The organism is Saccharopolyspora sp. NPDC050389 (assembly GCF_040655595.1).
Taxonomy (GTDB): Bacteria; Actinomycetota; Actinomycetes; order Mycobacteriales; family Pseudonocardiaceae; genus Saccharopolyspora.
This window is the reverse complement of record NZ_JBFAKG010000074.1, coordinates 3,523-54,220: the sequence shown is the minus strand read 5'-3', so window position 1 is coordinate 54,220 and position 50,698 is coordinate 3,523. Positions and strand designations below refer to the sequence as shown.

48 protein-coding genes are annotated in these 50,698 nt (G+C 69.3%); 27 read left to right on the top strand and 21 right to left on the bottom strand.

Going from position 1 to position 50,698, the window contains the following annotated elements; all coding sequences use genetic code 11:
• Positions 1 to 114 precede the first annotated feature (114 nt).
• The gene (locus AB0I53_RS35895; RefSeq protein WP_358613121.1) at positions 115 to 1,092 is read right to left on the bottom strand and encodes a TerC family protein; all 978 of its coding nucleotides are present in this window, start codon (positions 1,090 to 1,092) and stop codon (positions 115 to 117) included.
• A 528-nt stretch (positions 1,093 to 1,620) separates the two neighbouring features.
• Between AB0I53_RS35895 and AB0I53_RS35890 the strand changes: the two genes are divergently transcribed.
• Genes AB0I53_RS35890 through AB0I53_RS35880 form a run of 3 tightly spaced genes read left to right on the top strand, consistent with a single transcriptional unit; the run spans position 1,621 to position 5,887 of the window.
• Positions 1,621 to 4,425, top strand: a complete 2,805-nt coding sequence (locus tag AB0I53_RS35890; protein ID WP_358613113.1) for an alpha/beta fold hydrolase — start codon at positions 1,621 to 1,623, stop codon at positions 4,423 to 4,425.
• Between the two features lie 32 nt (positions 4,426 to 4,457).
• Entirely contained in the window at positions 4,458 to 5,351 is an 894-nt protein-coding gene (locus AB0I53_RS35885) for an ABC transporter permease (RefSeq protein WP_358613119.1), read from the top strand.
• An 11-nt stretch (positions 5,352 to 5,362) separates the two neighbouring features.
• Positions 5,363 to 5,887, top strand: coding sequence for a hypothetical protein (locus tag AB0I53_RS35880; protein ID WP_358613111.1), 525 nt, complete (start codon positions 5,363 to 5,365; stop codon positions 5,885 to 5,887).
• A 13-nt stretch (positions 5,888 to 5,900) separates the two neighbouring features.
• Here AB0I53_RS35880 and AB0I53_RS35875 read toward each other — a convergent pair whose 3' ends face one another.
• Positions 5,901 to 6,941 (bottom strand): sigma-70 family RNA polymerase sigma factor, encoded by a 1,041-nt coding sequence (locus tag AB0I53_RS35875; protein ID WP_358613109.1) that lies wholly within the window; start codon positions 6,939 to 6,941, stop codon positions 5,901 to 5,903.
• Positions 6,942 to 7,018: 77 nt separating this feature from the next.
• On the opposite strand from AB0I53_RS35875, the gene AB0I53_RS35870 reads away from it, so the two are divergent.
• The 6 genes from AB0I53_RS35870 (at position 7,019) to AB0I53_RS35845 (ending at position 12,067) form a co-directional block, all read left to right on the top strand.
• Complete coding sequence (locus AB0I53_RS35870; protein ID WP_358613108.1) at positions 7,019 to 7,609, top strand: DinB family protein; 591 nt, start codon at positions 7,019 to 7,021, stop codon at positions 7,607 to 7,609.
• 617 nt (positions 7,610 to 8,226) lie between these two features.
• Complete coding sequence (locus AB0I53_RS35865) at positions 8,227 to 9,960, top strand: ATP-binding protein (protein ID WP_358613106.1); 1,734 nt, start codon at positions 8,227 to 8,229, stop codon at positions 9,958 to 9,960.
• 43 nt (positions 9,961 to 10,003) lie between these two features.
• The gene (locus tag AB0I53_RS35860) at positions 10,004 to 10,444 is read left to right on the top strand and encodes a roadblock/LC7 domain-containing protein (RefSeq protein WP_358613104.1); all 441 of its coding nucleotides are present in this window, start codon (positions 10,004 to 10,006) and stop codon (positions 10,442 to 10,444) included.
• Between the two features lie 50 nt (positions 10,445 to 10,494).
• Positions 10,495 to 10,806 (top strand): DUF742 domain-containing protein, encoded by a 312-nt coding sequence (locus AB0I53_RS35855; protein WP_358613102.1) that lies wholly within the window; start codon positions 10,495 to 10,497, stop codon positions 10,804 to 10,806.
• The gene (locus tag AB0I53_RS35850; protein WP_358613100.1) at positions 10,787 to 11,359 is read left to right on the top strand and encodes an ATP/GTP-binding protein; all 573 of its coding nucleotides are present in this window, start codon (positions 10,787 to 10,789) and stop codon (positions 11,357 to 11,359) included. Before AB0I53_RS35855 ends, AB0I53_RS35850 begins: the two co-directional genes overlap by 20 nt.
• A 129-nt stretch (positions 11,360 to 11,488) precedes the next feature.
• Complete coding sequence (locus tag AB0I53_RS35845) at positions 11,489 to 12,067, top strand: GAF domain-containing protein (protein WP_358613098.1); 579 nt, start codon at positions 11,489 to 11,491, stop codon at positions 12,065 to 12,067.
• Positions 12,068 to 12,167: 100 nt separating this feature from the next.
• On the opposite strand, the gene AB0I53_RS35840 is transcribed toward AB0I53_RS35845, so the two are convergent.
• Together AB0I53_RS35840 and AB0I53_RS35835 are read right to left on the bottom strand one after the other, a co-directional pair.
• On the bottom strand, positions 12,168 to 13,697 hold the full coding sequence (locus tag AB0I53_RS35840; protein ID WP_358613096.1) for an acyl-CoA dehydrogenase family protein: 1,530 nt from the start codon (positions 13,695 to 13,697) through the stop codon (positions 12,168 to 12,170).
• Positions 13,698 to 13,774: 77 nt separating this feature from the next.
• Positions 13,775 to 13,930, bottom strand: a complete 156-nt coding sequence (locus tag AB0I53_RS35835; RefSeq protein ID WP_358613094.1) for a hypothetical protein — start codon at positions 13,928 to 13,930, stop codon at positions 13,775 to 13,777.
• 668 nt (positions 13,931 to 14,598) lie between these two features.
• Here AB0I53_RS35835 and AB0I53_RS35830 point away from each other — a divergent pair.
• From AB0I53_RS35830 to AB0I53_RS35820, 3 genes are all read left to right on the top strand, one after another.
• Positions 14,599 to 15,495: a LysR family transcriptional regulator gene (locus AB0I53_RS35830; protein ID WP_358613092.1), complete on the top strand. Its 897-nt coding sequence runs from the start codon at positions 14,599 to 14,601 to the stop codon at positions 15,493 to 15,495.
• Between the two features lie 260 nt (positions 15,496 to 15,755).
• Positions 15,756 to 16,946 (top strand): CoA transferase, encoded by a 1,191-nt coding sequence (locus AB0I53_RS35825; protein ID WP_358613117.1) that lies wholly within the window; start codon positions 15,756 to 15,758, stop codon positions 16,944 to 16,946.
• Positions 16,943 to 17,716: a crotonase/enoyl-CoA hydratase family protein gene (locus tag AB0I53_RS35820; protein WP_358613090.1), complete on the top strand. Its 774-nt coding sequence runs from the start codon at positions 16,943 to 16,945 to the stop codon at positions 17,714 to 17,716. Before AB0I53_RS35825 ends, AB0I53_RS35820 begins: the two co-directional genes overlap by 4 nt.
• A gap of 28 nt (positions 17,717 to 17,744) precedes the next feature.
• On the opposite strand, the gene AB0I53_RS35815 is transcribed toward AB0I53_RS35820, so the two are convergent.
• On the bottom strand, positions 17,745 to 18,947 hold the full coding sequence (locus tag AB0I53_RS35815) for an RNA-guided endonuclease TnpB family protein (protein WP_358613088.1): 1,203 nt from the start codon (positions 18,945 to 18,947) through the stop codon (positions 17,745 to 17,747).
• Between the two features lie 258 nt (positions 18,948 to 19,205).
• Between AB0I53_RS35815 and AB0I53_RS35810 the strand changes: the two genes are divergently transcribed.
• Entirely contained in the window at positions 19,206 to 20,390 is a 1,185-nt protein-coding gene (locus AB0I53_RS35810) for an acyl-CoA dehydrogenase family protein (protein ID WP_358613086.1), read from the top strand.
• Positions 20,391 to 20,478: 88 nt separating this feature from the next.
• On the opposite strand, the gene AB0I53_RS35805 is transcribed toward AB0I53_RS35810, so the two are convergent.
• Both AB0I53_RS35805 and AB0I53_RS35800 read right to left on the bottom strand, forming a co-directional pair.
• Positions 20,479 to 21,039, bottom strand: a complete 561-nt coding sequence (locus AB0I53_RS35805) for a dihydrofolate reductase family protein (RefSeq protein WP_358613084.1) — start codon at positions 21,037 to 21,039, stop codon at positions 20,479 to 20,481.
• A 191-nt stretch (positions 21,040 to 21,230) separates the two neighbouring features.
• Complete coding sequence (locus AB0I53_RS35800) at positions 21,231 to 22,646, bottom strand: MFS transporter (protein ID WP_358613082.1); 1,416 nt, start codon at positions 22,644 to 22,646, stop codon at positions 21,231 to 21,233.
• 61 nt (positions 22,647 to 22,707) lie between these two features.
• On the opposite strand from AB0I53_RS35800, the gene AB0I53_RS35795 reads away from it, so the two are divergent.
• Positions 22,708 to 23,244 (top strand): helix-turn-helix domain-containing protein, encoded by a 537-nt coding sequence (locus AB0I53_RS35795; protein ID WP_358613080.1) that lies wholly within the window; start codon positions 22,708 to 22,710, stop codon positions 23,242 to 23,244.
• A 178-nt stretch (positions 23,245 to 23,422) separates the two neighbouring features.
• Here the strand turns inward: AB0I53_RS35795 and AB0I53_RS35790 are convergent, their stop codons facing one another.
• Positions 23,423 to 24,034 carry a TetR/AcrR family transcriptional regulator gene (locus AB0I53_RS35790; protein WP_358613078.1) on the bottom strand — a complete coding sequence of 204 codons (612 nt, stop codon included), beginning with the start codon at positions 24,032 to 24,034 and terminating at the stop codon, positions 23,423 to 23,425.
• Between the two features lie 67 nt (positions 24,035 to 24,101).
• On the opposite strand from AB0I53_RS35790, the gene AB0I53_RS35785 reads away from it, so the two are divergent.
• Together AB0I53_RS35785 and AB0I53_RS35780 are read left to right on the top strand one after the other, a co-directional pair.
• Positions 24,102 to 25,097 (top strand): VOC family protein, encoded by a 996-nt coding sequence (locus tag AB0I53_RS35785; RefSeq protein WP_358613076.1) that lies wholly within the window; start codon positions 24,102 to 24,104, stop codon positions 25,095 to 25,097.
• Positions 25,094 to 25,387, top strand: coding sequence for a hypothetical protein (locus AB0I53_RS35780; protein WP_358613074.1), 294 nt, complete (start codon positions 25,094 to 25,096; stop codon positions 25,385 to 25,387). Before AB0I53_RS35785 ends, AB0I53_RS35780 begins: the two co-directional genes overlap by 4 nt.
• A gap of 65 nt (positions 25,388 to 25,452) precedes the next feature.
• Here AB0I53_RS35780 and AB0I53_RS35775 read toward each other — a convergent pair whose 3' ends face one another.
• The 5 genes from AB0I53_RS35775 to uvrB all read right to left on the bottom strand — a co-directional run bounded on the left by AB0I53_RS35775 (position 25,453) and on the right by uvrB (position 30,101).
• Positions 25,453 to 25,893 carry a VOC family protein gene (locus AB0I53_RS35775; protein WP_358613073.1) on the bottom strand — a complete coding sequence of 147 codons (441 nt, stop codon included), beginning with the start codon at positions 25,891 to 25,893 and terminating at the stop codon, positions 25,453 to 25,455.
• A gap of 44 nt (positions 25,894 to 25,937) precedes the next feature.
• Positions 25,938 to 26,330 (bottom strand): type II toxin-antitoxin system VapC family toxin, encoded by a 393-nt coding sequence (locus AB0I53_RS35770; RefSeq protein WP_358613071.1) that lies wholly within the window; start codon positions 26,328 to 26,330, stop codon positions 25,938 to 25,940.
• Entirely contained in the window at positions 26,327 to 26,599 is a 273-nt protein-coding gene (locus tag AB0I53_RS35765; protein WP_358613069.1) for a type II toxin-antitoxin system VapB family antitoxin, read from the bottom strand. The genes AB0I53_RS35770 and AB0I53_RS35765 overlap by 4 nt, the downstream gene beginning before the upstream one ends.
• Positions 26,600 to 26,626: 27 nt before the next feature.
• Positions 26,627 to 27,748 carry an FAD-dependent monooxygenase gene (locus AB0I53_RS35760; protein WP_358613067.1) on the bottom strand — a complete coding sequence of 374 codons (1,122 nt, stop codon included), beginning with the start codon at positions 27,746 to 27,748 and terminating at the stop codon, positions 26,627 to 26,629.
• Positions 27,749 to 27,944: 196 nt separating this feature from the next.
• Positions 27,945 to 30,101, bottom strand: a complete 2,157-nt coding sequence (uvrB, locus tag AB0I53_RS35755) for an excinuclease ABC subunit UvrB (protein ID WP_358613065.1) — start codon at positions 30,099 to 30,101, stop codon at positions 27,945 to 27,947.
• A gap of 108 nt (positions 30,102 to 30,209) precedes the next feature.
• Between uvrB and AB0I53_RS35750 the strand changes: the two genes are divergently transcribed.
• The 3 genes from AB0I53_RS35750 to AB0I53_RS35740 all read left to right on the top strand — a co-directional run bounded on the left by AB0I53_RS35750 (position 30,210) and on the right by AB0I53_RS35740 (position 31,945).
• On the top strand, positions 30,210 to 30,641 hold the full coding sequence (locus AB0I53_RS35750) for an SPW repeat protein (protein WP_358613063.1): 432 nt from the start codon (positions 30,210 to 30,212) through the stop codon (positions 30,639 to 30,641).
• A 94-nt stretch (positions 30,642 to 30,735) separates the two neighbouring features.
• Positions 30,736 to 31,332: a DUF402 domain-containing protein gene (locus AB0I53_RS35745; protein WP_358613061.1), complete on the top strand. Its 597-nt coding sequence runs from the start codon at positions 30,736 to 30,738 to the stop codon at positions 31,330 to 31,332.
• 130 nt (positions 31,333 to 31,462) lie between these two features.
• Entirely contained in the window at positions 31,463 to 31,945 is a 483-nt protein-coding gene (locus AB0I53_RS35740) for a hypothetical protein (protein WP_358613059.1), read from the top strand.
• Between the two features lie 330 nt (positions 31,946 to 32,275).
• Here AB0I53_RS35740 and AB0I53_RS35735 read toward each other — a convergent pair whose 3' ends face one another.
• Together AB0I53_RS35735 and AB0I53_RS35730 are read right to left on the bottom strand one after the other, a co-directional pair.
• Positions 32,276 to 32,923 (bottom strand): response regulator transcription factor, encoded by a 648-nt coding sequence (locus tag AB0I53_RS35735; RefSeq protein ID WP_358613057.1) that lies wholly within the window; start codon positions 32,921 to 32,923, stop codon positions 32,276 to 32,278.
• Complete coding sequence (locus tag AB0I53_RS35730; RefSeq protein WP_358613055.1) at positions 32,920 to 34,074, bottom strand: sensor histidine kinase; 1,155 nt, start codon at positions 34,072 to 34,074, stop codon at positions 32,920 to 32,922. Before AB0I53_RS35730 ends, AB0I53_RS35735 begins: the two co-directional genes overlap by 4 nt.
• 194 nt (positions 34,075 to 34,268) lie before the next feature.
• Here AB0I53_RS35730 and AB0I53_RS35725 point away from each other — a divergent pair, with 194 nt between their 5' ends.
• The 3 genes from AB0I53_RS35725 to AB0I53_RS35715 all read left to right on the top strand — a co-directional run bounded on the left by AB0I53_RS35725 (position 34,269) and on the right by AB0I53_RS35715 (position 36,360).
• The gene (locus AB0I53_RS35725; RefSeq protein WP_358613053.1) at positions 34,269 to 34,817 is read left to right on the top strand and encodes a heme-binding protein; all 549 of its coding nucleotides are present in this window, start codon (positions 34,269 to 34,271) and stop codon (positions 34,815 to 34,817) included.
• Between the two features lie 59 nt (positions 34,818 to 34,876).
• Positions 34,877 to 35,635: an ankyrin repeat domain-containing protein gene (locus AB0I53_RS35720; RefSeq protein WP_358613051.1), complete on the top strand. Its 759-nt coding sequence runs from the start codon at positions 34,877 to 34,879 to the stop codon at positions 35,633 to 35,635.
• A 146-nt stretch (positions 35,636 to 35,781) separates the two neighbouring features.
• A complete protein-coding gene (locus AB0I53_RS35715) occupies positions 35,782 to 36,360 on the top strand; it encodes an ankyrin repeat domain-containing protein (protein ID WP_358613049.1) in 579 nt (192 codons plus the stop codon).
• 7 nt (positions 36,361 to 36,367) lie between these two features.
• Here AB0I53_RS35715 and coaE read toward each other — a convergent pair whose 3' ends face one another.
• Positions 36,368 to 37,558: a dephospho-CoA kinase gene (coaE, locus tag AB0I53_RS35710; RefSeq protein ID WP_358613047.1), complete on the bottom strand. Its 1,191-nt coding sequence runs from the start codon at positions 37,556 to 37,558 to the stop codon at positions 36,368 to 36,370.
• A gap of 199 nt (positions 37,559 to 37,757) precedes the next feature.
• Positions 37,758 to 39,260: a 30S ribosomal protein S1 gene (rpsA, locus tag AB0I53_RS35705; RefSeq protein WP_358613045.1), complete on the bottom strand. Its 1,503-nt coding sequence runs from the start codon at positions 39,258 to 39,260 to the stop codon at positions 37,758 to 37,760.
• Positions 39,261 to 39,561: 301 nt separating this feature from the next.
• Here rpsA and AB0I53_RS35700 point away from each other — a divergent pair, with 301 nt between their 5' ends.
• From AB0I53_RS35700 to AB0I53_RS35685, 4 genes are all read left to right on the top strand, one after another.
• Complete coding sequence (locus tag AB0I53_RS35700; protein WP_358613043.1) at positions 39,562 to 40,416, top strand: class I SAM-dependent methyltransferase; 855 nt, start codon at positions 39,562 to 39,564, stop codon at positions 40,414 to 40,416.
• A gap of 177 nt (positions 40,417 to 40,593) precedes the next feature.
• Entirely contained in the window at positions 40,594 to 41,526 is a 933-nt protein-coding gene (locus tag AB0I53_RS35695) for a GNAT family N-acetyltransferase (protein ID WP_358613041.1), read from the top strand.
• A 45-nt stretch (positions 41,527 to 41,571) separates the two neighbouring features.
• Positions 41,572 to 42,234, top strand: a complete 663-nt coding sequence (locus tag AB0I53_RS35690) for a hypothetical protein (protein WP_358613039.1) — start codon at positions 41,572 to 41,574, stop codon at positions 42,232 to 42,234.
• Positions 42,231 to 44,255, top strand: a complete 2,025-nt coding sequence (locus AB0I53_RS35685) for a YhgE/Pip domain-containing protein (RefSeq protein WP_358613037.1) — start codon at positions 42,231 to 42,233, stop codon at positions 44,253 to 44,255. The genes AB0I53_RS35690 and AB0I53_RS35685 overlap by 4 nt, the downstream gene beginning before the upstream one ends.
• 137 nt (positions 44,256 to 44,392) lie before the next feature.
• Here AB0I53_RS35685 and AB0I53_RS35680 read toward each other — a convergent pair whose 3' ends face one another.
• The 4 genes from AB0I53_RS35680 to polA all read right to left on the bottom strand — a co-directional run bounded on the left by AB0I53_RS35680 (position 44,393) and on the right by polA (position 50,118).
• Complete coding sequence (locus AB0I53_RS35680; protein ID WP_358613035.1) at positions 44,393 to 45,217, bottom strand: MerR family DNA-binding transcriptional regulator; 825 nt, start codon at positions 45,215 to 45,217, stop codon at positions 44,393 to 44,395.
• 43 nt (positions 45,218 to 45,260) lie between these two features.
• Positions 45,261 to 46,559 carry a hypothetical protein gene (locus tag AB0I53_RS35675; RefSeq protein WP_358613033.1) on the bottom strand — a complete coding sequence of 433 codons (1,299 nt, stop codon included), beginning with the start codon at positions 46,557 to 46,559 and terminating at the stop codon, positions 45,261 to 45,263.
• Between the two features lie 212 nt (positions 46,560 to 46,771).
• The gene (locus AB0I53_RS35670; RefSeq protein ID WP_358613031.1) at positions 46,772 to 47,182 is read right to left on the bottom strand and encodes a VOC family protein; all 411 of its coding nucleotides are present in this window, start codon (positions 47,180 to 47,182) and stop codon (positions 46,772 to 46,774) included.
• 242 nt (positions 47,183 to 47,424) lie between these two features.
• Positions 47,425 to 50,118 carry a DNA polymerase I gene (polA, locus tag AB0I53_RS35665; protein ID WP_358613029.1) on the bottom strand — a complete coding sequence of 898 codons (2,694 nt, stop codon included), beginning with the start codon at positions 50,116 to 50,118 and terminating at the stop codon, positions 47,425 to 47,427.
• 88 nt (positions 50,119 to 50,206) lie between these two features.
• On the opposite strand from polA, the gene AB0I53_RS35660 reads away from it, so the two are divergent.
• Positions 50,207 to 50,629, top strand: coding sequence for a hotdog fold thioesterase (locus AB0I53_RS35660; RefSeq protein WP_358613115.1), 423 nt, complete (start codon positions 50,207 to 50,209; stop codon positions 50,627 to 50,629).
• The last annotated feature ends 69 nt before the right edge of the window (positions 50,630 to 50,698 follow it).

The following is a 50,698-nucleotide window of genomic DNA, read 5'->3' as shown; positions in this document are numbered from 1 at the left end:
CCCTGTTTTTTTATTTTCTCCAAAACAAAAAAAAAAACACACCCCCCCCCCAACTCACCCACAACAGTCGGCCCCTTATAACTCATGTGGAACTCCGGGCACTTCTGTTGCGGATCAGGCGTTCTCGGCCGTTTCCTGTTGCTGCGACTCGGTGTCCTTCTTCGACTTCGCCAGGCTGGCCCAGGTCGTGATGCCCAGGACAACGATGATGAACCCGAGGGACATCCAGTTGGTGATCTCCAGCCATTCCGGCACCAGGTGGTACTCGTGGAACGCGTGCAGGATCAGCTTGATGCCGATGAACCCGAGGATCACCGCCAGACCCACCGACAGGTAGATCAGCTTGTCCACCAGGCCGCCGAGCAGGAAGTACAGCTGCCGCAGCCCCATCAGGGCGAAGGCGTTGGCGGCGAAGACCAGGAACGGGTCCTGGGTGATGCCGAAGATCGCCGGGATCGAGTCCACCGCGAACAGCAGGTCGGCGCTGCCGATCGCGACGATCACCACGAACATCGGGGTCAGGAAGCGCTTGCCGTCGATCTTCACGCTCGACTTGGCGCCGTGGTAGTCCTCGGTCACCGGGAACACCTTGCGGACCCAGCGGACGACCGCGTTCTCCTGGTACTCCTCGTCCTCGTCCTTCTTGCGGACCATGCTGAACGCGGTCCAGATCAGGAACGCGCCGAAGATGAAGAAGACCCAGACGAACTGGGCGATCAGCGCGGCGCCGACCGCGATGAAGATGCCGCGCATCACCAGCGCCAGCAGGATGCCGATCAGCAGCACCCGGTGCTGGTGGATGGACGGCACGGCGAAGCTGGACATGATCACCATGAAGATGAACAGGTTGTCCACGCTCAGCGAGTACTCGGTGATGTAACCGGTGAAGTATTCGATCGCGAAGTGCGAGTCCCCGAACACCCAGACGCCGATCCCGAACAGGATCGCGCAACCGACATAGAACACGACCCACTTGGCTGCTTCACCGGTGGTCACCTCGTGCGGCTTGCGATCCACGATCACGAGGTCGAGCAGGAGCAGCAGGGCCAGGCCACCGAGCGTGGCGGCCCAGATCCACCAAGGAACGTCCAGTCGATCGACTGCGGGCTGTGCCTGCTGGGCCAGCAACGTCACGGCACCCATTCATCACCTCCGGTTCAGGGCATGCGCCAGGGACCGGAGGTCTCTTCCACCGGCCTTCGGCCGGTCGACGGCACCGGGCTTGTCCGAGCAAGTTCCGTGATGACGACACCGCCGCGAAGGAATACTCCCCTCCACCTTGCCAAGATTGTCACTTATGCGTGGGTCCGAACACCACCCCGGGGTCGCACAAGCAACGAACATCACGTGGCGAACCGTACGGTGCACCGTCCGGGGCGGCAACGGGAACCATCGCGGCATCACACCGACGGCCGCCCGAGATCATTGCGTCTCACCCGATCATCGCTATGATCACCACCGCCCGGTCGTACCGGGACCGCACGCGGGGATGCGGAAGCGGCCTCGGCGACTGACACGACGACGTGTCCGGTTGCTGTTTGGTCTCTGGTTCATAGCGTCTTGCCTTCGCCCCCGTCTGGAACGAATCCGGTGCCGTCGTCTTCACCTACTGTCGAATGCGTGTCCGCCTCCCCTCGTCGCCGCAAGGGCCTCGCGCTGATCGCCCTGTCCTGCATTGCCATCGTGGTAATCGGTGCTTTCCTGTGGTCCGGTGACGAGAAACCCGCCGCAACGCCGGAAGCGCCCCGGGAGGCGCTGCTGGACGTGCTGGACGGCCCCGGCGCGAACGAGCGGGTGCAGATCGACGTCACGCTGTTCGCCCCGGCCGACACCCCGGCGCCCGCGATCCTGCTCGCGCACGGCTTCGGCGGCAGCAAGGACGACACCGCGGCGCAGGCGCAGGAGCTGGCGCACCGCGGGTTCACCGTGCTCACCTATTCCTCCCGCGGGTTCGGCCGCAGCACCGGGAAGATCGCGCTGAACGATCCCGACTACGAGGTGACCGACGCCCGCCAGCTGCTCGACTGGCTGGCCCGCCAGCCGGAGGTGCTGCGCGACGGCGAGGGCGATCCGCGGGTCGGCGTCACCGGCGGCTCCTACGGCGGCGCGCTGACCCTGCTGCTGGCCGGCGCCGACCGCCGGGTCGACGCGATCGCGCCGGTGATGACCTACAACGACCTCGGCCAGGCGTTGCTGCCCAACGCCGCCTCGCGGGAACGGATCGACGGCAGCACCCCGGCCCGCGGCGCCGCCGCTGCTCAGGGCGTGTTCAAGCAGGCATGGGCGGGCCTGCTGTTCTCGGCGGGGAGCTCGCCGAAGCACCGCACCGAGGACCCGCCGCAGGCCCCGTCACCGACCGACGGCGCCTCGGGCACGCCTTCCGGGCAGCCGCTGACCTGCGGGAGCTTCACCGAGCAGGTGTGCGCGGCCTACACCGAGGTGGCGCAGACCGGCCGGGCCGGGCAGTCGACGCTGGACCTGCTCGACCGCGTCTCCCCCAAGACCGTCACCGCCAACATCAAGGTGCCGACCCTGCTGGTGCAGGGCGAACGGGACACCCTGTTCGGCCTCGACCAGGCCGACGCCAACGCCCGGCAGATCTCCGCCGCCGGAGGCGAGGTCAAGACCATCTGGTTCGCCGGCGGCCACGATGGCGCCCCGCCGGACGCCGCGCTGCGCGGACGCATCGCGGACTGGTTCGCCTTCCGCCTCCGCGGGATGCCACCTCCCGGCACCGCCTTCGAGTACGACATCGCCGGACGGCCGCAGCGCAACGGCGAGATCCCGGTGCGCACCGTGTCCGCGCCCGCCTATCCGGGCGTGCAGGCCGATCGAACGCCGCGCTTCGCACTGCAACTGCACGGCGCGGTCACGCAGGTGGTCAACCCGCCGGGCGGCAACCCGGCCGCGACCAGCTCGCTGCCCGGCGCCGGCGAGGTGCTCGACGCAGCGGGCAGCCTCGGCCGTTCCCTGGCACGCGACCTGCCCGGCCAGGTCGCGGTGTTCCGCACCGATCCGCTGGACAGCCAGCTGCTGATCTCCGGCACCGCGCAGACCCGGCTGTCTGTTGCCTCCGTGCCGGGACAGCCCGCGACCGGTGACGCGGTGCTGTTCACCAAGCTCTACGACGTCGGCCCGGACCAGCAGCGCAGCCTGATCGGCAACGCCGTGTCGCCGCTGCACGTCGTCGGCCTCCCGGCGGACGGCACGCCGGTCGAGGTGGAAGTGGCGCTGCCGGGCGTCGTGCACCCGCTGGAGACCGGCCACCGGCTGGAGCTGGCGGTGGCCACCACCGACCAGGCTTACGCGGTGCCGAGGGAACCGGCGGTGCACCGCATCGGCCTGGCCGGCGACGGCTCGGTGTCGATCCCGTCGGTGCGCGGCGAGACCACGACCGGCAACTCGGTGCCGGTGGCGCCGCTGGTCGGCATCGGCCTCATCATCGCGGCGGCGCTGGCGGCGTGGGTGATCTCGCTGATCCGGCGCAAGAGCACCGACGACGTCGACCCGCTGCTCGCCGACACGCCGCTGCTGATCGCCGGGCTGACCAAGTCGTATCCGGACAAGCCCGCCGCGGTCCAGGACCTGTCGATCCGCGTCGAGCGCGGTCAGATCGTCGGGCTGCTCGGCCCCAACGGGGCGGGCAAGACGACCACGCTGCGGATGCTGCTGGGGCTGCTCAAGCCGAGCTCCGGGCAGATCCGGGTGTTCGGCCACCGGCTGGTCGGCGGGGCTCCGGTGCTGTCCCGAGTGGGTTCGCTGGTGGAGACGCCGGGCTTCCTGCCGCACCTGTCCGGCCTGGACAACCTTCGGTACTACTGGGCGGCGACCGGGCGGCCGATGTTGCAGGCCCGCTTCGACGAGGTGCTGCAGATCGCCGGCCTCGGCACGGCGGCCCGCCGCCCGGTCCGCACCTACAGCCAGGGCATGAAGCAGCGGCTGGCGATCGCGCAGGCGATGCTGGGGCTGCCGGAGCTGCTGGTGCTCGACGAGCCGACCAACGGGCTGGACCCGCCGCAGATCCACCAGATGCGCGAGATCCTGCGCCGCTACGCGTCCACCAGCCGCACGGTGCTGGTTTCCAGCCACCTGCTCGCCGAGGTCGAGCAGACCTGCACGCACGTGGTGGTCATGCAGAACGGCCGGCTGGTGACGGCGGGCAGCGTGGCCGACATCGTGGCGGTCAACGGCGAGGCGACCTTCCGGGTCGACCAGCCGCAGGAGGCCGCCGAGGCGCTGTGCACCATCGAAGGGCTCGGCCCGGTGGAGACCGACGGCGACCTGGTGCACGCCAACCTCGCCGGGCACTCGACCGCAGTGGCCGTGAACGTGCTGGTCGCCTCCGGGATCGGAGTGCACCAGGTGGGGCCGCGGCGGCGGTTGGAGGACGCTTTCTTGCAGCTGGTCGGGGAGGATCACCGGTGACCGAGGACGCCGAAGAGCCCAAGGTCGGGCGGCTGGACACGGCCGAGACGGCGGTGGTCCGCTCCGTCCGCCGCCAGGCGACCCAGCCCGACGGCAGCGTCGAGGGCTACCGCGCGAAGCGGACGCTGCCGGTGCGGGTGGAGCTGGCGCGGCAGCTGCGGCGCCGCCGCACCCGGCTGGCGCTGGGCTTCCTGGCGGTGCTGCCGTTCCTGCTGCTGCTGGCCTTCGAGCTCGGCGACGACGGCGGGCGCCGCGGCCGCACGCTGGCCGACATCGCCACCGCCAGCGGCCTGAACTTCGCGGTGTTCACGCTGTTCGCCTCGACCAACTTCCTGCTGGTCGTGGTGGTGGCGTTGTTCTTCGGCGACACGGTGGCCAGCGAGGCGTCCTGGTCGAGCCTGCGGTACCTGCTCGCCGCGCCGGTCCCCCGCACCCGGTTGCTCCGGCAGAAGGCGGTGGTGTCGGCGCTGCTGTCCGGTTTCGGGCTCGTCCTGCTGTCGGCGGTCTCGCTGGGCGTGGGCCTGCTGTGGTACGGCGGCGGCGACCTGGTCAGCATCACCGGCGAGGCGGTGCCGTTCCCGACCGGGGTGATCAGCCTGGCGGCGGCCACGGTGTACCTGGCGTTGCACCTGACCTGGATCGCCGGGCTGGCCCTGTTCCTGAGCGTCAGCACGGACGCGCCGCTGGGCGCGGTCGGCGGCGCGGTGGTGGTGTCGATCCTGTCGGAGATCCTGGACCAGATCACGGCGCTGGGAGATCTGCGGAACTACCTGCCGACGCACTACTCGACGGCCTACTCGGACCTGCTCAGCCACGACATCGACTGGACGGCGATGACGCACGGCGTCTTCTCCGGCCTGGCTTACGCGGCGGTCTTCACTGCCCTGGCGATCTGGCGCTTCCACCGCAAGGACATCACCAGCTGACCGGCTAGCCGATGCCGACTTCGTCGAACGCCCGGTGCTTCCTCCGCTTCGACGGGTTCGCCGGCCACTGGAGCATCCAACGCGGCGACCTGTACCTCACGGGCGAGTTCTCGCTCGTCCACCTCGGCGCCGCGATGTTCCAGACGGCCGAAGACCTCGAGACGGAGTACGGCAGCGAGTTCGAGGAGCGGCTTTGCGAGGAGCTGCGGCCCTTCGACGAGCACCCGAAGGGCGGCGGGGGCACCCTGGCGGGCTTGCGGATCCAGCCCGGGGTGGGCTCACCGGAGGTGTGGTACTACAACGGGACCAGCGAGTTCTACAAGCTGGACCTCGATTTCTGCGAGTACCTCGACGCGGTGCTCGTGACCAAGGGCACCTACGGCTGGCAGTACCTGTTCGCCGACGTGGACGGCCAGAACGATGACTTCCAGTTCGCCGTGGAGAACCTGCAGAACATGCTGCAGGTGCTGCCCGAGATCTTCCCCGGCCGCGACTACGAGCCATTCCGGAACCGCTTGGCCGCTCGCCTGCGATGAGCTCCGCTTCCCTTCAGGGCAGCTCGGTGGGCAGGTCGAAGGGCGGGAAGTTGTCGGGGCCGATGAATGACGTGACCTCGGCGATGCGGTCTCCGCGCAGCGTCAGCACGTTGACCGACCAGGCGAGGTGGGCGCCCGCCCCGTCGTCCCAGAGGTAGCAGCCCACCGCGGGCTGGCCGTTGGCGCTGGTCCGGAGGTGCCGCCAGGAACCGCAGACCAGCGGGACGTGCACGGCGAAGTCGGTGACGGCCTCGATGCCGCGGTACCAGTGCCGCATCGGCGGCATCGACCAGGTGACGTCCTCGGTCAGCAGCGCGACCAGGGCGTCGGCGTCGCCGTGTTCCAGCGCGGCGGCGAACCCGCCGACGATCTCGCGCAGGCGCGCGTCGTCGATCTCGCGCAGCGCCTGCTGCTGGGTGCGGGACGGAACCTTCTCCGCGACGACCTTCCGGGCGCGCGCCAGGGCCGAGTTCACCGACGTGGTCGTGGTGTTCATGATCTCGGCGATCTCGGCGGCGGAGAAGCCGAGCACCTCGAAGAGCAGCAGTGCCGCCCGCTGGTTGCCCGGCAGGTGTTGCAGTGCCGCGACGAAGGCGAGTTCGACGGCTTCGCGCTGCTCGTAGCGCGAAGCCGGGCCTGCCGGGCCATCGCCGAGGCCCGCATCCGGGTAGGGCCCCAGCCAAGCGACTTCGGTGAGCGGAACGTCGCCGGTCACGGCGCGGTCGCTGGCCGGGCCGAGGTCGACCGGCAGCGCCCGCTTGCCGCGCGCTTCGATGGTGTCCAGGCACGTGCGGGTGGCCACCGTGTAGAGCCAGGAGCGCAGCGAGCTGCGGCCCTCGAAGCGCGCGAGGCCCCGCCACGCCCGGAGCAGGGCGTCCTGCAAAGCGTCGTCGGCGTCGTAGGTGGAGCCGAGCATGCGGTAGCAATGCGCGTGCAGCTCGCGGCGCAGCGGCTTCACGAGCCTGGTGAACGCGGCATCATCTCCGCCGCGCGCCCGCGCCAGGTCGTCCTCCGCTGCCGGGCTCGAAGCCCGCGCGGAAAAAACTTCGCTCACGGTCGACGATTCTGCCGCATCGCGGGAGTCCCTGTTGCGACCTGACATCGACCGCTCGCGCAGAGAGGCGTTCCACAATGGCCGCAGCAGACCTGAAAACCGATCTCCACCGACACCTGAGGGAGGCGCGCGAGGCGCTGGTGTGGAAGCTGGACGGGCTTTCCGAACGCGACATCCGCCGACCGCTGACGCCGACCGGCACCAACCTGCTGGGGCTGGTCAAGCACCTGACCACCGTCGAGCTGCTGTACCTGAGCCACGTGTTCGGCGAGCCCTTCGACGAGCCGGTCGCCTGGTTCACCCAGGACGCCGAGCCCAACTCGGACCTGTGGGCCACCGCCGACGAATCCCGGGAGTACATCGTCGGGTTGTACCGGCGGGCGTGCGAGCACTCGGACGGCACGATCGCGGCGCTGGCACTGGATTCGGTCGGCTACGTGGAATGGTTCGCGGAGCCGCACCGGGAGACCACGCTGCACGGCGTCCTGCTGCACATGATCTCGGAGACGAATCGGCACGCCGGGCACGCGGACGTCGTCCGGGAGCTGATCGACGGCGCCGTCGGCCTGCACGAGGACATCCCGATGATGGCTCCCGGGGACCAGGAGTGGTGGGCCGGCTACCGGAGCCGGCTGGAGCGGATCGCGAGCGGTGCCGCGCGGAGCTGACCGGCGTGGCGGGCTTGGGGCGGTTCTCCAAGCCCGCCAAAGCCTTTCGGTGATTCGATTTCGGTATCGGTGAACCACCGCGATCGGGTATCGATCCACTGTGGACCCGCTCAAATGAGACCTCGGCGCGAACCGGATCGGCGCCGCGGGAGTCTTCGAAAAGATCAAGGCCAGTTGGAAACGGATCGGTTTCGCAGACATCTGCGGCACGAAGATAGACCGAACGCCGGATCGATATATACCCGAATGGAGTATCGAAGGGTCGCCACCTGCGAGAACTTCCGCCGCCAAGGCTCGCCCAGACCGGCGATCTCCGCAGCTCAGCAGCCTTTCGACCGGACATCCGGAGACGTGCCGAACCCGCTCGACGGGCGTCCCGATCGGGCGACCGGAGCCGGGGATTCCGCGTTCCGGCGAGAAGTTTCGCCACGTCGCGCCCGGTAATCCCCAGTATTCCAATAGGTCAACCCCCTGCCTATTCAGCTCCCTTTAGTGTCGCTAGGATCACCCTCGGTGATAAAGTTGATCAACTAGTGAGCACCAGTAGTCCCACCGGTGACGCCCCGACCACAGGCACTCGTGCCCGTCGCCGATCATTCCCCGTACCAAGGACGCTGATGTCTGAGTTCCCCCTATCCGCCGCGGGATCCGAGCAGCCGCCCGGATCGCGGCGCAGCACGGACGACGACCTGCGGAGTCGATTGTTGCGGCTGGTCATGGTGCACTTGGCCGCCATGGCCGCGTTGGGGATCGCCGCCGCGGCCGTGCTCGCCACCAATCCCTCCGACGTGCTCCGCTACTCGGTGCTCGGCGGCGGCCTCGTCGGCTGCGCGGCCATCGCGATCATCGCCTTCTACCGGGCCAATGCCACGGCGGCCATCGTCGACCAGCGGATCGTCGAATCCGCCCAGCGCTCCAAGCAGCGGATCGAAGAATCCGCGCAGCACACGCAGCGGTGGATCGAGTCCCTGCGCGCCACCGTCGAGCAGGGCAAGAACGAGTTCCCCCAGCTGGTGGAGCAGGTGCGCGCGGGCGAGCCTCCCGCGCCGCGGTGGCCCGCCGACGACCCCGTCCCGGGCAGCCATCCCTTCGTGCTGCTCTCCCACGAGATCCGGCAGGCGCAGGCCGCCGCCGAGTTCGCCGTGGCCCGCCTGCAGCAGGTTCCCGGTGCCAACGGCACCGATCCCAGCGTCGCGGTGTTCGCCAACATCGCACGGCGGGTCCAGTCCCTCGCGCACCGGGCGATCCAGCGGCTCGACGAGCTCGAGCAGATGGTGGAGGACCCGGACCTGCTCAAGGGTCTGTTCGCCGTCGACCACCTCGTGACCGGCATGCGGCGGCAGGCGGAAAGCCTCGCCGTGCTCGGCGGTTCGATGCCGCGGCGGCAGTGGAGCCAGCCGGTCCCCATGTACACCGTGCTGCGCTCCGCGGTCGCCGAGGTCGAGCACTACGCCCGCGTCAAGGTGCTGCCGCCGGTCGACGGCACGCTCCACGGCCACGCCATCGCCGACGTGATCCACCTGATCGCCGAGCTCGTCGAGAACGCCACCGCCTACTCGGAACCCGACACCCAGGTGACGGTCAGCACCCAGCGGGTCACCGCCGGGCTGGCCATCGACATCCGGGACCGCGGGCTGGGCATCAGTTCGGCCGACCGGGCCAAGCTCAACGGCCTGCTCGCCAGTCCGAGCGGCGTCGACCGCGACGAGCGGCTCAAGGACGGGCGAATCGGCTTGTACGTGGTCGCGCAGCTGGCCCAGCGGCATCACGTCGCCGTCGAGCTCGAGAACAACATGTACGGCGGAACCGACGCCCACGTCGTGATTCCCCAGAACCTGCTGGGCGACGCCGACGAAGAACCGGTTCAGGCCCCCGCGGTGGTCGATTCCGTTGCGAGCGCGGTCGCCGCGCCCGAGCCGCAGCCGGCCATCGCCGCGATTCCCGCGCTGACCGCGGCGCCGGCCGCCGACCGCCGGGGCGAGCGCGGCGGAGCGCACCGGGCTCCCGCAGAGCGCGAACCGATCGGCCGCTTCGACGCTGCGCCGCCCGCCGCGGCGCCCGCCGCACCGAACGGGACCGGCACCACGCAGTGGTACGGACGGCGCACGGGAGTCGTGTCCGACACCGCCGCGGTCGAGGATGCGGCCGGCAACCAGTCGGGCAAGACCGAGCGCCCGCCGCTGCCCAAGCGCGACCGCACCAAGTCGTACGTGGCGCCTCAGCTCGCCGGCGGCCCCAAGCCCGCCGAGGCTCCGCGCGGCGGACCGAATCCCGGCTTGTGGGCCGCTTTCCGACACGGCGTCGAAGGCGGCGCCCGCGACAACGACGGTCCGGGTGACCACGGCACCTGACCCGCCTCGTCCGCACCGCATTGATCTCAAGGAGACGTTACCCATGGCCAATGACCTGCCCGCTGGCCAGGCGTCGGATCTCGGTTGGCTGCTCGCCGACCTGCTCCGTCGGGTCCCGCACACCCGCTGCGCCCTGCTGGCTTCCACGGATGGGCTCAAACGGCACTACCACGGCCTCGATGCCGACGAGGCGGACGCGCTCGCCGCGTGGGCCGCCGCGCAGTGCTCCCTCGCCCGCAACGGCGGGATCCGCTTCGGCGCGGGCGACGGGGTCCGCCAGGTCGTGGTGGAGTTCGACGACATGCTGTTCTTCGTCTCGGCCGCCGGCGCCGGCGCAGTCCTCGTCGTGATCGCCTACCCGGACGCCGACGCCAGCGTGCTCGGCTACGAGATCGCGCAGCTCGTCCGGCGTGTCCCGTCGCACCTGACCACAGCCATGCGGCAGCCCACCGCTGCGGCGCGCTCGGGCGAACTGGGCGGCTGATGATGTCGGTTTCGCCAGACAAACCCTGGCTCGATAACGAGGCGGGGCCGTTGCTGCGCCCGTACTCCCTCACCAACGGCCGGACCAAGCCGACCGCCACGTTGACGCTGCAGTCGATGGTCCGGTCCACCGGCAGGATGGCGCCCGAACGCGTCGAGCCCGTGCACGCCAAGATGCTGGAGCTCTGCCGGTTCGCCACGTCGGTCGCCGAGGTCTCGGCACACCTGCACCAGCCCGCCGTGGTCACCAAGGTCCTGCTCTCCGACCTCATCGACTGGGGAGCCGTCACCACCCGCCTGCCCGACGACCTGCCCGACCGAGGACAACTGGAGGCGTTGCTCCATGGTCTCCAACAACTCTGACCTCTTCCCGACCGCGCTCAAGTTCCTCATCGCGGGCGGGTTCGGCGTCGGGAAGACCACCTTCGTCCGTTCGGTCAGCGAGATCGAGCCGCTGACCACGGAGGAAACGCTGACCGTCGCCAGCATCGGCACCGACGACCTGGCGGGAGTCGGCGACAAGAGCACCACCACCGTCGCCATGGACTTCGGGCGCATCACGTTCGCGCCGCAGAACATCGTGCTGTTCCTGTTCGGCACCCCGGGGCAGGAGCGGTTCTGGTTCATGTGGGACGACCTGGTGCACGGCTCGCTCGGCGCCGTCGTGCTCGCCGACACCCGGCGGCTTGAGGACTGCTTCGCCGCGGTCGAGTTCTTCGAACAGCGAGGCGTCAACTTCCTCGTCGCGGTCAACCAGTTCGCCGGCGGCTTCCGCTACGAACCCGATGAGGTTCGGGATGCGTTGGACATCAAGCCCCACGTGCCGGTCGTCATGTGCGACGCCCGCGACCGGCGCTCCGCGGCGTCGGTTCTGGTTCGCCTCACCGAGCACGTCCTCACCAGCCGTCCTTTGTAGACGAAGCCCGCAATGCGGAAACGGAGACCCTCGTGCGAGCGGAGGTGTTCGACCCGCTTCCCGGGGACACCGGCAGGGACGGACGTGACGTTGACAGCACGATAACTGCGCACAGGGATGGAGTTCTTCTTGAGTACCTACGATCCCCATGGGACGACCACGTTCGACGACCAAGGCAATCGCATGCTGGAGCCCCAGGAGAGCGACAAGGTCGTGCGGTTGCGGGTGGCTCGGCTAAGGGAGCTCGGCCTGCTGGGCCTACAGCGGGACGAACAGTTTTCTGATTTCGCGGCGAAGATGACCGAGACGTTTCACGCTGCTGTCGCGGTGGTCAACATCTTCGACGCCACGAATCAGAATTTCGTCGGCGCCCACATGCAAGCGGGCGGAGATGCTTCGAGCCTCACGGGCATGCCTAAGAACGTCGGTTGGTGCCCGCACACGCTAGCGCGGAAAAAAGCCTTCCCGCTCGGCAATGTCATGGCCTATCCGCGTTTCGCGGGGAACGTTCTCGTCGACGAGATGGGCGCGAAGTCCTATCTCGGGGCGCCGCTGATCGACGACACCGGCACCGCCTTGGGCACGGTCTGCGTGGTGGACATCGTGGAACGGGACTGGAACATGTCCGACGTGCACGCCATCAAAACGTTCGCCAAAGACGTGGTGCAGGGGATCTACCACCGGCAAGGCGGGATTGCGCTGCCCTGATCGCCGACACTGCGGTGCGGCTCGCGTGGGCTGACCAAGCTGCATCAGTCCACGCGAGCCGCACCGCATGTCATCGTTGTGCGGTGGGATCACGGCGCCGTCAACGCATGAGCAGCGGATCCACGCAGTGTTCTTCGTCCGGCCTGAGCTGGTCGACGTTGCCGATCATCTCCTCGTATCCGGCGATATGGCTGAGCAGCGTCGACACGGTCGGAAGCTCCAGCCCCACGTCGCGCCGTGCTTCCGTCAGCCGCTGGCGCAGTTTGCGCTCGCACCACTGGGCTGTGTATGCGTGCATCTCGGAACGGGTCGCCGTCGAGCTCGTCAACGCGGCCAGGACAGACCAGCACAGCAGGTCCCCGAGCACGTTGTAGAGGATGTGTTGCTCCCGTTCGGTGACGGCGCGGCGGGCGGTGAACGATGCGGCCTCATCGACGAGGTCGGCTACCTGCCGGGATGCGGAGAAGGAGTGGACGAGTTCACCGAAGCCGGCCGGGTTGCGGTGGAGCATCTTCCCGACGTAGACGGTGATGGCCTCGGTCGCTCCTTCGAAGATCCGGAAGAGTCGGTAATCCCTGAAGAACGGCCCGACGATGTTCGTGTCCAGGAAGCCTCGCGCTCCCAGCATCTGCAGGCTGCGATCCACGACGGTGAACATCTCTTCTGATGCGACGATCTTCGCAACGAAGTACAGCAGTTCTGGCGGCTGCTCGCCCATGTCGAGCCGGGACGTGAGGTGATCGAGCAGCGTCTCCACCGCCTGGGTCGCGGCCACCGCTTCGGTGAGAATCTGCTGGGTCCGGCCGTTGTCCACCAGCAGGCCCGTGGCGACGTTGCGACGCGTGGCGTACCGCGCCGCGACCTCCAGTGATCGTTTCATCGCTCCGATGCTGCCTGCGGCCAGAACGAGCCGCGCGAGCATGAATGCCGCGTTCGCGGCGGTGATCCCCTCGCCTTCGGCGCCGAGCATCCAGTCCGCCGGCACTCGCATGTCCTTGAAGGTCAAGATGTTCTGCGGCACGGCCTTCAAGCCCAAGGTCAGCAGCTCGGGACCGGCGGTGAAGCCCGGGGTGGCGGTGTCGACGACGAAGCCGGTATATCCCAGTCGCCTGCCGTCCTCGTCGCAGAGCCGGGTGAAGACGTTCAGGTATCTGGAAGCGGCGCCGAGGCTGATCCACCGTTTCGTGCCGTTGATCGTGTAACTGCCATCCCGGTTTCTGGTCGCGCAGGTGGTCATGCCACGCAGGTCCGAGCCCATGCCCGGCTCGCTGGCCGCGCTCGTGGTCAGGCTCTTTCCCTGAGCGAGCAACGGGAGGACGTCGGCTTTGACCCGCTCAGACGCGTGTTGCATGATCGGCGGGATGCCGACCGCGTTCTGCACGGCGGTCATGACGAACAGGTTGCAGTCGATGGCCCCGAGTTGTTCCATGATCCGGAAGGTGTCTCGGTAGCTCAGTTCCTGCCCCTGGTACCGGCGTGGAACCTGAAGCCCCAACAGCCCGACGCCGGCGAACTCGGGCACTACGCCGAGGTCGATGGATCGACGCTCGTCCATTCGTCGCGAATCGAGCCGTTCCCGCGCGTACCAGCGGAGGAACTCCAGTATTTCCACGGCTTTGCTGGACGGCATTGCGGTTTCGGCAGGGAGGTTCCAATGCAGTTCTTCATGCGAGGCTCTGTCGAAAGCACGCTCGTTCAGGTCTGACGTCACTGCTCCTCCGGTGGACTTGGTGCGACCTCGTCGGAAGGTGCACGTGGCGATGTGGTTCCGGGAATCGCCCCTTCCCCGCTGTACATCCGCAGGAACTCCGGCACGTCCGACACGGCACCACGGGGCGGCACGCCCTTGCCGGTCGAGTCCATACGTCCCTCCTATGAGGACCGCTCAGCACACGGTCCGCAAAGGCGCCATGACGACCGACCGGTCCTGGTGCTCTGGTACGTGCCGGATCCCTGGTCAGGGCGCGAAAAATCCCCTGCAGGACGGATTCCGCGCAGGTGGGTTGCGAAGCGTATTACGGCGTAATGGCGACTCCACTGCCGGTGGTCGCTCGGCACGCGAACGCCGGCCGCCGAAGCCGGTACGGCGGGGGCGACGATGCCCGGCCGACGAGCAGGAGCGCCGCGGTCGGCCAGGATGACGCACCGACCGCCGATGGCGCCACATCGGACATCGGAGACTCGTCGACCTCGACGCGGTCGGGTCGGCACCCTTCGGGGAACCGGACCCGAAGCGACAGGGCGGCGCTCATGCGCATCTCCGATCCAAAGTGGCTCACTGCATCCGTTCAACTACGAACGGTGAGCTTAAACTATCTCGGCTTACTTCTTACGGGTACCACCTTTAAGGTGACGAAACCAGCAATACGCCCGAACTTTGTTACATAGAGCGATATTCTCTGCCTTTAGCAGATTCGTGACATCGATTCAGCCGGTCCATGATGATCATTCTGAGATGATCATCACCTCGGCTCCGCCCGCATCCGGCGGACGCGTTCGCACACCCGGCCGGCGGGGTAATCTGCTGCTTGATGGAGATGTTCCACCTGCGGTATTTCGTGGCGGTCGCGGAGAACCTGTCCTTCTCCAAGGCCGCCCGACAGCTGCACATGGCGACCTCGCCGCTGAGCCAGCGAGTGCGGGACCTCGAACGCGACCTCGGTTCGGTGCTGTTCGAGCGGGACTCGCACCACGTGCAGCTGACCGACGCCGGTGCCGCGCTGCTGCCGATCGCCAAGGACGTGCTCGGCCGCTTCGACGACATCCCGTGGCGGCTGCGCGAGGCGATCAGCCCGCAGCGCGCCGTCGTCTACATCGGCATCCCGCCCGGCCTGCACTCGTCGATGCGGCAGCGGCTCAGGTCGTTCGAAGACCAGTGCGCCGCCGAATGCGACGTCAAGCGCTGGCCGAGCGGCAGCAGCGACCTGCTCGCCGGGGTGCAGCGCGGCGAGCTCGCGATGGCGCTGGTACACCTGCCGGTGCACGCCGAGGGCATCGAGGTGTTCGAGCTGATGCGCGAGCCGCTCGGGGCCGTGCTGCCGGCGGCGGAGTTCGGTTCCCGCAGCTCGGTCTCGCTCGCCGAACTGGTCGACTACACCTACGTCAGCCCGGCGCCGCGGATGCTGCCGGCTTACTACGGGGAACTGCTGGTGCGGATGGAGGCGGCGGGAATCCACCGGCGGATCACGCTCAACACCGGCGATTACGGCAGCACCAGCGAATTGGTGGCGAACGGATCGGCATTCTCCATTTCGATGCTGGATCCGGAAAGCGGGATGCACAAGCACCGCAGTGAAAACACGGTCGTGCTGCCGTTCGATGATTTCGATCCGAGCCTGGCGACGGGCATGATCTGGCGTCGCGACCGCGCCGAAAGCCAGCCCGACCTGCGACGGCTGATCGACGAGGCCAAGCTCGCGCTGCGCTGACCACCCGACGGGTGCGCAATTTCGCGAGAAATTGACCACCACCCGCGTGAACGGCGATTTCTCGCGAAATTGCACTCCTACCCCGTCGACGACCATCCGGAGCCGCACAGGCTTGCCGATTGGTGTGACCGCTGCGGTCACGCCATTGTTCGCGCATCGGTGCCACTGATCAATTGAATGCCGCTCCGACCAGACCTAACGTAGTTAGCGAAGCAAATAAAAGCCGTGACGACTCCCCTATCCCACCAGGAGCGGCGATGATGACGAATTCCGCACCGAGCACCGAAGGCAGGTCCGGCCCGCTGGCCGGCGTCCGCGTGATCGACATGGCCACCGTGGTGATGGGCCCGTACGCCGCTCAGATCCTCGGCGACCTCGGCGCCGACGTGATCAAGATCGAGTCGCCGAAGGACACCGCGCGCTTCGGCACCCTGCACCGCACGCCCGGCATGACGCCGTTGAGCCTCAACGTCAACCGCAACAAGCGCAGCGTCAAGCTCAACCTCAAGGACGACGCCGACCGGGAACGCGCGCTGGAGCTGATCGGCGGCGCCGATATCCTGATCACCAACATGCGGATCGGCGCGCTGCGCCGCCTCGGCATGGACTACGAGAGCCTCGCCGCCGCCAACCCGCACCTGATCTACGCGCACGCGCAGGGCTTCCGCCCCGACTCCGACCGCGCCGACCTCGCCGCCTACGACGAGACGGTGCAGGCGGCCTCCGGGCTGCTCGACGTGGCGCAGCGCGCCGGCGACATCGGCGAGCCGGTGGTGCTGCCCAGCATCTTCGCCGACAAGGTCGCCGCGCTGACCATCGCCTACTCGGCGCTCGCGGCGCTGGTGCACCAGCGGGCCACCGGTCAGGGCCAGCTGGTCGAGGTGCCGATGGCCGACACGCTGCTGGCGTTCAACCTCGTCGAGCACCTGCAGGGCCGCACCTTCGAGCCGCCGATGGGCCCGACCGGGTTCACGCTGTCGATGAACAAGGGCCACCGGGCGCGCCCCACCAAGGACGGCCTGGCCATGATCATCCCCTACTCCCCGCAGAACTACCGCGACCTGTTCTGCGCCGCCGGCCGGCCGGAACTGGCCGAGGATCCGCGGGTGAACGGGGAGTTCGTCGACGCCGGCCGCGACGGCGAGGCGATCTCCGAGCTGGTCGAGTCGGTCACCCCGAGCCTGACCACCGAGGAGTGGATCGAGGTGTGCACCAAGCACAGCATCCCGGTCGGCCCGGTGCTCCGGCTCGACGAGGCCGCCGACGACCCGTACGTCCGCGAGGGGCACCTGCTCGATCTCGCCGAACACCCGAGCGAGGGCAGCTACCGCGTGGTCGGGGTGCCGATGAACTTCTCCGCGACGCCTGCCTCGGTCCGCAGGCACGCCCCGCTTCCCGGCCAGCACACCGAAGAGGTCCTCGCCGAACTCGACTCGCGGAGGCTCGCATGACGGCCCCGAACACCGCGGTGCAGACCGAAACCGTCGGCTCCGCGCTCGTGATCACCATCAACCGCCCGGCGGCGCGCAACGCCATCGACGCCGCCGCGGCCCACGGCATCGCGGCCGCCATCGACGAGCTCGACGCCAACCCGGACCTGAACGTGGGCGTGCTGACCGGCGCGGCCGGCACCTTCAGCGCGGGCATGGATCTCAAAGCCGCCGCGCGCGGCGAGTCGCCCACGGCGCCGGGCAAGGGCTTCGGCGGCCTCACCGAGGCCGAGACGGGCAAGCCGCTGATCGCCGCGGTCGAGGGCTACGCCATGGGCGGCGGGTTCGAGCTGGCGCTGGTCTGCGACCTGGTGGTCGCCGCCGAGGGCGCGCGGTTCGCGCTGCCCGAGGTCAAGCGCGGGCTGATCGCCGGTGGCGGCGGAGTGATCCGGCTGCCCAAGCGGATTCCGCACCACCTGGCGATGGAACTGCTGCTCACCGGCCGCGCCATCGACGCGGCGCGAGCCCGCGCCCTCGGCCTGGTCAACCGGCTAGTGGCCGACGGCGAGGCCGTAACGGCCGCGCTGGAGCTCGCCGCCGAGGTCGGCGCGAACGCGCCGCTGGCCCTGGCCGCGGTGAAGAAGGTCGTTCGGCTGACCGATGGCATCCCGGACGCCGAGGCGTTCGCGTTGCAGCGCAACGAAACCCGCGCTCTCCGGGAGTCCGCGGACTTCGCCGAAGGCGTCCGGGCGTTCACCGAGAAGCGCACTCCGAAGTGGACGGGACGTTGACTTCTCCCTGCGGCAAGGCAGGGATTTCTTACCGGCTCGCGCCAGATAGTTCCTGCTTCACAGCCGGCCGCCCCGTCCGGGAGGACTCCCTTTGAGGTCTTACACCAGCTCCACAGGCAGACACCGCCAGCCCGGCGGCCAGAATGTTCTTCGCGGCGTTGATGTCCCTGTCGTGGATTGCACCGCAGTCACACGTCCATACGCGGGCGTTCAACGGCATACTGTCCTGCAACGCACCACAGGACGAGCATGCCTTGCTGGAGGGAAACCAGCGGTCGACCGCGATCACTTGGCGGCCGTACCACTGAGCTTTGTACTCCAACATCGAGCGGAACTCCGACCACGACGCGTCGGAGATCGCCCGCGCAAGCGTTCTGTTCTTGAGCATGTTGCGGACAGTCAGATCCTCGATCACGACCACTTGGTTCTCGCGGACGAGTCGAGTCGTCAATTTGTGCAGGTGGTCCCTGCGACGGTCGGTGATACTCGCATGCACGCGGGCCACCTTCCGGCGAGCCTTCTCACGGTTCGCGGAGCCTTTCTGCTTACGGGCCAGGTTCCGCTGAGCCTTGGCCAGCCGGTCCCGTTCGCGCTTTTCCTGCTTGGGATTGACGATCTTCTCGCCGTTCGACAGCGTCAACAGGCTTGTGATCCCGGTGTCGACTCCCACGACCTGCCCCGTAAGAGCGTGGTGCTCAGTGCTGGTTTCAACCAGAATCGACACAAACCAACGGTTTGCGCTGTCACGGGACACTGTGACCGTGGACGGTGCCGTGCCCTCGGGAAGAGGCCGAGACCATACGATGTTCAGCGGCTCGCGCATCTTCGCCAGTGTGAGCTGGCCGTCCCGGTAGCGGAAAGCCGAGCGGGTGTACTCCGCCGATGCGCGGGACTTCTTGCGGGACTTGAACCTCGGGTATCCGGCGCGTTGTTCGAAAAACGATGTGAACGCACTCTGCAGATGTCGCAAGCACTGTTGCAACGGCACGCTCGACACCGCAGCAAGGAACGCCAGGTCATCCGTTTTCTTCCACTCTGTAAGCATCGCGGAGGTCTGCGCGTAGCTCACTCGGCGTTTTTCAGCCCTCCACGCACGGGTTCGTGCGTCGAGAGCGAGGTTGTAGACCTTGCGAACGCAACCGAAGGTGCGCGAGAGCTCCTCCGCCTGCTCCCCGGTGGGATAGAAGCGGTACTTGTATGCCCGCTTTACCTGTGTCCTAGCGATACCCACATTTTAAACGGGTTGCCAGAGAATCTGAAATTCGGGGCGTCAACAAACAGACTCGGAATCTGCCCTACCCGACCAAGAAGGCGAGCCAGCCGGAGCTGACCCCGGAGACGATCGCCGCCGTCGCCGACCAGACCGAAGCTGCCGACGGCGCAGGCCCCGAGGCGTACCGGGAGCGCTCCGAACTGCGCGACCGCAAGCAGAACGCGCTCAACACCGCACTGCAGAACATCGAGCACAACTGATTTAAGGATCACCGCAATGCCCAAGCCCGCCAATGCAAATCCTGACTTCTTCGGCTTTTACGACCTGCTCAGCGAAGGTGAGCGCACCGAGCTCGCCGAGATCCGCGAGTACCTGGAGCGCGAGATCAAGCCGCTGGCCAACGCCGCGTGGGAGAAGGCCGAGTTCCCGTTCGAGGTCGTCGAGAAGTTCGCCAAGCTCCAGCTGGCCGGCTACCAGTACCCCGAGTACGGCGACGGCAAGCCGCGCAGCCCGCTGTTCACCGGATTCCTCAGCCTGGAGCTGAACCGGATCGACCCGTCCCTGGCGGTGTTCTCGGGTGTCCACACCGGACTGGCGATGGGCAGCATCTACAACGGCGGCGACCAGGAGCAGCGCGACCGCTGGATCCCGGACATGGCCGGCATGACCAAGATCGGCGCGTTCGCGCTGACCGAGCCCGAGGGCGGCTCGGACGTCGCCGGCGGCATGCGCACCACCGCCCGCCGCGAGGGCGACCAGTGGGTGCTCAACGGCGCGAAGCGCTGGATCGGCAACGGCACGTTCGCCGACCTCATCGTGGTGTGGGCGCGCGACGAGGCCGACGACCAGGTCAAGGGGTTCGTCGTGGAGAAGGGCACGCCCGGCTTCACCGCCACCAAGATCGAGGGCAAGATCGCGCTGCGCACCGTGCAGAACGCCGACATCGTGCTCGACGACGTCCGCATCCCGGAGGCCAACCGGCTGCAGAACATCAACAGCTTCCGGGACACCGCCAAGGTGCTGGCCAAGACCCGCGGCGGCGTGGCGTGGCAGGCGCTGGGCGTGGCGGTCCGCGCCTACGAGCTGGCCCGCGAGTACGCGGTGCAGCGGGTGCAGTTCGGCAAGCCGATCGGCGGGTTCCAGATGATCCAGGACCTGCTGGTGAAGATGCTCGGCAACGTCACCGCGATGTTCGGCATCGTGGTGCGCCTCAACGAGCTGGTCGCCCAGGGACGCGGCGGGGCGGAGCAGGCGGCGCTGGCCAAGGCGTTCACCACCACGAAGATGCGCGAGGTGGTGGCCTGGGCGCGAGAACTGTTCGGCGGCAACGGAATCGTGCTCGACTACGAGGTCGCGAAGTTCTTCTCCGACGCGGAAGCGGTCTACTCCTTCGAGGGCTCCCGCGAGATGAACACCCTGATCGTCGGCAAGTCCATCACCGGCCTCAGCGCCTTCGCCTGATCGACGTCGCCTGATCGACGTCGCCTGAGCGGCTCCGGTCCGTGAGTGCTTTGGGGTGCCCCAGCGCCCCGAAGCACTCACGGTCGTTTCACGCCTTGACGCGGTAGCGGAGGTGAACCACGCCGCCGGCGAAGCGGCGCTCGTCGAGCAGTTCCAGGCCGAGGCGGACACCGCCGGGAAGCGCCAGAGTGCCGCCGCCGATGACGACGGGCACCACGAAAAGCCGGTACTCGTCGACCAGCCCGGCCCGGAGCGCGTGCTCGGCGAGCCCGGGACCGCCCACGGTGATGTCGCGCTCCGCCGACTCCTTCAGCCGCCGGACGGCCTCGGGGTCGAAGGCCCGCTCGATGCGGGTCCGGGCGGTGGACGCCTCGTCCAGGGTCGTGGAGTACACGACCTTCTCCGACGCCCGCCAGATCTGCGCGAAGTCCTGCATGACCTGTGGCTGGCCGGCGAAGGAGTCCTCGTCTTCCCACGCGATCATCAGCTCGTAGGTCCGGCGCCCCAGCAGGAAGGTGCCGACCGATCGCTCCAGGTCGTTGACGAAGGCGTGCACCTCCTCGTCCGGCTCGGCCCAGTCGAAGTTGCCGTCCTCGTCCGCGATGTAGCCGTCGAGCGAGGCGATCGCCGAGTAGATCAGATTCGCCATGCGAAGCTTCCTTTCCGCGTCACTGCGAGCAGAACACGGGCCATAGTGCCGCAGCGGGCCGATTTCCTCGACGATCTTGCATCGCCCTGGGGACATGGCTCAATCGTCGCTCGCCTCGATCAAGGGCTTGAGAAGTGTCGCGACATCGTGCTCCAGCAACGCCTCCTCCTGATGTCCACAGTGGATTATGTTCATCCTTGTCCGCGCCCGGGCGCGTATCGGGACAGCGCCAGCACCGCGGCGGCCCCGGCGAGGGAGACGATGCCGGTGAGCGTGGCGACATGATTCCAGCCGGACAGCTGGGTGGCGATGTCGTCGTGCGGGGCGGAGGCGAGGACACCGACGACGGTGACCCCGATCGAGGCGCCGACGTAACGGGTGGTGTTGTTCATCCCGACGCCCATCGCGGCCTGGTCAGGCGGGACGGTGGCAGTCGCCTGCCGCCCCAGGGCGGCGTTGAGCACGCCGGTGGCCACGCCTGCCACGAGGAGGCCGGGCATCAGCCGCCCGATGGTCGAACCCGTCTCGAGCCCGGTGAGCAGCAGCAGGCCGGCACCCGTGGCCGCGAGGCCGATCGCCAGCTGCGCCGTCCCGGTCAGCCGCGCGGCCAGCCGACGGCTGAGCACGGCGGAGACAGCGCTGGTGCCGGACCAGACTCCCAGCGCAGCGCCGGCTCCGAGGGTGCTCAACCCCATGCTGGTGACGAGGAATGTGCAGGCGAACGACATCAGTGCGATCACACCGGCGCCGGTGACCGTGGCCGCCAGCGTGGCGGCCACGAAGTCACCTCGGCGAAACAGCGCGAGCTCCACCATGGACGACCGGCCCCGGAGTTGGCTGACGGCGAAGGCCACCAACGCGACCACCGCGCCACCGGCGCAGATCAGCGCTGTGGCGAGACCGCCTTGGCGCGCTTCGATCAGCGCGACCAGCAGCAGCCCCAGCCCGCCGGTCATCAACGCGGCGCCGAGCAGGTCCAGGCGCCTGCCCGGAATCACCGCCGTCTCGGGAAAGCACCACCGCGCGGCGATGGCGATGCCCACCCCGACCGCGGCGAGCAGCCAGTAGGGTGCGCGCCACAGGTCCACGAGATCGAGCAAGCCGGTCAGCAGCGGGCCGAGCGCGATGCCCAGCCCCATGCTGGCGCCCCACCAGCTGGCGGAGGCCGAGCGGGCCCGGGCATCGCTGTTCACCGCGGCCACGAGCCCCAACCCGGTCGCGATAACACCGGCCGCGCCAACACCTTCGACGAGTCGCCCGATGACGAACTGCGTCGCCGTGGCCGCGGTCGCGCACACCACGGAACCGGCCGCGAACACATACGCACCGAGTTCGAAGATCCTCCGGCGGCCGGACTGGTCGGCCAGCGCGCCCGCGGTCAGCAGGCTCACCGCGAGGCCGGTGCTCATCGAGCTCAGGATCCACATGGTGGCTCCCTGCGGGGCGGCCAGCGCGGCGACGACCGTCGCCGCGTTTCCCAGCGGACCCGAGTAGGCCAGCATGGCCCCGAACGTGCTCAGCGACGTCAGCACGAGCGCCGCCAGGAAAGACCCGCCTGCACCTTCGGCGCGCCGGTTCGTGGTTTCACGAAGACCCAGTCTGTTCACCAGACCATCGTTGCACAGAGGTAGTCTGGTGAACAGACCACACCATCGGTACGATGACGGCGTGGCATTGGGAACCGGATACGACCAGCAGGGCTGTTTCCTCGCCCGCGCACTGGAAGTGGTCGGAGAGCGCTGGACCCTCCTGATCCTGCGCGACTGCTTCTACGGCGTGCGCCGCTTCACGGACCTGCGCGAGCACCTCGACATTTCCCGAGCCGTGCTCACCGACCGGCTCGACACCCTGGTCGAGGCAGGCGTCCTGACCCGGGAGGACTCGGGCGGGCACCCGGAGTACCTGCTCACCGACGCGGGCCGGGCACTGTGGCCCACGATCTTCGCCCTGTCCAAATGGGGCGAGCGGTACACCAGCGGGCCGCACCCCTCCCGGATCTTCAGCCACGCGGCGTGCGACACCGACATCGACGACTTCGGGCGATGCCGCGCGTGCGGGCAGAACCCGGACCCCGACGACCTCGTCGCCCGCCCCGGCCCGGGCACCAACGCGATGCACCGCAGCGACCGCGTCGCGCGCGCCCTTGAGCACCCGCACCGGATGCTGACGCCGATCGGCGCTGCGGCCGACCCGGCCGCCGGGTAATCGCCGATCTGGCGTCACCGGCCAGCTAAGCGGTCGGCTCCGGAAACCCTTCGGGGTTGACTCCGGCGCCGGGGCCGTGCACGCGGTGCGTTAGTTGTTGAGTGCGGAGAGGTACAGGCCGCGCCCATCATGCGCAGCGTCGAACAGGTCGGCTCCCTGCTCATCCGTGGTTGAGCCGTTACGCCCGCTCCTCCAGGTGCCAGGTCAGCCTGAGCTGGCCGATCAGGTCGACGAACAGCTCGAAGGTGCGGTCGACCCGGTCCCGGTCCGCGGTGGCGAGCAGGTCGAGTTGGAGGCCACGCGCCTGCGCCGCGATCATCGAGGCCACCAGGGGCGCCTGGTCGGCCGGGCATCCTTCGGCCACCACCAGGCTCTCCATCAGCGCGAGCGAGTCGTGGGCGGCCCGCTGGAGGTAGCGGGTGTAGCGTTCGGGCTCCCGCACCGCCAGGGCGTGCACTTCGAACAGCAGTCGGTAGACGGCCATGTTGCCCGGGGCGGTGGTGGTCCGCCACCAGCGCGTCAGGCTCGTCAGATCGCGCGGAGAGTCGGCGAGGTCCGCGGCCTCCGCCAGCCGTCGCCGGAGGAGCTCGATCACCTCCGTGAGCAGGTTCTCCTTGGAGCCGAAGTGATGCAGCAGCGTCCCATGGCTCACCCCGATCGCGCCGGCCAGCGGCCTCATTGCCAGGCCGCTGACGCCGTGCTCCAGGACATAGTCGGCGACGGCGCCCAGCAGTTCAGGACGCCGATGCTGGTAACGAAGACTCCGACCGTCGATGTGCTCCGCGTCCACCCGGCGGATGGTACGCGAGCGGCAAATAGATTGACCAAATGGTTGATCTATTTCTACGGTGGTCGGCATGAGCCACGACATCGGACGTCTGCACCACGTAGGCCACGTCGTCAGTGACATGGGCGAAGCCCTCAACCTCTACTGGCGGCTGGGCTTCACCCTGGCACCGCCGGCCTATCCCGCGATGGCCTCGACCGAGGGGGCCGCCCCGGAGCCGTTCGGTGCGGCGAATGCTCACGCCGACTTCCCGCGCAACTTTGTCGAGCTCGTCACCTGCGTGCCGCAGGGAGGGGCCACCCGGGTCCCCAGCGATGCGAAACTCGTCCCCCTGCAGGCTCCGGCCGAGTTGCTGCCCCAACTTGTGGAACGCATCAGCAGCACCAGCGCCAATATCGCAGCGCTCCTCGAACGCTTCGAGGGCCTGCACATCCTCATGTTTGCCTCGCCCGACATCGACGACGACGCCGCGCGACTGAGCTCTGCCCGCGTGGCGCACGGCGGAGTCAACACCGTCCACCGTGCGGTGGAGACCGCCGACGGAACCCGCGCGGAGTCCGTCCGCTATCTGGAGATCGACAGCCGTGAACCGGCCGCGAGGCCGGGGACGGTGGCCGAGGGAAGGGTGGGGGTTGTCGCAGACCTGGACCCACTGGCGCAAGCTGCTCGGCAGCTGGACCACCCCAACGGCGCCCTCGACCTCGTCGAGGTCGTGACCTGTGTAGCGGAAGCTGAACTCGACGCCACTGGGGCCAGGTACCAGGACTACCTCGGCAGCCCGGCGCAGGCCGACGGGCCGTCGCGGTTCTTCGACCTTGACGGCGCCCGGCTGACGCTCGTGCCCGATTCCCAGCTCTCGACGGTCCTGCCAGGCGAACACGCCCCCGCCGTCCCCATGTTCGTCGCCTACGCGGTCGCCGTGCGCGATCTCGCCGCCACCTGGAAACTTCTGCACGACAACGGATTCCCGCTCAGCCTGACCGACTCAGGCGACATCTTCGTACCCGCCGCGTCCGCGCTCGGCGCCGCGATCATCTTCCGCGAGGCGAGCCAACTACACCGGTGACCACTCAGCACGGCAGGACGGCCCTTGGTGACATCAGCGCGGACGAGAAGACCTCCATCCAGGCCCGCTGCCGCTGCCATCCCACCCTCGCCCCCGGCAAGGCCCGCGCCATGCGCGTCAACCACACCTACGGCCGCGGCGGCGCGGTGGCCTACCTGGCCGCCTACGACGTCCACCACGCGAAGGTGTTCGGCCGCACCGAACCACGCACCGGCATCGTCCCGTTCATGAATCTGGTCACCCAGGTCATGAGCCGCGAGCCCCGAAGGATTTCCAGAGCCGACCACTAAGTCACCAGCGACCAACCACAGTGGACATAGCCGTCCGCCCGCTCATCCGGACCCCGCCGTCGGCATCACTGCACGCAGAACTCGTTGCCCTCGGGGTCCTGCAGGACGATGCAGTAGCCGTTGGGTTCATCCACCTCGCGGACGTAGGCGGCGCCCAGCGCCTTGAGGCGTTCGACGTGCTCGGCGATGATCTGGCGGCGCTCAGCCGTCTTGTCGAGCGCCAGGCCCCGCTGGCTCACGTTGACGTCCAGGTGCACCCGGTTCTTCACGGTCTTGCCCTCGGGCACGCGCTGGAAGAAGATCCGCGGCCCCTCGCCCTCCGGGTCCATCACCGCAGAGAAGGCGTCCCACCTGTCCTCGGGCAGTCCGATCTGCCGCCCGAACTGCTCCCAAGACTCGAATCCGGGTGGCGGCGGCTGGAGCTCGTATTCCAGCGCCACCGCCCAGAACTCCGCCAACCGCGCCGGATCATGCGCATCAAAGGTCACCTGAAAGCCCAAGCCCACCGCGACCACCTCCGGCACGCACCCTAGAGCCGAGCCCCGACAAATCAGGCGGTCGCCAAGACGACGTCGGTCCGCGAGAAGTCATCCCCGACGCAGAGCAGCGGCCGCCCGGCTACGCCGGCAACCGCGTAGGTCAGGCAGTCACCGAAGTTCAGCCCCGCCGGATGCCGCCCCTCCCCGAAACGTTCGTAGGCCTCGACCGCGACCTTCCAGTGCTCCGCCCCGCAGTCGACGATCTCGACGCCGACTTCCTCGAAGAAACGGGCGAGCAAGGTCCGTCCGACCACGCCGAGCCGAGCGGTGAGGACGATCCCGGTTTCGACGGCGGTCGGCCCGCCGACGCTCACCTCATCCGCCTGCGCGAGCGACTTGAGCAGCCGCTCGTGACCGTCCTCTTTGAGCAGGATCGCCACGATCGTCGAACTGTCGAGGATCACACGCCCTCCGATCCGTAACCGAGAACGGCCTCGCGTTCCGCCCGGGTGACCGGCCGCCCCAGCTCCGAATGCGGCACCTGCGGCCAAGCCTCGTGCTCCAGGAACCTCATCAACCGCGCTTCCCGGTCGGCCCGGCGGGCCTGCTGGAGGAGCCGTTCAAGGCGTTCCTCCAGCGACTGCCGGATCGCACCCGTCTTCGTCTCGCCCGCCAGCTCGGCGACCTTGGCCGCCAGCTCCTCGGTCCGCCCGTCCTTGATGTTGAGCGCCATGACACCATGGTACCAATTCAGGCACCTTTACACCTTCGACGGCAGTTCGGTGTCCCAGTCGAGCCAGTCCGCCGGGTCGCCGTCCGGCGGGGCGTCGGTGTGGCGCAGGCTCAGCCGTTCGACCTCTTCGGCTCGTTCCGCGTGGTCGGGAGCGAGCGCGGCACTCAGCTGCGCGCTGCGGGCCGTGTTGCGCTCGACCCTCGGTCGGCGCAGTCGCTCGTAGCCGTCCAAGCTCCCGTGGTCGCGCAGCGCCTTGGCCAGGACCACTGCGTCCTCAGCCGCCATCGACGCGCCCTGGCCGGTCGCCGGGGATGCCGCGTGCGCCGCGTCACCGATGAGCAGCAGACGGCCGTTGCGCCAGCGCGGTGTCGGCACGAGGTCGTGGGCGTTGGTGGCGAGCACGGTGTCGGTGGCTGCGACGATGTCCGCCGCCGGAGTCCGGTCCGGGCGAAGTGCCGCGAGCAACCGGTCGCGCATGGCCGCCGCAGTTTCCGCGCCGTCCAGCGGCGGCGCCGGCACCCGGCTGAACCAGTACGTCCGCCCCTCCGGCGAGACCGCGTAGCCGAAGGCGCTGCGACCGCCCCGGATCATCTCGATGCGTCCCGGCTCGTGCGGCGGCGCGGCGCGATCGGCGTAGCCGTAGAAGACCTGCTGGCCCGCGTAGCGCTTCGACGCGGGGTCGACCAACGGGCGCACCACCGAGTTCAGCCCGTCGGCACCGAGGAGCAGGTCTCCCGCGACCTCCCGGCCGTCGGCGAAACGCGCCACCACCCGGTCGCCGTCCTGCTCCGCGCCGACGAACCGCGCACCGTACTCGATGGGCAGGCCGCGGCGGTGGGCCTCCGACCGCAGCAGCTCGCACAACTCGGCGCGACGCAGGCAGCGGAACTCACCATCTAATGTGGACACCGCGATCTCGCCGCCGTCGCTACCGGTGAGGCGCAGCGAGGTCAACGGGAAACCCGCCGCCGGCACGACGTCGATCTGGCGCAACGCCAGCAAACCGTTGGCCGCCACCGTCAGGAACGCCCCGATGTCCGCACCGATGTCCGGGTGCGCCTCGTGCACGCTCACTCCGAACCCGGCCTTGGACAGCGCCAGCGCGGCCGACGTGCCCGCGATCCCACTACCGACGACGACCACGTGCATGACGACTCCCCAGTTGCCGACCCGACGACTGCCCGCTTGCGATCACCGTAGTCCAGCCCACCCGGTCGCGTGGTGGCCGATCACCAGCCTCGCCAACCCAGCCGCGGCGCGCTCATCCAATTTGGACAGATGACGAAGCGCACTGGCCGGATCTGCCCGGGCGGAGTCGCTTGTTCCGACGGCACCTCGGCACGCGTCACTCGATGCCGGCGGCGTCCATGCCCCGGATCTCCTTCTTCAGGTCGTGGATCTCGTCGCGCAGCCGCGCCGCCAGCTCGAACTGCAGCTCGCGGGCCGCGTTCATCATCTGGTCGTTGAGCTGCTGCACCAGGTCCGCCAGCTCCGCGCGCGGCATCGACTTGATGTCGCGATCCTCCAGCAGCCCGGCGCCGGCCACCGCCTCCCCGGTCGGCTTCTTGCCGCGCGAGACGTTGCGGCCGGAACCGCCGACGGCCACCGACTCCTCGGTGTCCTCTGCCTCCGCGTACACCCGGTCCAGGATGTCGGCGATCTTCTTGCGCAGCGGCTGCGGGTCGATGCCGTGCTCTTCGTTGTAGGCCGTCTGCTTGGCGCGCCGCCGGTTGGTCTCGTCGATGGCGTGCCGCATCGAGTCGGTGATCCGGTCCGCGTACATGTGCACCTGGCCCGACACGTTCCGCGCCGCGCGGCCGATCGTCTGCACCAGGCTGGTGCCGGAGCGCAGGAAGCCCTCCTTGTCGGCGTCCAGAATGGACACCAGCGAGACCTCCGGCAGGTCCAGGCCCTCGCGCAGCAGGTTGATGCCGATCAGCACGTCGTACTCGCCCAGGCGCAGCTGCCGCAGCAGCTCGACCCGCCGCAGCGTGTCGACCTCGGAGTGCAGGTACCGCACCCGGATGCCCAGTTCGAGCAGGTAGTCGGTGAGGTCCTCGGCCATCTTCTTGGTCAGCGTGGTGACCAGCACCCGCTCGTCACGCTCGGCGCGCTCCCGGATCTCGTGCACCAGGTCGTCGATCTGGCCCTCGGTGGGCTTGACGATCACCTCGGGGTCGATCAGCCCGGTCGGGCGGATCACCTGCTCGACGAACTCGCCGCCGGCCTGCGCCATCTCGTACGGGCCCGGCGTCGCCGACAGGTACATCGCCTGCCCGATCCGGTCGGAGAACTCCTCGAAGGTCAGCGGCCGGTTGTCCAGCGCGCTGGGCAGCCGGAAGCCGTGCTCGACCAGGGTCCGCTTGCGGGACGCGTCGCCCTCGTACATGCCGCCGATCTGCGGCACCGTGTAGTGCGACTCGTCGATGACCAGCAGGAAGTCGTCCGGAAAGTAGTCGATCAGCGTCGCGGGCGCCGTCCCGGCCGGGCGGTCGTCGATGTGCCGGGAGTAGTTCTCGATGCCGGAGCAGAAGCCGACCTGGCGCATCATCTCGATGTCGTACTGGGTACGCATCCGCAGCCGCTGCGCCTCCAGCAGCTTGTTCTGCTTCTCCAGCAGGCCCAGCTGCTCCTCCAGCTCGGCCTCGATGCCACGGATGGCCTTCTCCATCCGCTCCGGGCCGGCCACGTAGTGCGTCGCCGGGAAGATCCGCAGGTCGCGCACCTCGCGCACGATCTCGCCCGTCAGCGGGTGCAGGTAGTGCAGCCGGTCGATCTCGTCGCCGAAGAACTCCACGCGCACCGCGAGCTCCTCGTAGGCCGGGATGATCTCCACGGTGTCGCCGCGCACCCGGAACGTGCCGCGGGCGAACGCGATGTCGTTGCGCGTGTACTGGACGTCCACCAGCGCGCGCAGGAACACGTCGCGGTCGATCTCGCCGCCGACCGCCAGCGGGATGGCCCGGTCCAGGTACGACTGCGGGGTGCCCAGGCCGTAGATGCAGGACACCGACGAGACCACCACGCAGTCGCGGCGGCTGAGCAGGTTCGACGTGGCGGAGTGGCGCAGCCGCTCGACGTCCTCGTTGATCGACGAGTCCTTCTCGATGTAGGTGTCGGTCTGCGGGACGTACGCCTCGGGCTGGTAGTAGTCGTAGTAGCTGACGAAGTACTCGACGGCGTTGTCCGGGAAGAAGCCGCGCAGCTCGTTGGCCATCTGGGCGGCCAGCGTCTTGTTCGGCTCCAGCACCAGGGTGGGCCGCTGGATGCGCTCGATCAGCCAGGCGGTGGTCGCCGACTTGCCCGTACCGGTGGCGCCGAGCAGCACGACGTCCTTCTCACCGGAGTTGATCCGGCGCTCCAGGTCGGCGATCGCCTGCGGCTGGTCGCCGGCGGGCTGGTAGTCGCTGACCATGCGGAACCGGGCGTCGGTCCGCGGGATGTCGCTGACCGGCCGAAACTCGGAGCGGGCCAGTACGGGGTGCTCAGTCGCGAATGCCACGACAACCAATGTACGAGCCCACCCCGACATCGTGTCGCGTCACGGGGTGCTCAAACGGCTACCAGGGCAGATAATGGGTTACGTCACCCCAGTGCAGGAGGTGGTGTGATGTCGAGCAGCGCACCTATCGCTGGGCATCCGGATCTCACCGAGATGCGCCTGCGCTACGAGCGGGCAGCGGAAACTCCGACCGCTCAGGTGGCGGACGGCTTCACCGTGCTCGGTGGCCTGTTCGTCGCATTGTCGCCGTGGATCACCGGCTTCTCCGCAATGACGCCGTCGTTGACGCTGAACAACCTGGTCACCGGTCTGACCGCGACCGTTCTAGGGCTCTCGTTCGCGGCCGCCTACCACCGCACGCACGGCATCGCCTGGACCGTTCCGGTGCTGGGTGTGTGGACGATCGTGGCCGTATTCGTCATGAGCGGCACCGCCATCACGACCAGCAGCGTGCTGTGCAACGTGATCGGCGGAGCGGTCCTGATCCTCGCGGGTTTGGGCACGATGGCTCCGGCCTACGCCACCCGCGCGACGACCTGACCCCGACCGATCGGAGGTGAGGGAGCACAAGTGGTGAAGGAATAGCGGGCGCGACGACCTTCGGACGTCGCGCCCGCCCGCATACAGTGGCAGGGTGACCACGCAGCGCGAGATCGCCGAACAGCTCGGCCTGCCCGTTCACCCGCCGAAGGTCGAGGTCTTCGACCTGGTCGCGAACACCAACACCGACCCCAAGGGCCACGTGCGCACCGTGACGCACTACGCGCGCGAGCCCTTCGGCCTCTACCTGGCCCGCCCGACTCCCGGGCATCCCCGCATCGCCGCCCTCGAATCCTGGCTGCTGCCCGCGCTGGGGCTGCGCGTGACGCGCTGGTACTGGCATCCGGGCCACGAAGACGACGTGGATTTCTACGTCGACGTGGCGGACGTAGAGCCGGGCGAACGGCAGTGGCGGACGGTCGATCACTACCTGGACATCGTGGTGCGGGACGGGCGCGCGGCGGAACTGCTGGACGTCGACGAATTCTTGATCGCCGTGCGGGCGGAACTGCTCGACCCGGAAACCGCGGAGCGCGCGATGCGGCGCGCCTGCACTGCGGTCGATGGCCTCGCCCGGCACGGGTACGACCTGGCGAAATGGTTGCGCGACAACGGAATCGAGCTGTCGTGGCACGGGCAACCTGTCCAAGGTCCCGTGCCGGACCAGCGAAAGCTACCGCCATCCCGGTGACGGTTGCGACACGTACCGAATCGATATTCGACGAGCTCCGAAAAGTTACGTTAAAAACTGGTGCTGTCGATCTTTAAACGCTGTTTTCCCGTTACTGTCTGACGCCGTGAGCGCTGTGATTTCACCCCAATTGGTTGAAGTTATCGACGTCTTCAGCTCGCAGCGTAGGCAGCCTTCCGGCTTCGTCGCGCAGCTGGAGGTCTGCCACGTCGAGCGCTGGGGACTCTCCGTGGAGTGCCCGACACCGGAGGCACCGGACCACGACGCCGAGATCACCTGGCTGCTGCCCGACCTCGGGCTGCGGCTGACCCGCTACCGCCCGCGCCGCAGGCACTCCCGCCGGGGACCGAGCCTGCTCACGGCGGTCCACATCGAGCGCGAAACCCGGTCGTGGACCACGACCGACCTGCTGCTCGGTCTGGAGGTCGGAGAGCACGGCCGCCCGCGGATCACGCACGCCGCCGAGTTCGCCACCGCGGTCGGCAACGGCCTGATCCGGCTCAGCGAAGCCGACTACGCGCTGCGCACGGTGCACCGCACGCTGGACGAGGTGACCCGCCACCGGGACCTCAACCAATGGCTGGCCCACAGGGGCATCTTCGACATCTGGTGAGCTACCGGTCCGGACCCGTGTGTACTTGGTGCTGCTATAGAGGCTGTTTTGGATGTGGTGACGTGCGGATGTGGTAACGCGGGGCTTTTGTCTTTGAAGCGGCGCAGCCGCTTAGCCCACCTATGCAACTTGCACCGCCGCGGGTTCTCAGGTGTCTTCTCGCGAGGACAGCCCCGACGTGGTGAATTGGTCATTCATGATGTCGGGGATCCCACAGTGAGAAGGCGCCTGAGGTTCCGCCACCCGCACCGCCACGCAGAACGAGGTTGGAAACAGCCTCTATAATAGCGACACAACGTACACACGGGCCCTGACCTGCAGAGACGCCTGTCAACGCGGTGAGGATTCGAGGCGGATGAGGCGGCGCTCCACCGCCGCGCTCACCGCCGCCATCCGGCTGTCCACGCCGAGCTTCGAGTAGATGTGCACCAGATGCGTCTTCACCGTCGCCTCGCTGATGAACAGCTTCTTGGCCAGCTCCTTGTTGCCCAGGCCCTGCGCCAGCAGTTCCAGGATCTCGACCTCGCGGGCACTCAGCGACTGCTCCGGCGCGCGGCTGCGCTGCAGCAGCCGGGACGCGATCTCCGGCGAGAGCATGGTCTTGCCCTGCGCGGCGGCCCGGATCGCCTGGAACAGCTCCTCCGGCGGCCCGGCCTTGAGCAGGTAGCCGGTGGCGCCCGCGTCGATGGCGCGGGCGATGTCGGTGTCGGCGTCGTAGGTGGTCAGCACGAGCACCCGCGGCGGCGTGTCCAGCGTCAGCAGCCGCCGGGTCGCCTCCACGCCCTCGACCCCGTCGCCGAGCTGCAGGTCCATCAGCACCACGTCGGGCCGGAAGGCGTCCGCCTGCCGCACGGCTTCCGCCGCCGTGGCGGCCTCGCCGACGACCTCGATGCCCGCATCGCCGGCGAGCAGCGCCTGCAGCCCGGCCCGCACCACTGGGTGGTCGTCGACCACCAGCACCCGCACCGCGTCCGTCACGAGATCCCTCCCACCGGCAACGTAGCCGCCACGGCCGTGCCCTCTCCGGGCCGGCTCTCCACCGCCAGCGTGCCGCCCGACTGCTCCACCCTCGCCCGCATCCCGGACAACCCGTAGCCGCGCCCGGTCCCGGGACGCGGGGCCGCCGGGTCGAAACCGGTGCCGTCGTCGCGCACGTCCAAGGTAACTTCATCGTCCAAATAGGACAGCGTCACCGCGGCGATGCGCGCCGCGCTGTGCTCGCGGACGTTGGCCAGCGCGCCCTGGGCGACCCGCAGCAGCACCGCGTCGTCGGCCGCCCTGGTCGGCAGCGCCTCGCCCACCACCTCGAAGCGGACCTCGACACCCGACTCCGCCGCGGTCCGGCCGGCCAGCTCGCGCAGGGCCTCCGGCAGCGACTGCCGCTCGAGCGCGGCCGGCGCGAGCCCGCGCACGAACCGACGGGCCTCGGCGAGGTTGTCCTCCGCGACCTCGCCCGCGCGCCGCACGTGCTCGTTGGTGTCGCCGCCGCGCTCCGCCGCTTGCAGCAGCATCCGGATGCTGGACAGGCCTTGGGCGATCGTGTCGTGGATCTCGCGGGCCAGCCGCTCGCGCTCCCAGCTGATGCCCGCCTCGCGCTGTACGTCGGCCAGTTCGCCGCGCGTGCGCACGAGCTGGTCGATCAGCGCCTTGCGGCGCTCGCTCTCCCGGCGCAGCTCCAGGAACACCGCGGTCGCCATCGTCGCCACGGCCAGCGGCACCAGCACGTCGACGACCTCGAACCGGGGCGCCAGCCGCAGCTGCCCGAAGATCACCGTCGCCGTCAGCAGCACCACGGCGATGATCAGGGGCTTGGGCCGCAGCAGCCGCAAGCAGACGAAGAACAACGGCACCGCGCACCAGCTGAAGCTGGGCGCCACCAGCACCAGCGCGCACCAGAGCGCGACCACCGCGCCTAACCACACCTGCCGCACGTGCTTGGTCTGCTCCCAGAAGGCGACACCGAGCACGTAGACCACGACCAGCGCCCCGGAAAGGCCCAGCAGCAGCGGGGTCACGCCCGCCAGGCCGTGCGCGGCGACGTAACGCGATGCCGAAGACGCGAGCAGCACGAAGAAGCCCACGTGCATCGCGCGGTACAGCCAGCCTCCCGGCCGGAGGTCGTCGGTCAAAGCGGTCCTCTCGCGCGGTCGCGGCGGGTTCGAAGACACGAACCTAGACGGCGCGCCGCGCGCCCGCATCAATGGATCGGTTGATCCGGGATCCACCGCGCAAGGCCGTCGAACGATCCTTTCCGACGACGTCCGGAGCCCGCCTGCGACGGAAGCTTCAAGCACAAGCCAATCGGAGCTAGGAGCGAATCCCGATGCAGTCCACCACCCGCAACCGCGCAATCGTCGGCACCCTGGTCGGCCTCGGCATCCTCGGCGGCGCCACCGGTCTGACCGTCGCGCAGGCCGACCCGGCCCAGCAGCAGACCCCGCCGCGTCCCCCGGCCGCCGTCCTGCAGCAGCCGGTGCTGAGCATCGACTCCGCCACCAAGGCCGCGCAGGCCGCGCTCGACGCCGCCGAGGCCAAGGGCCAGCGCGTCACCGTGTCCATCGTGGACCGCGCGGGCAACGAGCGGGTGCGCCTGACCGGCGACGGCGCGGGCCCGCAGAGCGGCGAGTCGGCGAAGCGCAAGGCGTTCACCGCGGTCGCCTGGGGCCGGGCGACTTCGGAGCTGGGCAAGCAGGCCACCGGCGACGGCGCCACGCTGCGCGACATCCCGGGCACGCTGTTCCTCGGCGGCGGCGTCCCGGTGACCGCCGGCTCGCCGATCGCGGGCATCGGCGTGGCCGGTGCGCCCAGCGGTGACCTGGACGAGGAGTTCGCCCGCGCCGGGCTGCAGGCCATCCAGGCCGAACTGCGCTGAACCCCCGGCCGGTCCCCGGCGTCGCCGGGGACCGGCCAGCACCCGAGCAGGAGGACCTGATGAGGACCGCGCAAACCGGTGCGATCAGCCGACGAGTGGCAGTCGGAGTGTTCGCCGCGATCGCACTCGCCGCTTGTGCTCCGGCCGAGCCGCCGGCTGTGCCAGCGGCTCCCCCGGCACCGGCGGAACAACAACAGCAGCAGCCCGCCCCCGAACGCGCGCCCAACCCCGCGGCGGATCAGCAGCTCCTGCGCGCCGCCGACGACGGCGATCTCGACCAGGTGCGCGCCGCGCTGGCCACCGGCGCCAACGTCGAGTCGCGCGACGACCACCAGCGCACCCCGCTGCTGCTGGCCGCGCTCGCCGACCACGTCGACGTCGCCCGTGAACTGGTCAAGGCCGGTGCCGATCCGGACGCCCAGGACTACCGCCGCGACAGCGCCTTCCTCGTCACCGGTGTCACCGGCAGCGTCGGCATGCTCGAAGCGCTGCTGCCCGCCAACCCCGACTTCGCGCTGACCAACCGCTACGGCGGCACCGCGCTGATTCCGGCCGGTGAGCACGGGCACGTCGAATACGTGCGCGCGGCGGTGAAGACCGGCATCGACATCAACCACGTGAACGACCCCGGTTGGACCGCGCTGCTGGAAACCGTGGTGCTCGGCGACGGAAGCGAGCGCTACCAGGAGGTCACACGGCTGCTCGTGGACGCGGGTGCGGACGTGAACATCCGCGACCGCAACGGCCTGACGGCGCTGCAGCACGCCGAGCGCAACGGCTACCCCAAGATCGCCGAGATCCTCCGCTCGGCGTCCTGAGCGCGGTGGGGCGGGCCCCGAAATCGCCCCACCGCACCGGGTGGAGGGCAACGGCGCCCTCCACCCCCTCGTGAGTGTTCGTTCCGGTAAGAACCGGAGCGAGCACTCACGAGAAAAAGCTCAGCCCGGAAAGGATCCCGATACCGATGGCGGATCAACAACTCCTGCAGGCAGCCCGCACCGGCGACGTCGACGCGGTCCGCGCCGAGATCGCCGCGGGGACCGATGTCGAAGCCCGCGACGAGCACCAGCGCACCCCGCTGCTCCTGGCCGCGCTGGGCGACCACGTCGACGTGGCCCGCGAACTGGTCGAGGCCGGCGCGGACCCCAACGCCCAGGACGACCGCCGCGACAGTGCCTTCCTCGCCACCGGCGTGACCGGCAGCGTCGCGATGCTCGAAGCGCTGCTGCCCGCCAACCCCGACTTCACGGTGACCAACCGCTTCGGCGGCATCGCGATCATCCCGGCCAGCGAGCGCGGCCACGTCGACTACGTGCGCGCTGCCGCACGCGCCGGACTGAACGTCAACCGCCTCGGCTGGACGGCGCTGCTCGAAGCGGTGATCCTCGGCGACGGAAGCCGCCCCTACCAGGAGATCGTGCAGATCCTCCTCGACGCCGGAGCAGACGCGAACATCCCCGACAACGACGGCGTCACGGCGCTCCGGCACGCCGAAGCCCACGGCTACGCCAAGATCGCCGAACCCCTCCGCCCGGCGACCTGAGCCGGGCTCAGCCGGTCCAACCGGTGCGCTCGGCCCAACGCCAGGCTTCGGGGAGCGCCTTGGCGAACCAAGGTTCCTTGGCGTCCGCGTAGGCGCCGTAGTCCGGGTCGGCCGCGTGTTCCGCCGCCACCTTCCGCTTGAGCGCGAGGTATTCGTCGCGGGCCGCTTCGTCGGCGCGCAGCCACGCCGGGAACAGCAGCGCGACGCGCTGACCCGGCGTGGCGTCGACCCGGACGTGCAGGTTCGCGTAGCGGCCCGGATCGGCCGACACGTGGATCCGCTTCTCCCAGAGCGCCGGATCGGGCGCGAAGACATGCGGGGTGTCGGCGAGGATGCCCGGCCGCACCGGGAAACCCGCCTCGCCCAGCGGCTCGGCGAGCGCATCCGCGTCCGCCAGCGACCGGACCGTCAGCTGCAGGTCGATGATGTCCTTCGCGGGCAGGCCGGGCACCGAGGTGGAGCCGACGTGGTCGATCCGCACCGCCTTGTCGCCCGCGGCGCGCTCGATCCGGGCGATCAGCCGCCGCGCCTGCCGCGGCCACTCCGGATCCGGATCGACCAGCTTGGGCGCCCGCTTCGGCGGGCGGCGGCGCAGCCGCAAGTTTTCCTCGAACAGCACCAACCGGTCCTGCCACAGCGCATCGACCTGGGCCAGCACGGCATCGACCGAACCGCTGTTGTCCAGCCAGACGTCCGCGACCTCGCGCCGCTGCTCGACCGTGGCCTGCGCGGCGATGCGAGCGCGGGCGTCGTCCTCCGCCAGGCCGCGGTCGATCAGACGCCGCACCCGGTCCGGCTCCGGCGCATCGACGATGACCACCAGGTGGTAGTTCGGCGCGTAGCCGACCTCGACGAGCAGCGGCACGTCGTGCACGACGACCGCGTCGGCGGGCGCCTGCGCCATCCGCTCGGCCGTCAGGTCGCGGATCTTGGGATGCGTGATCGCGTTGAGGTCCGCGCGCGCCTCGTCGTCGCCGAAGACCTTGCCCGCCAACGCCGGGCGGTTCAGCGCGCCGTCGGCGTCCAGGACGTCCTCGCCGAACCTCTCGACGAGTTCGGCGAGCCCAGGCGTGCCCGGCTGCACCACCTCGCGGGCCAGCGCATCGGCGTCGATGAGCACCGCGCCGAGCTCCACCAGCCGCCGAGCGACCGTCGACTTGCCGGACCCGATTCCACCGCTCAATCCCACCCGCAACACGAAACCCATCTTGCCAGCCCGACAGGCCACGTCGGCCGACCGGTGTGAAGTGAACGGCCCGTTCGCTTCGATAGACGAGACGAACGGGCCGTTCACCCCAAAGCCAAGACAGGTTCCACGGCGCCCGAAAAGACTCACGGCCCCGCACCTCGAAAGGTGCGGGGCCGTGGTGTGTTGCCTCAGCCGCTAGGCGTCAGGCTCACGCGCCGCCGGAGAGCTTCTCCCGCAGCGCAGCCAGCTGCGCGTCGCTGGCCAGCGAACCGCTGTCCTGCTCGTCGCTGGAAGCCGACGAGTAGTTGCCGCCACCGCTGGTCGGCTCCTCGCCGCCACCGGCCGCGGCGGCCGCAGCGGCCTCCGCGTCGGCCTGGCGGGCCTTGGTGATCTGGGCGATGTGCTTCTCGAAGCGCGTGTGGGCCTCGGCGTACTGCCGCTCCCATTCCTCACGCTGCTTCTCGTAGCCCTCGGTCCACTCCTGGGTCTCCACGTCGAAGCCCTCGGGGTAGATGTAGTTGCCCTCGTTGTCGTACTCGGCCGCCATCCCGTACTGGGTGGGGTCGAACTCCGAGTCCGGGCTGAAGCCCTCGTTGGCCTGCTTCAGCGACAGCGAGATCCGGCGACGCTCCAGGTCGATGTCGATGACCTTGATCATCACCTCGTCGCCGACCTGGACGACCTGCTCCGGGATCTCCACGTGGCGCTCGGCCAGCTCGGAGATGTGCACCAGGCCCTCGATGCCCTCGTCGACGCGGACGAACGCACCGAACGGCACCAGCTTGGTGACCTTGCCCGGCACGATCTGACCGATCGCGTGGGTGCGGGCGAACTGACGCCACGGGTCTTCCTGGGTGGCCTTCAGCGACAGCGAGACGCGCTCGCGGTCCATGTCCACGTCGAGCACCTCGACGGTGACTTCCTGGCCGACCTCGACGACCTCGCTCGGGTGGTCGATGTGCTTCCAGGACAGCTCCGAGACGTGCACCAGACCGTCAACGCCACCGAGGTCGACGAACGCACCGAAGTTGACGATGGAGGACACGACGCCCTTGCGGACCTGGCCCTTCTGCAGCTGGTTGAGGAACTCGCTGCGGACCTCGGACTGGGTCTGCTCCAGCCAGGCGCGGCGGGACAGAACCACGTTGTTGCGGTTCTTGTCCAGCTCGATGATCTTGGCCTCGAGCTCGCGGCCGACGTAGGGCTGCAGGTCGCGGACACGGCGCATCTCGACCAGCGAGGCGGGCAGGAAGCCGCGCAGCCCGATGTCGAGGATGAGGCCGCCCTTGACGACCTCGATGACGGTGCCCTTGACCGGCTCGTCCTTCTCCTTGAGCTCCTCGATGGTGCCCCAGGCGCGCTCGTACTGCGCGCGCTTCTTGGAGAGGATCAGCCGGCCTTCCTTGTCCTCCTTCTGGAGAACAAGCGCCTCGACGAAGTCGCCGACGGTCACGACCTCGGCGGGATCGACGTCGTGCTTGATCGACAGTTCGCGGGACGGGATGACGCCCTCGGTCTTGTAGCCGATGTCAAGCAGCACCTCGTCGCGATCGACCTTGACGATGGTGCCCTCAACAATGTCCCCATCGTTGAAGTACTTGATGGTCTGGTCGACGGCGGCGAGGAAGTCCTCCTCCGTCCCGACGTCGTTCACTGCGACCTGCGGCTTGGTGGCGGCTGCAGTCGGGACGGTGGTGGTGTCGGTGGACATCAGGTGGGTTGCTCCGGTACGGATAGTTTGGTCGCTGGATCTACGTTGTTGCCGCGCCCCGGGCATCGGGCCGAGCCCAACAGGCTTGCTGGACCAGGAGTTTCCGCTCCGCCGACCGTCCCCCACCGCCGGTGTGACCCGGCAGGGAAGAACCGCCGGCGAAAGACCTACGGCGCGGGCGGTATCGTACGCGCTTTCTCGATCGTCGGGCAAACCGCGGTACGCCTGAACGACCGGCCGCCCCCGGGCGAGGAGAATGCTCCACGTCCGAGCAATACCCGATATCGGCGGGGGGGAATCCTTGGCACGAGCCGATGACCCGGAAGACGACGAGCTCCAGAATAGCTCCGCGGAGCGGCTGTTGGGCACAACGGGTGTGAGCAAACGCACTGTCGACGCGGCGGAATCGCGGGGGGCGAGCCGGCTGTGGTGGGACGCCGACGCCGACGACTACCAAGCCGAGCACGGCGCGTTCCTCGGCGACAGCGACTTCATGTGGTGCCCGGAGCGGCTCCGCGAGGCCGACGCCGGCCTGCTCGGCGACGTCCGGGGCAAGCGGGTGCTGGAGGTCGGCTGCGGCGCGGCGTCGTGCTCGCGGTGGCTGGCCGACCAGGGCGCGCACCCGGTGGGGCTGGACATCTCGGCTGGCATGTTGCGGCACGCCGTCGAGGGTGGCGAGCGCAGCGGGACCGCGGTGCCGCTGGTGCAGGCGAGCGCGGATTGCCTGCCGTTCGCCGACGGCTCCTTCGACCTGGCCTGCTCCGCGTTCGGCGGGGTGCCGTTCGTGGCCGATGCCGGCGCGGTGTTCCGGGAGGTCGCGCGGGTGCTGCGGCCGGGCGGCCGGTGGGTCTTCGCGGTGACGCATCCGATGCGGTGGATTTTTCCCGACGATCCGGGACCGACCGGGCTGACCGCCACGCACTCCTACTTCGACCGCACGCCGTACCTGGAGGTCGACGACGCGGGCCGGGCCACCTACGTGGAGCACCACCGCACCCTCGGCGACTTCGTCCGCCAGCTGGCCGGCGCCGGGCTGCACCTGGTCGATCTGATCGAGCCGGAGTGGCCGGCGGGGCACACTCAGACCTGGGGGCAGTGGAGCCCGCTGCGCGGACGCCTGTTCCCCGGCACCGCGATCTTCGTCTGCCACCGCTGAGAGAATCTTTCCCAGACTCGTTCGCGCCGACGCCGTCCGGACTTCGGGATCCCCCACTCCTCGGGCCGTCCTCGCCAGACGACGCCTGAGAACCCGCGGCGGTGCAAGCTGCGTGGGTGGATTAAGCGGCCGGCGCCGCTTCAAGAACAAACAACCAGTCCTACACGAGGGGAAGTCGTGGCGACTGCACAGGAGTTGATGCGGGCGCAGTTCGCGCGGTTCGCCGCACTGGACCCGCAACTGCCGGACGTCCACCAGCTGCCGGCCGGCGGCGAGGCGATCGTGGCCCGGATCCCCGGCGGCGGCACGGCCGCCGGGCTCGTCGCGCGGAACTCGAATCCGGCGGGGTCGGCGCAGAGCCTCTGGCAGGCCGGCGAGGTCTTCGAGCTCTTCCCGATCGTCGGAGAGCAGCCCCGCGCCGGCATGGACGCGTTGCTGCACGCCTGGCGCGAGTGGCTGGCGAAGCAGGCCTCGCCGGGGCCCAACTCGGCTTGCACGGTCGTGTGGCCGAGCCGGGACGTCGAGGCGACCAGGGCGTTGCTGGACCACGGTTTCCTGCCGCTGGCCTGCCTGTCCGTGCGGCCGACCGCACCGGTTGCATATACGAAACTATCTGGTACCGTAAACATACGTCGCGCCGGACCGGCCGACTTGGACGCCGTCGTCGAACTCACCCTCAACGAGCTCGAGTACGCGGCCATGGTCGGCACATCGACGTACCGACCCGACGCTCCGCAGCTGAAGCGGACCGCTGCGCACGTGCGCCTGCACTCCAGCGATCCGGTGTGGCTGGCGGAGCAGGACGGGACGCCGGTCGCGGTCGCGGAGTGCGGCTGGGTCGACACCGCCAAGTCACCCGGTGGCTCCCGGCTCCGATCCGGCACGTGGGCGTACGTCAACTGCGTGTCGGTGCAGGAGAAGCTCCGGGGCACCGGCGTCGGCCAGCAGCTGATGGCCACGGCGCACAACGAGTTCGCGCGTGCCGGAGCCGTCGGCAGCTTCCTGTACTACAACCCGCCCAACCCGTTGTCCTCGGTGTTCTGGCCCCGCCAGGGCTACCGGCCGCTGTGGACGATGTGGGAGGTGCGCCCGGCCACCGCGCTGCGCTGACGCTCGCGCGACCGGCGCACCGGTCGTGAAAGTCGAGGAGTCTGCGTGGAGATCGTCGCCACTGGCGTCGAGGTCATCGGAGCGCACGGGCCGCTTCTGGCGCCCACAACGCTGCGGGCGCGGACCGGGCAGGTCCTGCTGGTAGCGGGCGATCCGAACTCCGGCCGCACCGCGCTGGCGCTGGCCCTCTCCGGCCGGCTGCGCCCCACCCGCGGCAGCGTGCGCCTGGACGGCGCCATCGACACGACCGCGCTGCGACGCAGCGTCGCGGTCGTCGACGCGCCGCAGATCACCGAACCCGACGACGCGCTGGCGGTGCGCGACGTCGTCGCGGAAGGCCTGAGCCTGGCGGGCCGCAGATCCGGCCGCCGCAGGGTCCGCGACTGGCTGTCGGCCCACGACTGGCTCCCCGAAGGGGCCGCCGAGCAGCGCTTCGAGCACCTGGCCGGATACGAACGCACCCGGCTGCTGACCGAGCTCGCCTGCGAGGGCCGCGCCACCAAGGCCCTGGTGCTGGACTGCCCCGACCGCCACGGCGGCGACCCCACCGGCTGGTACTCCCTCGTCGCCCGCCAGGCCGAGCGCGGCCTGGCCGTGATCGTGCTCTGCTCCCCGCACTCCGCCGACAAGCTGGGCATCTCGCCCGCCCGCGTCGGCGCGGACAACCCCGAACAGTCCACTCTGGATTCTGCTGAAGGTCTGCGATGACTACATTCCGGCTCGCCGCCACCGAGCTGCGCCGCCTCACTTCGGGCAAACTGCCCAAGCTCGCGCTGCTCGCGGTCACCCTGGTGCCGCTGCTGTACGGCGCGATGTACATCTACGCGAACTGGGATCCCTACGGGAAGCTCGACTCGGTGCCCGCGGCCGTGGTCATCGACGACCAGGGCGCGCAGCGCGAGGACGGCACGCGGCTGGACGCAGGCCAGGACGTCTACCAGGAGCTCCTGGATTCCGACACCTTCGACTGGAGCCGCACCGACGCGCAGGAGGCGCAGGACGGCGTCGCCAGCGGCCGGTACACGTTCGCGCTGGTGGTGCCGAAGGGCTTCTCCGGGGCGCTGATCTCCCCCGCCGACTTCGAGCCGCGGCAGGCGAAGCTGCAGCTGATCACCAACGACGCCAACAACTACCTGGTCGGCACCATCGCCGACAAGGTGGCCTCCGAGGTTCGCAAGGGCGTCGCGGCCAGCGCCGGGACCGAGGCGGCGAACCAGTTCCTGCTCGGGTTCAGCACCGTGCACGACAAGACCGCCGAGGCCGCCGACGGCGCGGGCCAGATCGCCGACGGCGCGGGCGAGCTCCGCGACCACCTCGGCGAAGCCCGGCAGGGCACCGACAAGCTGGCGGACGGCGCCCAACAACTGGTCGACGGCCAGACCAAGCTCTCCGACGGCGCGAACCGGCTCAGCGACGGCACGCAGCAGCTGCGCGGCGGCCTCACCGAACTGCGGCGGTCGACCGCGCCGCTGCCGGAGCAAACCGCGAAGCTCGCCGACGGCGCAGCGCAGGTCGCGGCCGGCAACGAGCAGCTCGCGTCCAAGGCGGAGACGCTCGGCGGGCTCTCGCAGGAGATCGTCGACAACCTCAGCTCGACCAAGAAGGACATCGCCGACCAGCTCCGCAAGAACGGGTTGGACGAGGACGCGGTGCAGCGCATCGTCGCGGGCATCGACGAGCTCAACAAGCCCATCACCGACGCCAACGGCAAGGTGCAGACGCAGGTCGGCCAGCTGCGGAAGCTCGCCGACGGCTCCCAGCAGGTCGCGGACGGCAACCGTGCGCTGGCCAACGCGATGCCGACGATGACCAACGGCATCGGCCGCCTCGCCGACGGTGCCGTCCAGGTCGACGACGGCGCGCAGCAGCTCCGCGCCGGTGAGCAGCAGGCGCTGACAGGCACCAAACAGCTCAGCAGCGGCGCCGACCAGCTCGCGGGCGGCACCAAGCAGCTCGCCGACGGCTCCGGCAAGCTCGCGGACGGGTCGAACACGCTCGCGACGAAGCTGGGCGAAGGCCTGAACGAGATCCCGAACCCCGACGAGGACACCCGCAACGCCACCGCGGACACCATCGGCGACCCGGTCGCCATCGACACCATGGCCCAGGTCAAGGCCGGCACCTACGGGGCCGGGCTGGCGCCGTTCTTCATGGGCCTGGCGCTGTGGATCGGCGGTTTCGTGCTGTTCCTGCTGATGCGCCCGCTGTCCAACCGTGCGCTCGCCGCCGGTGTCGCGCCCTGGCGGGTCGCGATCGGCGGCTGGTTGCCCGCGGCGATCGTCGGGTTCGTGCAGGCAGTGCTGCTGTACCTGGTCGTGGTGTTCGGGGTGGGTGTGCAGCCGGCGCACACCTGGTGGACGCTCGGGTTCCTGATCCTGACGTCGTTCGCCTTCACCGCGGTGGTGCACGCGCTCAACGCGGCGTTCGGGCCGAAGGGCAAGTTCATCGCCCTGATCATCCTGGTGCTGCAGCTGGTCACCGCGGGCGGCACGTTCCCGTGGCAGACGATCCCGGAGCCGCTGCACCCACTGCACCAAGTGCTGCCGCTGGGCTACGTCGTCAACGGCCTGCGCCACCTGCTCTACGGCGGGGCGGGCACGACGGCCGCGACGAACGCGGCCGCGGTCCTGCTGTGCTACCTGGTGGCGTCCCTGCTGCTGAGCACGATCGCGGCCTGGCGCCAGCGGGTCTGGACCCCCACCCGCCTCAAACCCGAACTGTCCCTTTGAGGGGAAATTTCAGAATGGGTTTGCTTGGCGGTGCGAGCTGAGTCCCTCACCGCATGCGGCTGACGCCGCACCTGAAAGAACCGTAAGACGAGGAAGGTGCTGCCGGTGCTTGGGCACCGGCAGCACCGGCGTGCGGATCAGGTCAGCGGGATGGCGACCTCGATGCCGATCGCGTCGCCGGTCTCGTCGAGCCGCCCGATCTGGCGCATCGCCGCTAGATCCAGGTCGACCCCGCGCCGCTCGGCCTCGGCCAGCAGCGCGACGACGGCGGGATGCACCGCCGAGTCGATGACCGCAACGCCGTCGTCATGCCGCCAGCCCACCGCGAGCTCCGGTCCCGCCCGGACTTCGCCGCGCACGACCGTCCACTCCGGAATCCCCCAGTCCGCTGGCACTGCCCGAGCGACCGGCCAGCAGCACAGCAGCTCGACATCGTCCTCTGTGGAACCGGCGCGCATCGACGACCAGAACGGGCCGATCGGCGCGTTGTCCATCGCCGCCAACGCTTCCCACAACGCGCCGAAAGCGGCATTCGCCTGCTCGTCGGTCACTTCCTCATCGGTGCCGTCGGCCACCGGCAGCGCCACGCCCACCCAGTGCTGCGCTCCGGCCTGCCGCTCCTGGATCTCCCAACCCCGCGCGTCGCCGTCCAGCAACGCCGTCGCCGCCTCCAGCGCGGCGTCCTGCCGCTGCCGCTGCTCGGCCAGCCGAGCGCGGTGCTCTTCGAGCACCTCGGCCGCCTCGCGTCGCCCGAGCAGCGCCCGCTCGACCTCCGCCAGCCCGATGTCGGCCGCGCGCAGCGCCTTCAGCCGGATCGCCGACTCCAGCTGGCCGGCCGAGTAGCGCCGGTAGTTCGACCACGGATCGACCGCGGCCGGCTTCAGCAGCCCCTGCTTGTCGTACAGCCGCAACGCCTTCGCGCTCAATCCGGTCAACTGAGCGAAATCCCCGATACCGAGCATGCGACCAGTCTGGACTTTGCCCCCGGGGCAGAGTCCAGCCGCGCTAGCTCGGCCAGGCGAAGGCCTCGTCCGTGCGGCGCAGCAAGCCCGGCGTCCTGTCGCCTCCGGGCTTGCCCCACTGGCTCGCCCCGGCGAGGAAGATCCGCCGGGTGCAGAGCAGATCCCGCAGCGATACCAGCACGCACAGCTCGTAGACGGCGCGTTCGATGCGACCTTCCTGGTCCACCACCGCTTCCCGCCACTCCTCCGGAACCACGTCGTCCAGCGGGATGTCCTGGGCGGAGTCGTAGAAGCGGCCATCGCCCCAGCACGCGGAGTAGTCGCTCACCAGCTCGCCGAGCGCGGCCATGATCGGCCAGCAACCGGCGTCCCGGCAGCGGAACTCCAGTCCCGCCAGCACCAGCTTGAGAACCTGTTGGTAGTGCGCGGAATACGTGCCTCGCAACACCGTGCGCTTGCGCCGGCTCCGAACGGCGTCGCGGGCCCCGCTGTCGCGCGTCAGCTCCCTGAGCAATCGCTCGCCGGCGATCGGGTACAGGGCCTCCCGGACGGTGTCGTCGGGACGATCCAGGGCGGCCTGGGCCAGCGCGACCAGGAGCACGTCCCGCGCTTGCATCTGCAAGGTGGCGTGGGCGGCTTCGTCGAGCCGCTGCTCCACCCGCTCCCGAAGCCGGTGCAGCAGGCCGACCAGCACCCGCCCGAACAGATCGGTGATCTCCTTGTGGCGCACGGAACACAGCGCGCTCAACAGCGTCACGCGGACCGCGCGCGGCTGCGACCGGAGCTCGTCGGGGCGCGCGCGAGCCGCCCGCGCGCACCACGCCTCCACCAGTTCCGCCGGAACATCGTCGAAGAGCTCGATCGGAAGCCGCAGCGCCTGCAACGCGACCTGCCGGTCGACCTCCGTCAGGAGAGCGCCCAGCCAAACCTGGTCCGCGGTGTGCTCCTCCAGCTTGACCAGCAGCTCGGTCGGCAGCCCCAGCGCCTGCAACGACATCAGGCTGTCTATTTCCAGCAGGAGTTCTTTCAGGTCGATCCGGCGCACCTCGGACCGCAGCTCGGCGAGCGACCACTCAGGACGCTCCGCGGAATCCACCAGCAGGAGCTCCAACTGGTCCGCCGAGTCGCCCATTCGATCCGCGACGCGGTGGCAGAGCAGCGTTTCGAAGTCCTGTAATACCCGGCTCGCCATCTCCCGGGCCTGGTCGGGCCCCGGCGGCTCGACTTCCTTCGCGCGGCAATGCGCGATCAGCGCGGCGGCGAGCTCATCCCGGCCTCGCTCCGGCCGGACTGTCTCGCTCGTCAGCCACGCCAACCACTGCCGCTCATCGCCCAGGCCCACCGGGCATCTGAGCGCATCGACGATCTGCCCCGTCAGGAGCGCAACCGTATCCCTCGTAAATCCCGAGGACGAACCCACTTTTCACAACCCCGCTCCATGCCCCAGCACGGCCCCTTCCCCGATGGGCGCAAAGGTAGCGCCAGCGCCGGTGCCACGATCGAGCGATCACGACACCGCCGGGTGGCGCGAGGCGGGATGGACGGGGCGAGCCGCTACTCGGCCGAGGTCTCCTCGACGGGATCGTCGTAGCGGGCGACCTCGATCAGGTTGCCGTCCGGGTCGCGCAGGTAGAGCGAGGTGATCGGGCCCTCCGCGCCGATCCGGCTGACCGGGCCCTCCTCGATGCGCACCTCGTTCGCGCGCAGGTGCTCCTGGACCTCGGACAGCGCGTTGGACGTGACGAAGCACAGGTTGGCCGAGCCGGGCACCGGGTGCGTCGCGGTCGGCTCCACCAGTTCGCTCGCCGCGTGCAGCTTGATCGTCTGCCGGCCGAAGCTCACGGCGCGCCGCTCACCGGGGAACTCCACCGGCGTCATGCCGAGGATCTGCTCGTAGAACTCCACTGCCCGATCGACATCGGCGACGGTGAGGACCAGGTGGTCCACTCTGTCGATGCTGATCATGCTCCTCCTCGGGGTTGGCGCGGATGGCCGCGCCCGACCGACGCCCGGTCAGCGCGCGTCCGGCAAACGCGCGTACGGCAGGCTATCCGCACCGATGCGATGCGGGTTCGGGCGGGGCCACCGACGGTGACATCCGCCATTCAAAGGGGTTGCACCGCGCAGACTCCGGCGAGTGACCACTTCGTGACGGCCCCGCAACGCGATTTCAATAAGTAGCGACCGGCGTTCGGACCGTGACGAGCTCAGTGCGCGGCGGTGTCCCAGGAGCGGCCGACTCCGACGGAGACCTCCAGCGGCACGTCCAGCCGGTAGGCGGAGCCCATCTGGTCGCGCACCAGCTTCTCCACCTCGTCCCGCTCGCCGTCGGCGACCTCGATGATCAGTTCGTCGTGCACCTGCAGCAGCATCCGCGACCGCATGTCGTTGTCCCGCAACGCGCGGTGCACGCCCAGCATCGCGACCTTGATGATGTCGGCCGCGCTGCCCTGGATCGGCGCGTTGAGCGCCATCCGCTCGGCCATCTCCCGGCGCTGCCGGTTGTCGCTGGTCAGGTCCGGCAGGTAGCGGCGGCGCCCGAGGATCGTCGACGTGTAGCCGTCCTTGCGCGCCTGGTCTACGACCTCCCGCAGGTAGTCGCGGACCCGGCCGAACCGGGCGAAGTAGGCGTCCATCTGCGCCTTGGCGTCCTCGGCGGAGATCCGCAACTGCTGCGCCAGCCCGTACGCCGACAGGCCGTAGGCCAGCCCGTAGGACATCGCCTTGACCCGGCGGCGCAGTTCCTGGTCGACCTCGTCGATCGGCACCCCGAAGGCCTTGGACGCGACGTAGTTGTGCAGGTCCTCGCCGGTGCGGAACGCCTCGATGAGCCCCTCGTCGCCGGAGAGGTGCGCCATGATGCGCATCTCGATCTGGCTGTAGTCGGCGGTCATCAGCTCCGCGTAGCCGCCGCCGACGACGAAGACCTCCCGGATCCGGCGGCCCTCCTCGGTGCGGATCGGGATGTTCTGCAGGTTCGGGTCGGTCGAGGACAGCCGGCCGGTGGCGGCGATGGTCTGGTTCAGCGTCGTGTGGATCCGCCCGTCGTCCGAAATGGACTTCACCAGGCCGTCCACAGTGGTCTTCAACCGGGTGGCGTCGCGGTGTTCCAGCAGGTGCTGCAGGAACGGGTGCTCGGTCTTCTCGTAAAGCGTCTGCAGCGCCTCGGCATCGGTGGTGTAGCCGGTCTTGGTGCGCTTGGTCTTCGGCATGTTCAGTTCGTCGAACAGCACCACCTGCAGCTGCTTCGGCGAACCGAGGTTGATCTCCTTGCCGATCACGCCGTAAGCGTCCTGCGCGGCCTGCTTGACGCGCGCGGCGAAGCGCGCGCCCAGCTCGGCGAGCTGCTCGGCGTCGACCGCGATGCCGGCGCCCTCCAGCTCGCTGAGCACCACCAGCAGCGGCAGCTCCAGGTCGGTGAGCAGCCCACGGCTGTCGATGCGGTCCAGCTCCGCGTCCAGCGCGTCGGCCAACTCGGCCACCGCGCGCGCCTTCACCAGCTCGGTCGAGGCGGCCTTCTCCTTGGTCTCCGCCTCGTCCTCCAGCAGCGACAGCTGCCCGTCGTCGTCGCCCTGCTCCGCGCGCAGCTCGCGCTGCAGGTAGCGGACCACCAGGTCCGGCAGCTCGAAGGACCGCTGCCCGGGCCGCACCAGGTACGCCGCCAGCGCGGTGTCGCTGGTCAGGCCCGCCACCGTCCAGCCGCGGTCGCGGATGGCGTGCAGCGGCCCCTTGACGTCGTGCGCCGCCTTCGTCGTCGCCGGGTCGGCCAGCCAGGCCGCCAGCGCCTGCTCGTCCTCCTGGGTCAGGGCGGCGACGTCGACGAACACGCCCGCGCCGTCGGCGGTGGCCAGCGCGACGCCGGTCAGGTCGCCGTGGCCGCGGGCCCACTGCCCGGTGCACGCCAGCCCGACCCGGTTGCCGTTGCGGGCGTGCTTGTCCAGCCACCCGGCCAGCTGACCGGGCTGCACGATCCCGCCGGAGATCTCGAAGCCCTCCTCGACCTCGGGCTCGGCGCTGGACAGCGTCGCGAACAGCCGGTCCCGCAGCACCCGGAACTCCAGGTCGTCGAACAGCCGGTGCACCGCGTCGCGGTCCCAGGCCCGCACCGCCAGGTCCGCCGGCGCCAGCTCCAGCTCGACGTCGCGGACCAGCTCGGTCAGCTGCCGGTTGAGCAGCACCGACGACAGGTGCTCGCGCAGCGCGTCGCCGACCTTGCCCTTGACCTCGTCGACCCGGTCCACCAGGTCGGCCAGCGAACCGAACTGCTGGATCCACTTGGTGACGGTCTTCTCGCCCACGCCCGGGATCTTCGGCAGGTTGTCCGACGGGTCGCCGCGCAGCGCCGCGAAGTCCGGGTACTGCTGCGGCGTCAAGCCGTACTTGTCCTCGACCGCCTGCGGCGTGAAGCGGGTGAGCTCCGAGACGCCCTTCGTCGGGTACAGCACCGTCACGTCGTCGGTGACCAGCTGCAGCGCATCCCGGTCGCCGGTACAGATCGCGACCTTGAATTCCGCCGCGGTGGCCTGGGTGGTCAGCGTCGCGATGACGTCGTCGGCCTCGAAGTTGTCCTTGCTCAGCACCGGGATGTTCAGCGCGCCGAGGACGTCCTGGATCAGGCTGACCTGGCCGCGGAACTCGTCCGGGGTGGCGCTGCGGTTGGCCTTGTACTCGGTGAAGGCCTCGCTGCGGAAGGTCTTGCGGGAGACGTCGAAGGCGACCGCCAGGTGCGTGGGCTGCTCGTCGCGGAGCAGGTTGATCAGCATCGAGGTGAAGCCGTAGACCGCGTTGGTGTGCTGCCCCGTGCCGGTCTGGAAGTTCTCCTTCGGCAGGGCGTAGAAGGCGCGGTAGGCCATCGAGTGGCCGTCGATGAGCAGCAGGCGTCGGTCCTCGGAATGCGTCACGGCGGCGAGTCTAGGCTGAAGCTCTGACAGCTTGTACCGGAGGCGACGGGAGGACCCAGGCGTGACTGCGCTCAACGACGGCGATGCGGTGACCAGCGAGAACGACCGGCTGAACCAGGTGCTGACGGCCGCCGAGGAGCAGCTCACCGCGCTCATGGGCATCGAAATCGTCGAATGGGCCCCCGATCGGGTGGTCGGCACCATGCCGGTCGCCGGCAACCGCCAGCCCTACGGCCTGCTGCACGGCGGCGCGAACGCGGTGCTGGCCGAGACCGTGGGCTCCATCGCCGCAGCGCTGCACGCGGGCGACGACCGGATCGCGGTGGGCCTGGAGCTGACCTGCACGCACCACCGCGCGGCCACCGAGGGCGTGGTCACCGGCGTCGCCACGCCCGTGCACCGGGGCCGCGCGACGGCCACCTACGACATCGTGATCACCGACGAGAAGGACCGGCGGACCTGCTCGGCGCGGCTGACCTGCGTCCTGCGCGACCAGCCGCCCGGCCAGTAAGCCGAGCCAGTAAGCAAGCGGGCCGTGAGTCTTTTGGGCTGCTATGGCAACCCAACCAAGACGGTCGTC

Excerpts from the sequence above, each read along its gene's own strand:
- AB0I53_RS35680 (WP_358613035.1), bottom strand. The coding sequence starts at position 45,217 with ATGCTCGGTATCGGGGATTTCGCTCAGTTGACCGGATTGAGCGCGAAG.
- AB0I53_RS35720 (WP_358613051.1), top strand. The coding sequence starts at position 34,877 with ATGAGGACCGCGCAAACCGGTGCGATCAGCCGACGAGTGGCAGTCGGA.
- AB0I53_RS35870 (WP_358613108.1), top strand. The coding sequence starts at position 7,019 with ATGGCCGCAGCAGACCTGAAAACCGATCTCCACCGACACCTGAGGGAG.
- AB0I53_RS35670 (WP_358613031.1), bottom strand. The coding sequence starts at position 47,182 with ATGATCAGCATCGACAGAGTGGACCACCTGGTCCTCACCGTCGCCGAT.
- AB0I53_RS35810 (WP_358613086.1), top strand. The coding sequence starts at position 19,206 with ATGCCCAAGCCCGCCAATGCAAATCCTGACTTCTTCGGCTTTTACGAC.
- AB0I53_RS35830 (WP_358613092.1), top strand. The coding sequence starts at position 14,599 with ATGGAGATGTTCCACCTGCGGTATTTCGTGGCGGTCGCGGAGAACCTG.
- AB0I53_RS35860 (WP_358613104.1), top strand. The coding sequence starts at position 10,004 with ATGGCCAATGACCTGCCCGCTGGCCAGGCGTCGGATCTCGGTTGGCTG.
- AB0I53_RS35835 (WP_358613094.1), bottom strand. The coding sequence starts at position 13,930 with ATGGACTCGACCGGCAAGGGCGTGCCGCCCCGTGGTGCCGTGTCGGAC.
- AB0I53_RS35685 (WP_358613037.1), top strand. The coding sequence starts at position 42,231 with ATGACTACATTCCGGCTCGCCGCCACCGAGCTGCGCCGCCTCACTTCG.
- AB0I53_RS35765 (WP_358613069.1), bottom strand. The coding sequence starts at position 26,599 with ATGGCGCTCAACATCAAGGACGGGCGGACCGAGGAGCTGGCGGCCAAG.
- AB0I53_RS35805 (WP_358613084.1), bottom strand. The coding sequence starts at position 21,039 with ATGGCGAATCTGATCTACTCGGCGATCGCCTCGCTCGACGGCTACATC.
- AB0I53_RS35865 (WP_358613106.1), top strand. The coding sequence starts at position 8,227 with ATGTCTGAGTTCCCCCTATCCGCCGCGGGATCCGAGCAGCCGCCCGGA.
- AB0I53_RS35715 (WP_358613049.1), top strand. The coding sequence starts at position 35,782 with ATGGCGGATCAACAACTCCTGCAGGCAGCCCGCACCGGCGACGTCGAC.
- AB0I53_RS35825 (WP_358613117.1), top strand. The coding sequence starts at position 15,756 with ATGACGAATTCCGCACCGAGCACCGAAGGCAGGTCCGGCCCGCTGGCC.
- rpsA (WP_358613045.1), bottom strand. The coding sequence starts at position 39,260 with ATGTCCACCGACACCACCACCGTCCCGACTGCAGCCGCCACCAAGCCG.
- AB0I53_RS35725 (WP_358613053.1), top strand. The coding sequence starts at position 34,269 with ATGCAGTCCACCACCCGCAACCGCGCAATCGTCGGCACCCTGGTCGGC.
- AB0I53_RS35880 (WP_358613111.1), top strand. The coding sequence starts at position 5,363 with ATGCCGACTTCGTCGAACGCCCGGTGCTTCCTCCGCTTCGACGGGTTC.
- AB0I53_RS35840 (WP_358613096.1), bottom strand. The coding sequence starts at position 13,697 with ATGCCGTCCAGCAAAGCCGTGGAAATACTGGAGTTCCTCCGCTGGTAC.
- AB0I53_RS35820 (WP_358613090.1), top strand. The coding sequence starts at position 16,943 with ATGACGGCCCCGAACACCGCGGTGCAGACCGAAACCGTCGGCTCCGCG.
- AB0I53_RS35760 (WP_358613067.1), bottom strand. The coding sequence starts at position 27,748 with ATGCACGTGGTCGTCGTCGGTAGTGGGATCGCGGGCACGTCGGCCGCG.
- AB0I53_RS35785 (WP_358613076.1), top strand. The coding sequence starts at position 24,102 with ATGAGCCACGACATCGGACGTCTGCACCACGTAGGCCACGTCGTCAGT.
- AB0I53_RS35750 (WP_358613063.1), top strand. The coding sequence starts at position 30,210 with ATGTCGAGCAGCGCACCTATCGCTGGGCATCCGGATCTCACCGAGATG.
- AB0I53_RS35850 (WP_358613100.1), top strand. The coding sequence starts at position 10,787 with ATGGTCTCCAACAACTCTGACCTCTTCCCGACCGCGCTCAAGTTCCTC.